Source organism: Arthrobacter glycogeni (genome assembly GCF_054510815.1).
This window is the reverse complement of sequence record NZ_JBTNDV010000009.1, coordinates 55794-110890: the sequence shown is the minus strand read 5'-3', so window position 1 is coordinate 110890 and position 55097 is coordinate 55794. Positions and strand designations below refer to the sequence as shown.

General features: G+C 60.1%; 58 protein-coding genes and 3 pseudogenes (2 of these 61 cut by a window edge). 34 read left to right on the top strand and 27 right to left on the bottom strand.

The window, feature by feature from the left end:
* Positions 1-957, top strand: partial view of a tyrosine-type recombinase/integrase gene (locus ACX80G_RS11285; protein WP_459307736.1) — the 3' portion only. 192 nt of this gene lie to the left of the window's left edge; only the last 957 of its 1149 coding nucleotides appear in the window; its start codon lies beyond the left edge, outside the window; it ends in the stop codon at positions 955-957.
* Between the two features lie 433 nt (positions 958-1390).
* On the opposite strand, the gene ACX80G_RS11280 is transcribed toward ACX80G_RS11285, so the two are convergent.
* Positions 1391-1606, bottom strand: coding sequence for a helix-turn-helix domain-containing protein (locus ACX80G_RS11280; protein WP_459307735.1), 216 nt, complete (start codon positions 1604-1606; stop codon positions 1391-1393).
* A 156-nt stretch (positions 1607-1762) separates the two neighbouring features.
* Positions 1763-2002, bottom strand: a complete 240-nt coding sequence (locus tag ACX80G_RS11275; RefSeq protein WP_459307734.1) for a helix-turn-helix domain-containing protein — start codon at positions 2000-2002, stop codon at positions 1763-1765.
* Positions 2003-2316: 314 nt separating this feature from the next.
* On the opposite strand from ACX80G_RS11275, the gene ACX80G_RS11270 reads away from it, so the two are divergent.
* Positions 2317-2814 (top strand): hypothetical protein, encoded by a 498-nt coding sequence (locus ACX80G_RS11270; RefSeq protein ID WP_459307733.1) that lies wholly within the window; start codon positions 2317-2319, stop codon positions 2812-2814.
* Here ACX80G_RS11270 and ACX80G_RS11265 read toward each other — a convergent pair.
* Positions 2768-3091: an ArsR/SmtB family transcription factor gene (locus ACX80G_RS11265; RefSeq protein WP_459307732.1), complete on the bottom strand. Its 324-nt coding sequence runs from the start codon at positions 3089-3091 to the stop codon at positions 2768-2770. The genes ACX80G_RS11270 and ACX80G_RS11265 overlap by 47 nt on opposite strands.
* Before the next feature lie 239 nt (positions 3092-3330).
* Between ACX80G_RS11265 and ACX80G_RS11260 the strand changes: the two genes are divergently transcribed.
* On the top strand, positions 3331-4185 hold the full coding sequence (locus ACX80G_RS11260; RefSeq protein ID WP_459307731.1) for an RNA polymerase sigma factor: 855 nt from the start codon (positions 3331-3333) through the stop codon (positions 4183-4185).
* Between the two features lie 48 nt (positions 4186-4233).
* Here the strand turns inward: ACX80G_RS11260 and ACX80G_RS11255 are convergent, their stop codons facing one another.
* Positions 4234-4401, bottom strand: coding sequence for a hypothetical protein (locus ACX80G_RS11255; RefSeq protein WP_459307730.1), 168 nt, complete (start codon positions 4399-4401; stop codon positions 4234-4236).
* Between the two features lie 52 nt (positions 4402-4453).
* Here ACX80G_RS11255 and ACX80G_RS11250 point away from each other — a divergent pair, with 52 nt between their 5' ends.
* Positions 4454-4963 (top strand): hypothetical protein, encoded by a 510-nt coding sequence (locus ACX80G_RS11250; RefSeq protein WP_459307729.1) that lies wholly within the window; start codon positions 4454-4456, stop codon positions 4961-4963.
* Entirely contained in the window at positions 4963-6090 is a 1128-nt protein-coding gene (locus ACX80G_RS11245; RefSeq protein ID WP_459307728.1) for a C40 family peptidase, read from the top strand. Before ACX80G_RS11250 ends, ACX80G_RS11245 begins: the two co-directional genes overlap by 1 nt.
* A gap of 220 nt (positions 6091-6310) precedes the next feature.
* Here the strand turns inward: ACX80G_RS11245 and ACX80G_RS11240 are convergent, their stop codons facing one another.
* A complete protein-coding gene (locus tag ACX80G_RS11240) occupies positions 6311-6463 on the bottom strand; it encodes a hypothetical protein (RefSeq protein WP_459307727.1) in 153 nt (50 codons plus the stop codon).
* A 200-nt stretch (positions 6464-6663) separates the two neighbouring features.
* Between ACX80G_RS11240 and ACX80G_RS11235 the strand changes: the two genes are divergently transcribed.
* The 10 genes from ACX80G_RS11235 (at position 6664) to ACX80G_RS11190 (ending at position 20208) form a co-directional block, all read left to right on the top strand.
* Positions 6664-7920 (top strand): AAA family ATPase, encoded by a 1257-nt coding sequence (locus ACX80G_RS11235; RefSeq protein WP_459307726.1) that lies wholly within the window; start codon positions 6664-6666, stop codon positions 7918-7920.
* Positions 7921-8915: 995 nt separating this feature from the next.
* The gene (locus tag ACX80G_RS11230; RefSeq protein WP_116778069.1) at positions 8916-9203 is read left to right on the top strand and encodes a hypothetical protein; all 288 of its coding nucleotides are present in this window, start codon (positions 8916-8918) and stop codon (positions 9201-9203) included.
* A gap of 237 nt (positions 9204-9440) precedes the next feature.
* A complete protein-coding gene (locus ACX80G_RS11225; protein WP_459307725.1) occupies positions 9441-10679 on the top strand; it encodes a type IV secretion system protein in 1239 nt (412 codons plus the stop codon).
* The gene (locus ACX80G_RS11220; RefSeq protein WP_459307724.1) at positions 10672-12183 is read left to right on the top strand and encodes an SCO6880 family protein; all 1512 of its coding nucleotides are present in this window, start codon (positions 10672-10674) and stop codon (positions 12181-12183) included. The genes ACX80G_RS11225 and ACX80G_RS11220 overlap by 8 nt, the downstream gene beginning before the upstream one ends.
* A 119-nt stretch (positions 12184-12302) precedes the next feature.
* The gene (locus ACX80G_RS11215) at positions 12303-13640 is read left to right on the top strand and encodes a putative type IV secretion/conjugal transfer ATPase (protein WP_459307723.1); all 1338 of its coding nucleotides are present in this window, start codon (positions 12303-12305) and stop codon (positions 13638-13640) included.
* A gap of 116 nt (positions 13641-13756) precedes the next feature.
* A complete protein-coding gene (locus ACX80G_RS11210; protein ID WP_459307722.1) occupies positions 13757-15463 on the top strand; it encodes a type IV secretory system conjugative DNA transfer family protein in 1707 nt (568 codons plus the stop codon).
* Positions 15447-15956 (top strand): hypothetical protein, encoded by a 510-nt coding sequence (locus ACX80G_RS11205; RefSeq protein ID WP_459307721.1) that lies wholly within the window; start codon positions 15447-15449, stop codon positions 15954-15956. The genes ACX80G_RS11210 and ACX80G_RS11205 overlap by 17 nt, the downstream gene beginning before the upstream one ends.
* 88 nt (positions 15957-16044) lie before the next feature.
* The gene (locus tag ACX80G_RS11200) at positions 16045-17208 is read left to right on the top strand and encodes an ArdC-like ssDNA-binding domain-containing protein (RefSeq protein ID WP_459307720.1); all 1164 of its coding nucleotides are present in this window, start codon (positions 16045-16047) and stop codon (positions 17206-17208) included.
* A 62-nt stretch (positions 17209-17270) separates the two neighbouring features.
* Positions 17271-17783: a single-stranded DNA-binding protein gene (locus ACX80G_RS11195; protein WP_459307719.1), complete on the top strand. Its 513-nt coding sequence runs from the start codon at positions 17271-17273 to the stop codon at positions 17781-17783.
* 469 nt (positions 17784-18252) lie between these two features.
* Positions 18253-20208 carry a DUF262 domain-containing protein gene (locus ACX80G_RS11190; protein WP_459307718.1) on the top strand — a complete coding sequence of 652 codons (1956 nt, stop codon included), beginning with the start codon at positions 18253-18255 and terminating at the stop codon, positions 20206-20208.
* Positions 20209-20333: 125 nt separating this feature from the next.
* Here the strand turns inward: ACX80G_RS11190 and ACX80G_RS11185 are convergent, their stop codons facing one another.
* The 3 genes from ACX80G_RS11185 to ACX80G_RS11175 all read right to left on the bottom strand — a co-directional run bounded on the left by ACX80G_RS11185 (position 20334) and on the right by ACX80G_RS11175 (position 25817).
* On the bottom strand, positions 20334-21128 hold the full coding sequence (locus ACX80G_RS11185) for a hypothetical protein (RefSeq protein ID WP_459307717.1): 795 nt from the start codon (positions 21126-21128) through the stop codon (positions 20334-20336).
* Positions 21129-22005: 877 nt separating this feature from the next.
* Positions 22006-25575 carry a MobF family relaxase gene (gene mobF / locus ACX80G_RS11180; RefSeq protein ID WP_459307716.1) on the bottom strand — a complete coding sequence of 1190 codons (3570 nt, stop codon included), beginning with the start codon at positions 25573-25575 and terminating at the stop codon, positions 22006-22008.
* Positions 25572-25817 carry a hypothetical protein gene (locus ACX80G_RS11175; protein WP_459307715.1) on the bottom strand — a complete coding sequence of 82 codons (246 nt, stop codon included), beginning with the start codon at positions 25815-25817 and terminating at the stop codon, positions 25572-25574. Before ACX80G_RS11175 ends, mobF begins: the two co-directional genes overlap by 4 nt.
* A 679-nt stretch (positions 25818-26496) precedes the next feature.
* Between ACX80G_RS11175 and ACX80G_RS11170 the strand changes: the two genes are divergently transcribed.
* The 4 genes from ACX80G_RS11170 (at position 26497) to ACX80G_RS11155 (ending at position 29634) form a co-directional block, all read left to right on the top strand.
* The gene (locus tag ACX80G_RS11170; protein ID WP_459307714.1) at positions 26497-26877 is read left to right on the top strand and encodes a hypothetical protein; all 381 of its coding nucleotides are present in this window, start codon (positions 26497-26499) and stop codon (positions 26875-26877) included.
* A gap of 105 nt (positions 26878-26982) precedes the next feature.
* Complete coding sequence (locus ACX80G_RS11165; protein ID WP_459307713.1) at positions 26983-28011, top strand: DUF6545 domain-containing protein; 1029 nt, start codon at positions 26983-26985, stop codon at positions 28009-28011.
* On the top strand, positions 28008-28454 hold the full coding sequence (locus tag ACX80G_RS11160; protein ID WP_459307712.1) for a hypothetical protein: 447 nt from the start codon (positions 28008-28010) through the stop codon (positions 28452-28454). The genes ACX80G_RS11165 and ACX80G_RS11160 overlap by 4 nt, the downstream gene beginning before the upstream one ends.
* Positions 28447-29634 carry an alpha/beta hydrolase gene (locus ACX80G_RS11155; RefSeq protein WP_459307711.1) on the top strand — a complete coding sequence of 396 codons (1188 nt, stop codon included), beginning with the start codon at positions 28447-28449 and terminating at the stop codon, positions 29632-29634. Before ACX80G_RS11160 ends, ACX80G_RS11155 begins: the two co-directional genes overlap by 8 nt.
* Positions 29635-29639: 5 nt before the next feature.
* On the opposite strand, the gene ACX80G_RS11150 is transcribed toward ACX80G_RS11155, so the two are convergent.
* Positions 29640-30668: a DUF4192 domain-containing protein gene (locus tag ACX80G_RS11150; protein ID WP_459307710.1), complete on the bottom strand. Its 1029-nt coding sequence runs from the start codon at positions 30666-30668 to the stop codon at positions 29640-29642.
* Between the two features lie 295 nt (positions 30669-30963).
* Here ACX80G_RS11150 and ACX80G_RS11145 point away from each other — a divergent pair, with 295 nt between their 5' ends.
* Genes ACX80G_RS11145 through ACX80G_RS11135 form a run of 3 tightly spaced genes read left to right on the top strand, consistent with a single transcriptional unit; the run spans position 30964 to position 32680 of the window.
* Positions 30964-31251 (top strand): hypothetical protein, encoded by a 288-nt coding sequence (locus ACX80G_RS11145; RefSeq protein ID WP_459307709.1) that lies wholly within the window; start codon positions 30964-30966, stop codon positions 31249-31251.
* A 30-nt stretch (positions 31252-31281) separates the two neighbouring features.
* Entirely contained in the window at positions 31282-31674 is a 393-nt protein-coding gene (locus tag ACX80G_RS11140; RefSeq protein ID WP_459307708.1) for a transposase, read from the top strand.
* Entirely contained in the window at positions 31625-32680 is a 1056-nt protein-coding gene (locus tag ACX80G_RS11135) for an IS3 family transposase (RefSeq protein WP_459307707.1), read from the top strand. Before ACX80G_RS11140 ends, ACX80G_RS11135 begins: the two co-directional genes overlap by 50 nt.
* Positions 32681-32735: 55 nt before the next feature.
* On the opposite strand, the gene ACX80G_RS11130 is transcribed toward ACX80G_RS11135, so the two are convergent.
* The gene (locus ACX80G_RS11130) at positions 32736-33248 is read right to left on the bottom strand and encodes a GNAT family N-acetyltransferase (protein ID WP_459307706.1); all 513 of its coding nucleotides are present in this window, start codon (positions 33246-33248) and stop codon (positions 32736-32738) included.
* A gap of 121 nt (positions 33249-33369) precedes the next feature.
* Between ACX80G_RS11130 and ACX80G_RS11125 the strand changes: the two genes are divergently transcribed.
* On the top strand, positions 33370-33849 hold the full coding sequence (locus tag ACX80G_RS11125) for an HIT family protein (protein WP_459307705.1): 480 nt from the start codon (positions 33370-33372) through the stop codon (positions 33847-33849).
* A gap of 13 nt (positions 33850-33862) precedes the next feature.
* Here the strand turns inward: ACX80G_RS11125 and ACX80G_RS11120 are convergent.
* A pseudogene (locus ACX80G_RS11120) lies at positions 33863-34093 on the bottom strand (transposase); the annotation flags it as partial.
* A 71-nt stretch (positions 34094-34164) separates the two neighbouring features.
* Here ACX80G_RS11120 and ACX80G_RS11115 point away from each other — a divergent pair.
* From ACX80G_RS11115 to ACX80G_RS11105, 3 genes and pseudogenes are all read left to right on the top strand, one after another.
* Positions 34165-34308: pseudogene (locus ACX80G_RS11115) on the top strand (transposase); the annotation flags it as partial.
* A 69-nt stretch (positions 34309-34377) separates the two neighbouring features.
* Positions 34378-34572 (top strand): annotated as a pseudogene (locus ACX80G_RS11110) (transposase); the annotation flags it as partial.
* 663 nt (positions 34573-35235) lie between these two features.
* On the top strand, positions 35236-36111 hold the full coding sequence (locus ACX80G_RS11105; RefSeq protein ID WP_459307704.1) for an NmrA/HSCARG family protein: 876 nt from the start codon (positions 35236-35238) through the stop codon (positions 36109-36111).
* Between the two features lie 70 nt (positions 36112-36181).
* Here ACX80G_RS11105 and ACX80G_RS11100 read toward each other — a convergent pair whose 3' ends face one another.
* Both ACX80G_RS11100 and ACX80G_RS11095 read right to left on the bottom strand, forming a co-directional pair.
* Entirely contained in the window at positions 36182-36370 is a 189-nt protein-coding gene (locus ACX80G_RS11100; RefSeq protein WP_459307703.1) for a hypothetical protein, read from the bottom strand.
* A 157-nt stretch (positions 36371-36527) separates the two neighbouring features.
* The gene (locus ACX80G_RS11095) at positions 36528-36974 is read right to left on the bottom strand and encodes a hypothetical protein (RefSeq protein ID WP_459307702.1); all 447 of its coding nucleotides are present in this window, start codon (positions 36972-36974) and stop codon (positions 36528-36530) included.
* A 477-nt stretch (positions 36975-37451) separates the two neighbouring features.
* Between ACX80G_RS11095 and ACX80G_RS11090 the strand changes: the two genes are divergently transcribed.
* Positions 37452-37742 carry a transposase gene (locus ACX80G_RS11090; protein WP_459307701.1) on the top strand — a complete coding sequence of 97 codons (291 nt, stop codon included), beginning with the start codon at positions 37452-37454 and terminating at the stop codon, positions 37740-37742.
* A gap of 102 nt (positions 37743-37844) precedes the next feature.
* On the top strand, positions 37845-38636 hold the full coding sequence (locus ACX80G_RS11085; protein WP_459307700.1) for an IS3 family transposase: 792 nt from the start codon (positions 37845-37847) through the stop codon (positions 38634-38636).
* 28 nt (positions 38637-38664) lie between these two features.
* Here the strand turns inward: ACX80G_RS11085 and ACX80G_RS11080 are convergent, their stop codons facing one another.
* The 11 genes from ACX80G_RS11080 to ACX80G_RS11030 all read right to left on the bottom strand — a co-directional run bounded on the left by ACX80G_RS11080 (position 38665) and on the right by ACX80G_RS11030 (position 46893).
* Positions 38665-39183, bottom strand: coding sequence for a hypothetical protein (locus ACX80G_RS11080; protein WP_459307699.1), 519 nt, complete (start codon positions 39181-39183; stop codon positions 38665-38667).
* A gap of 225 nt (positions 39184-39408) precedes the next feature.
* Positions 39409-40641: a DUF2254 domain-containing protein gene (locus tag ACX80G_RS11075; RefSeq protein WP_459307698.1), complete on the bottom strand. Its 1233-nt coding sequence runs from the start codon at positions 40639-40641 to the stop codon at positions 39409-39411.
* A 566-nt stretch (positions 40642-41207) separates the two neighbouring features.
* Positions 41208-41381 carry a CsbD family protein gene (locus ACX80G_RS11070; protein WP_459307697.1) on the bottom strand — a complete coding sequence of 58 codons (174 nt, stop codon included), beginning with the start codon at positions 41379-41381 and terminating at the stop codon, positions 41208-41210.
* An 83-nt stretch (positions 41382-41464) separates the two neighbouring features.
* Positions 41465-41725: a GlsB/YeaQ/YmgE family stress response membrane protein gene (locus tag ACX80G_RS11065; RefSeq protein WP_459307696.1), complete on the bottom strand. Its 261-nt coding sequence runs from the start codon at positions 41723-41725 to the stop codon at positions 41465-41467.
* Between the two features lie 155 nt (positions 41726-41880).
* Positions 41881-42225, bottom strand: a complete 345-nt coding sequence (locus ACX80G_RS11060) for a hypothetical protein (RefSeq protein ID WP_459307695.1) — start codon at positions 42223-42225, stop codon at positions 41881-41883.
* Entirely contained in the window at positions 42222-42821 is a 600-nt protein-coding gene (locus ACX80G_RS11055; protein WP_459307694.1) for a hypothetical protein, read from the bottom strand. Before ACX80G_RS11055 ends, ACX80G_RS11060 begins: the two co-directional genes overlap by 4 nt.
* Entirely contained in the window at positions 42812-43375 is a 564-nt protein-coding gene (locus ACX80G_RS11050) for an RNA polymerase sigma factor (RefSeq protein WP_459307784.1), read from the bottom strand. Before ACX80G_RS11050 ends, ACX80G_RS11055 begins: the two co-directional genes overlap by 10 nt.
* A 725-nt stretch (positions 43376-44100) precedes the next feature.
* Entirely contained in the window at positions 44101-44286 is a 186-nt protein-coding gene (locus ACX80G_RS11045) for a hypothetical protein (protein ID WP_459307693.1), read from the bottom strand.
* A 145-nt stretch (positions 44287-44431) separates the two neighbouring features.
* Complete coding sequence (locus ACX80G_RS11040) at positions 44432-45127, bottom strand: hypothetical protein (RefSeq protein ID WP_459307692.1); 696 nt, start codon at positions 45125-45127, stop codon at positions 44432-44434.
* 86 nt (positions 45128-45213) lie between these two features.
* A complete protein-coding gene (locus tag ACX80G_RS11035) occupies positions 45214-46062 on the bottom strand; it encodes a DUF2382 domain-containing protein (RefSeq protein ID WP_459307691.1) in 849 nt (282 codons plus the stop codon).
* A 60-nt stretch (positions 46063-46122) separates the two neighbouring features.
* A complete protein-coding gene (locus tag ACX80G_RS11030) occupies positions 46123-46893 on the bottom strand; it encodes a mechanosensitive ion channel family protein (protein WP_459307690.1) in 771 nt (256 codons plus the stop codon).
* Between the two features lie 756 nt (positions 46894-47649).
* On the opposite strand from ACX80G_RS11030, the gene ACX80G_RS11025 reads away from it, so the two are divergent.
* The 3 genes from ACX80G_RS11025 (at position 47650) to ACX80G_RS11015 (ending at position 49315) form a co-directional block, all read left to right on the top strand.
* Positions 47650-48036, top strand: a complete 387-nt coding sequence (locus tag ACX80G_RS11025; protein ID WP_459307689.1) for a hypothetical protein — start codon at positions 47650-47652, stop codon at positions 48034-48036.
* A gap of 140 nt (positions 48037-48176) precedes the next feature.
* Positions 48177-48734, top strand: a complete 558-nt coding sequence (locus ACX80G_RS11020; protein ID WP_459307688.1) for an ECF RNA polymerase sigma factor SigK — start codon at positions 48177-48179, stop codon at positions 48732-48734.
* A gap of 332 nt (positions 48735-49066) precedes the next feature.
* Positions 49067-49315 (top strand): hypothetical protein, encoded by a 249-nt coding sequence (locus ACX80G_RS11015; protein WP_459307687.1) that lies wholly within the window; start codon positions 49067-49069, stop codon positions 49313-49315.
* 151 nt (positions 49316-49466) lie between these two features.
* Here the strand turns inward: ACX80G_RS11015 and ACX80G_RS11010 are convergent, their stop codons facing one another.
* Positions 49467-50180 (bottom strand): GAF and ANTAR domain-containing protein, encoded by a 714-nt coding sequence (locus tag ACX80G_RS11010; RefSeq protein WP_459307686.1) that lies wholly within the window; start codon positions 50178-50180, stop codon positions 49467-49469.
* A 32-nt stretch (positions 50181-50212) separates the two neighbouring features.
* Positions 50213-50899, bottom strand: a complete 687-nt coding sequence (locus ACX80G_RS11005) for a GAF and ANTAR domain-containing protein (protein ID WP_459307685.1) — start codon at positions 50897-50899, stop codon at positions 50213-50215.
* 873 nt (positions 50900-51772) lie between these two features.
* On the opposite strand from ACX80G_RS11005, the gene ACX80G_RS11000 reads away from it, so the two are divergent.
* From ACX80G_RS11000 to ACX80G_RS10990, 3 genes are all read left to right on the top strand, one after another.
* Positions 51773-52231, top strand: a complete 459-nt coding sequence (locus tag ACX80G_RS11000; RefSeq protein WP_459307684.1) for a hypothetical protein — start codon at positions 51773-51775, stop codon at positions 52229-52231.
* A 23-nt stretch (positions 52232-52254) separates the two neighbouring features.
* Positions 52255-53799: a multicopper oxidase family protein gene (locus tag ACX80G_RS10995; RefSeq protein WP_459307683.1), complete on the top strand. Its 1545-nt coding sequence runs from the start codon at positions 52255-52257 to the stop codon at positions 53797-53799.
* 478 nt (positions 53800-54277) lie between these two features.
* On the top strand, positions 54278-54574 hold the full coding sequence (locus tag ACX80G_RS10990; RefSeq protein WP_459307682.1) for a transposase: 297 nt from the start codon (positions 54278-54280) through the stop codon (positions 54572-54574).
* 370 nt (positions 54575-54944) lie between these two features.
* On the opposite strand, the gene ACX80G_RS10985 is transcribed toward ACX80G_RS10990, so the two are convergent.
* Positions 54945-55097 carry the 3' portion of an alpha/beta hydrolase gene (locus tag ACX80G_RS10985; RefSeq protein ID WP_459307681.1) on the bottom strand. 1119 nt of this gene lie beyond the right edge of the window, so 153 of the gene's 1272 nt are visible here — the last part of the coding sequence; its start codon lies off the right edge, out of view; the stop codon is at positions 54945-54947.

Genomic DNA, 55097 nt, shown 5'->3' with positions numbered 1-55097 from the left:
ACGAGGGCGCCGTCTGTAGCGGCTGTAATTCAGGAACATATCGACCTGCTCGTTAGGCCATCCGTTGGCACGGTACAGACGTACCAAACGATGTTGGACCTACATATTGCGAATGTCATTGGACATATACCAGTCGACAAACTGGATTATCGGCACCTCACCTACTGGATCAAAGCGATGCAGAAGAAGGGCCGATCTCCCAAGACGATCAGGAACAATCACGGTCTGATCTTTGCTTCGATGGAAACGGCCATGATGTTGGGGTATCGGACTGACAATCCTTGTCGGGGGGTCCAACTACCGACGGGCGAGAAAGCAGAGGATGAAGCACGGTTTCTGACTCACTCCGAATTTGGACTGATTCTCGAGTGCATGGGGGAGCGGTACAAAGCCTTCACCGAGTTCCTGGTGATGACCGGAACTCGTTTTGGTGAAGCCACCGCAGCGTCTGTGGCTGATGTCGATCTCATGTCAAAGCCAGCCACCATAAGAATCAATAAGGCCTGGAAGCGCGGCGCCGGGTCGCAGTACTACATCGGTGCGACAAAGACCGGAGCCGGAAAGAGGACCGTTTCGTTGAATCCTCAACTCGTCGATGTACTAATACCGTTGGTAGCGAGCCGTCAGGGAAGCGAACTCCTCTTCTCGACCCCAAAGGGCGAGAGAATTATGCATGGACTGTTCTGGCGCCATTATTGGCTGCCAGCAGTGAAAGCAGCTCAATCGCAGGGGCTGAAGAAGACGCCTCGCGTCCACGATCTACGCCATACACACGCGTCCTGGCTAATACAGGATGGTGTATCACTCTTTATTGTTTCGAGACGGCTTGGCCATGCCTCTACCCGGACGACAGAACAGGTATACGGTCACCTAATGCCTCAGGCGCTGCAAGATTCTGCTGACGCTGTGGAGCGGTCCGCCGTTATCTGGCGCGAATGGCGAGTCGGCTCCGCCTGAATCACGAGGTCTTTTGACGGGCCCTCGTCCCGATGACCCGGATAGGTTGTCGGGGCTGTCCGACGGAACGGACTTCGCGCAGCTCAGCGATCTGTCTCAAGTGTGATGATGTGAAGACCACTTTCCCCTTCCCCCAGACGGTGTGGGGGAACTCGCCCTTCACCACACCGGCCCGGAGCCAAGCTTCTGAACACTTTAGGACTGCGGCCGCCTCGGCTGGTTCAAAGAACTTTAGTTTCATGTTCCTCACTGAACCCCTCTCCTGGTTTCTGAACGGTAAATGGCGCCTCGCTGGCGATAGTTCTAGTTAATCGGCGACAACGATGTGTGCGGCATGACAGAAGCAGGAAGGTCTGTTAAGGGCTCTTCGCAGTGGGGTGTGGAGCTGGGGTGGGACGTCGTTCCAGTGACTGGGGCAGGATCTGCCAGCCTTCTATGGTTCCAGTCTTGCCGACAACCATGACTCAAAGTCTTGGCGGCTGATACGCAGATGCTTACCGATCCGATGAGCTTTCGGTCCGACGTGTTTCACCCGCCATTGATAGAACGTCTGTTCGGGGATCTGGAGCTGAGCGCAGATCTCTTTTGGCGTGAGCCATTGTTGTGGGGCCGAACCGGGCCCTCCGCTGCTTTCTGCTGTGATAGTCATTAGAGATTCTCCTGCGTGTCGGCGTTGCTGCCGGTACGTGCTGCCGGCGGTGTTCCTAGTCCATGGACGCCAGTGGACTCGGCGGCATGACTTCGTGGCAATGACCGGTGCCTCCTTGCGCCGGTGCGAGCGTCGCTACTTCCAGGGGAGTACCAATTAGGGCTTGACCTCGATAGTGAAGGTGGCGGCGATGGCTTCGATTTCTTTCAGTACTTGATCCGGGCGTGCAGTGAATCTGGCGGCTGCGCTGGCTTCCACAAGACCAGCACAACGTAGCAGTGCTAGGTGCCGACGGATGGCTGGTTGAGACACTCCGAGTTCGGATCCGACTTCGCCGGAGGTTGAGGGCCCGTTTCTCAGCAGGAAGCGGACAATTTGGCTGCGTGTTCGGTTCATCAAGATGCTCGTCATGGAGGCCACAACCTGAGGAGTGATTTGGGGTGTATGTGTAGACGGGTCTACACAAGCAGGGTACTCCCGGTTGAGGTCACGTGGAAGAGGCTCACCTCAGAAATAACCTGGAACCACCCGCGACCCGAACCCTGGCACTGCGTGAGTCGTCGCACCTTAAACTGGTGTCCTGTTTGGAGCATTGAATCGAGCAGTTGATTGCCGCGCGAGATGACGCGGGCAATACTGGGGCATAGGGGATTCGTAGCACCTGACCGGGCTGCTGTCCCCTATATGTGATGGAAGGGTGCGCAGCGAGGATGGACGAGACGGAGCCAAGTGATGTGTTGTCTGCTCAAGCCCAGCTGGCTCGTCGTCTGAACCTGTTACTCGATGTCGTGGTCGCTGAACGTGGGAAGCCCGTGACGTTCCGGGAGGTTCAGGCCGAACTCGGGGGTAGAGGCATCAAGTTGTCCCGCGCCCGCTGGTTTTATATGAAAGAGGGGACTGGGCGTCTGGTCAGCGATCCGGTGCTGTTGGCGGGGTTGTGCAACATCTTCAACGTTGACCCGTCGTACCTGACCGGCGATGACGCCGAATTGCCCGAACGGATCGATTCGCAGCTCGAGTTTGTGAAGTCCCTACGTGCGGCAAGGGTGAAGTCCTTCGCTGCGCGGACGCTGGGCGATGTGTCGCCGGAAACGCTAAGGGTCATCTCTGAATACCTCAACAAGGACATCGATCGCCATCCTGGAGCGGAAGAGGCTGCAACTAGTCTTCCAACAGATATTGAAGATGAGCCGCCAGCAAATTCTTGATCCGTTCAGGGTCGGCTGAATAGCGCGGCGAGCGTCCATGCCGTCGGCCAGGATCAAGGTCCACGGCGATGGCGCCAGTCTCCTCAAGGGCAAGCAGGTGCTTGGCCACGCTCGGCTCACCGGCGCTCACTGCCGCCACGATGTCACCACGGGTCGCCGGACCATGCGCGGAAAGGTAGCGGAGGATCTCGTTGCGTGACCTGTTGCCGAAGGTCGCCACGGCGGCTTCGACGTCGTTCGACCAGGCTTCGTCGTGCGGCTGCGTAATCCTGGGCATGGAACCATTCTTACCGAACGAACCCCAAAAAGTAAGACTCGCAGTCTTGACAATACTTTAAGTACCTTTGACAATAGTTTTTATAGCCTTAATGTAGTCGTGGTTGACGCTGATTGTTCCAGCCACATCTGAGGCGCCGGCCGTGCCGACGCCGGCCTTATTGGAGTCGTTTAGTCAAAGCGGTGAAGACCATGCGCGTCGAATCCAGGGCGAATCAAGCCCACCAAGATCAAACAAGTATGAAAACCATCGATGTCTCATTCCGTCGGGCGCCAGAGCAGGACGCGGTTTCGATCCCGGTGGATCAAATCATGATCGCCGTCGACGGCGTGCAGCGATACGTGGTTTCGCATCTCGCGCGGATCGGCAGGTCCTGCGACGTGGACGACGTGATGCAGGACATCCGGATCGCGGTGTGGGATGGGGTGACACGGGGTCATTACCGTCAGCTCCCCGGCATTCCCTTCGGCGCCTGGGTTCAGGGGGTGTGTGCGAACGTGTGCGCCGCGCACGTCCGCCGAGAGCTGCGCCATCAAGCGCTCCCGCTGCTCACGGATCCCGGGACTGACGGGCCGGCGTCGTTAGATGCACTGGCGGTGTTGGGCATGGACCGGAACGGAGGTCATAGTGCCGATAAGGTCATTGACCAGCAGTGGGCACGAATGATCATTGAACTGACCGGGGCCAGCGTGCCAGCGGGAGTCTGGAATCTTGCCATCGAGAGCCTCACAGGGCCTCGGCAGTATGGTCCGCCGTCGCCGCAGGACCGCCGTCGCTGGCACGCGGTGACCGTGGTGCGCCAGACGGCGAAGACCGTTCAAAACGCATTGAACGTTGAGCAGGCGGCCATCTGCAACATCGGAGACGTGTCTCGGCACGCAGCAGACTGTTTGCCCACACCGGTGCTCCGCAGAACTGCCGAGACCGTTGTTCGCCCGGGCCTCCGAGGACCCGAACGAAAGAGGGCTCTGGAGGTGTTGGCCACCCAGCTGGGCGTCACCGAGCGCTATCTGGCTGTTCAGATCGGTTTCGCGCGCCGACTGTATCAAACGGCATGGAAGATCCTCCAAGCCGGGACGCGGACTGCCTGCTGAGTCATGTGGTGGGCCCGGCCTACCGCCATGAACAGGCGAGAAGGAGGCTCAGATGTCCTTGACGCGAAGAATCTCGCAGCCTGGCTCAAACAGCCAGCGTTTCTGGTGGATGTTTGCAATTGTGCTCCTGAGCGTGTTCACGGCGCTCATCGCTTTCGTGCGGCCGGCGGCCACGCCCGCATCGGCTCCAGTTCCACCGTCGTCGGCGACGCCCATTACGCCGAGGCCGGCGACTGCTTCCCCCGGGACGCCAGCACAAACTTCGACGATGGTTCCAGACGTTGTGAATCCCGACGCAGACGGCGCACCTCGCACAACTGATTTCCGTGAGCTCGTCGCCGCGGCAGCGACGGCGATCTACACCTGGGACACGCGAGAGTCGTCATACTCGGAGGTCTACTCACGCCTCCGTGACTGGTGGGATGTCCTGCCGGACGGTTCCAATCCACTTGCAGTGCTGGTCCAGGAGTTCGAAGCAACTGGGATCAACGCAGGAAGCTATACGACTCTGGCCGAACAACAGGCATACCGTTCGGCCTCGGTCGAATCCCTGAGCTGCGACAACGAACTGGCCGAGGTTCGGGAGCGGCCGGCGCCATGGGAGGGCCTGCATGTGTGCACAGTCTCGCTTAGGGTTCTGGATCAAACGGCTTCGACCACCAACACCTACACCGCACCCGTCAGCGTGATGGTGAACTGCCCGCCCGCGGTAACAGCTCCGCCTGATCACTGCGTCATGGTCGGCTTCTACGCCGCACCGAGCAGAATCGTCTATTGATGCCCGCCGCAGTGCTTTTAGCTGGGTTGGTTAAGCGGCGGGCCCTTCTGCGGGTGTTCCTGGCCGCGGCCTCAATCCTGATCCTCGCGGGCGCCTTCGCGTTTAGTGCGGCCGTTGCGGTGCTCGGCGCGAGCGCGGCTGATACCTCGGCTGACACCTCCGATGTCTGCTCCGAAAGTGGCGGGGCCAGCGAGCCAGCCGCCAGTGGATCCCGCGCTTTGCGTATCCGCCCAAGCACCCAGGCTGAGGTCATTGTGACCGACAGGCAAATGGCGGTCGCGGGGGACTACGTCTCCATTGGCCAGCAACTGGGGGTACCCCGAGAGGGTCAGATCATCGCAATCATGATGGCCCTGCAGGAATCCAGCCTCCGGGTCCTTGCCAATGTGAACGTACCTGCCTCGCTCAAGTACCCGCACGACGGCACCGGCAGCGATCATGATTCCCTCGGCACCGCCCAGCAACGTCCTGCGGCCGGCTGGGGAACCGTCGCACAGTTGATGGATCCCAAGTACAACGTGCGAGCCTTTTACGGCGGACCCACTGGCCCCAACCGCGGAAGCCCGCCGGGGTTGTTGGATATCCGAGGTTGGCAATCCATGAACAAAGGCCAAGCTGCGCAGGCCGTTCAGGTGTCGGCGTTTCCAGAGTTATACGCGCGGTGGGAGGCTGATGCAACGGCCATTGTTGAGGCGCTTGGGGACGGAATCTCGCCCGCTGAGTGCACGAGCCCGTCCAAGGCGGCGGCAGCGACAAGCGAGCCAAAAAATCTGAGCCACGTACGCAAGGACATTCTGCGTTTCACTCAACAGGGTGTCGGCGGAACATACGTGTGGGGCGGGACGGCCTTCAAAGCGTGGGACTGCTCGGGCTACGTGCAATGGATTTATAAGCAGGCCGAAATTAACCTTCCGCGTGTTGAGCAATGGAAAGTCGGTACTCGGACTGAGACTCCCCAACCAGGGGACCTCGTAGTCCAGAACGCACAAGGGCCAAACAACTGGGGACACGTTGGCATTTATGCGGGAGACGGCATGATGTACAGCGCGCTAAACCCCGCGGTGGGCACGTTGCTGCACCCAATAGCTTGGAATACGGATACGGCGTACTTTGATCTATTGCCGTGATGCTGTCAGCTGCAACCTTATAAACACGTTCTAGCCTCATGCCGGCCGGGCAGAAGTGGTGAATACGGGGTAGTCTGAGAACGAAATTTAACACCTCCACAGGCGCACAAGGCCATATGGATTTGCCAGTCCGGGGTCGGCACTCAGGAGTGTACTGATCGAGCTTCATATGGATCAGTTAGCCTTCGTCGGATGATTCCCGCGGGCAAGCCCGTTGCTTTCAGTCGTCGCGGGGTTCGCCGATCGGTAGGGCACAGAGCTCGGGTGCACCGACGCCCGCACTGACCACCAGCTCTTCGAACTCACAGTCCTCTACGAAGACCTTCTCGAACACGTCGCCGACGTCCGGAAGAGCTCGCTGACGGATCGTCATCCGGACGGTGTCGTCTTACCGCTGGGGCCGGGCCGGATCAGTGAAGACATAGCCTCCAGGAACTCCAGCCTCCGAGTAATTCGCCCAGGTGTAAGTTATTTTCTTGGTTGACGGGCCCAACTGATGCCCCACCGAGGGTCATTGCGCGGGTCTTGGATAATCAATGCGAGACTCTACTCGCAGACTGGTATATTCCGATTATGGAGATATACGAGGTTCAGGAAATTTTCACGCCCACCAGTCGTGCCCGTGCTAATTACTTGGACCGACACCAGCTCCACGACAAGATGTATGATGCGCTGACCACCCCAGGTATGCAGCTAGTTATCTATGGGGAATCAGGCGCCGGTAAAACCACCCTGTTACGGCGAAAGCTCGAGGAGTTTGGAAAAGAAGCAATAACGACCCCTTGCACCAAGAATTCGACTTACGAATCCATTCTTTTTGATGCTTTCGATCGGCTTGGAGCCACAGTTGTTCAGGAAGTTTCATCCGAGGCAGGGCAGAAGGCGCGCACCTCTCTGACGGCCGACCTCAAAGTCATCAAGGGTTTGCTGGAGGGAACGATTCACTCATCGTCGACGACGAAAGAAGGGCGGCTTTTACCAGCGCAATTGACCCCTCAAAGACTTGCGACGATGCTAGGGGCGCTGGGTATGCACTGGGTTGTCGAGGACTTCCACAAGGTGACCGATGACGTCAAGGAATCGATAGCCCAGGTGCTCAAGCTGTTCTGCGATGCAGCGGAAGATTCGGGAGATGTTCGGATGGTTCTGGTAGGTGCCGTGGAGTCAGCCCATCAGGTCGTCAAAGCAGATGAAGAGATGCGTCATCGCATCAGTGAAGTAGAGGTTCCCGTCCTAGAGGACCACGAGCTGCACTCCCTGATTGATCAGGGAGGAGGACTGCTGAATGCGGATATGTCCGGAGTTGCTGATGAAATCGTCAACTTGTCTAGTGGTCTGGCCAAGGTGTGCCACCGACTCGCGCTTACATCTTGCCGCAACGCCGGAATATACGAAACAAGCGAAGAGCAAAAGCCGGTTACGGCCGAGCACCTTCGCATGGCTGTCACGTCCTACATCTCATCTTCATCTGATTCGCTGAGGGCGATATTTGACGACGCCGTCGGTCGGAAGCGAGTCAGGAAATACGACAACGGTGGTCTAATCATCCGGGCTCTGGCTACCGGGCCGAAGCACGGTATGAATCATGCAGAGTTACTGGCTTCTATCAGGGTCAACGAACCCCAGTACCGTCCAAGCAATCTGACAAACTATTTGCAGCGCTTGACACAAGGTGAGGAGCCAATTCTTCGTAAGGTTGGCACTTCCCAGTTTCGTTTTGCAGAGCCGCTCTATCGCTCCTACGCTCAGTTTCGTTTCCATGGTGAAGTTCAGATAGACAAGGATCTTGAAGAACTATTCAGGGAGCTTGAGGATTCCTGGGTTCACTGAAGGTGGGAATGAGCGGCCCACTTAAAGTCCAGAGGAGGCCGCCAATGGTGGGCCCTTAACGTGTTTTCTTTGTACACCTAGTCGCTGATGCTTCCTGCAGCCACCGGGTCGAAAGCGGGTGCGGGCGCAGCGAGGAGATTCGCAGGGCCGAGTTGGACTCGAGACGGACCTGGAGATGCTAGCATTCGATGCTCATTAGGTCGTCGCTGCTGATGGCTACGGTGCGCCGGGTGTCCCATTAGTCCTCCGGGCGGACCAGTGCACAGGGTTAGCGGCCACGGCCCAGATTAGGCCCGGGTGCCGGACGGTCAGGGGAGTCACGGGGGTGGTGAACATGGCGTCTACGGCAACGTCACGGTTGTTTCATTCGCTGCTGCTGTCCCGGCCTAAGCGCTCGCCCAAGTTTCTGTTCATCATTTCGTCCTGGGCGGGTGACCGCTGAATTCCAAACCCGGCTCCGGTAGGTCACCGGACCGTCCTTCCATGTCACTTCTCCTGCCTTGCCGGTCCAGCCTACACCTCACCGCACCAGCTCGGCGCAGTTCGGGAACCGGATCGAGCCTGTCCTGGGGTCCTCCTGATCGGTCCTCCGATGCACAAGGTCCGTGAGGTTGCAGCGGCAGCAGGTGGCTCTGCCCGAACGTGCGATGTAGGGACCTTCAGTCGCGGGTTCCGCAAAAGCCTCCGAAGGGCTTCACGAGTGCCTTTCTCCGAATGCAGTTCTGCCCAAGTCTTTCGCGGCGCCAGCGACCGAGGGGGCTCATCCTGGCTGGCGTGGACAGGGGTGAACCAAATTGCGGGTTTTGCGGCCAGGTGCGGCGGCTCCCGTTCGCTCACGGGGAAGCGGGATCCTTCTCTGGGCGCGGCAGGATGACCCAGAAGCTGAGAATCCGTGCCGGGCATCAACAGCAGTCATGTTGCCCCACGCCGCAGCGTCTATGAAGTCGTGAGCCCAAACCCCTCATTCCATTCGAAGACGACAGACGGAGCGCCCGATGTTGCTGGCAGCTGTGGATCCTGGAATTACCCCTAACGCCGACTTTCCCTTTCTCGAATCGCTGAAACAGATCGGCGGCGGCATCCTCGTCGGTGCCTTCATAGTAATTGCCATTGTCGCGATCATCGGTGCCGCGATGCTGTTGGCAGGCAAGTTGAGCCAATCTTCGCGGCTCGCCTCCGGTGGGGGCATGATCCTGCTCTGGACAGGCCCGGTGGCAGCAATACTGGGTGCCATTAACGGCTATATCCTTTGGTCCCAGTCGGCGTTCAATCTCGGATTCTAGGTCTGAGTCATCATGCCTGTTGATTGTGATCTCAACGGATGGTGGCCACCGGGGTGCGGTCTTGTCTCCCAAGCGAACGACGGCATCCAGGGTTCCATTACATCGCTTTTTGCGAATATTCTTCAGAACATCGCCTCGTGGATCTGGTCCTTCATCACTGGTGCGTTCAGTTTCTCAGACGTAGATGATTCGCAGTGGATCGCTGTCGAAGGGCTCACGAGTTGGTGGGTCGTCGTCATGATGACACCCCTTGTCGTTGCCATAATCCTCCAGCTGCTGTCGGGTTTGATCAGCCAACAACCCCGCCGTCTTGTGCGTGCACTAGTAGGCGGGGCTGCCGCTGTCCCTCTGGTCGCAGCTGCCGTGTTTTTGGTCCGCCAGCTCACCAAAATCAGTGATTCGGCGTCCTCGGCGCTTCTTGGCTCCCTTGGGACAGATCCGTACATGCTTTTCATGAGGCTCTTCGGCTTCGAAAAGGCTCCGGCCGGCGCCGGCAGGGACTGGAATGTCGTCTCCTTGGCTCCCGGGTCCAGTGGCGGCGCGGCCGGTGCGGTTGTCGTCACTGCCATGGCAGTCATCGTTGTTTGGGTTCTCGCGTTCATCCTGATGTGTTCGATGATCTTTCGATCCTTTGCGCTCATAGTGCTCGCCGCAGTTGCCCCGGTCGCTCTCATGCTCATGCCGTGGGAAAAGACGCAAACGTGGGCACGGCGGTGGTGCGAGATCGTCGTCGCGTTGCTTCTCGCCAAGCCGTTAGCCGCGACCGTGCTGGCCGTGGCCATCAAGCTCTTTGCTGAGTCGAAGTCATTCGCTGGACTGGCAGCAGGCGTAGTCGGAATGGCCTTGGCGTGTGGTGCTCCGCTGATGGCGTTGCGCCTGGTTAGTTTCGCCGGTGGTGAGCTTGCAGCAGCCGCGCAAACTGCGGGAGGCGGTCACGTGCTTTCTCGAAGCTCTGGCTTTGCCGCCCGGCAGATCAGCAGACAGGCCGGCGGCCGCCTCACGCTCGCGGGCCTGGCATCTCATTCAACCGCGACCCGTCCGATCCAGTCGAGCCGACCGCAGTTTCCTACTCGTGTGCTGCCACCTCGGGCACCGCTGCCGCCAACGCATACCGGCACGACTTCGCCTGGGCCTCCCAAGGGCGCTGCCTCACCGTTGATGCTCGACGCCGGCGCCACGGCTACCGAGCGACCCTCACCCCGGGCACATGGAGGCCGGAGCGGGCCGAATTCGCATACGAGTGCAACGGTTGTGAGCCCGGATACACGCGTAATCGGCGAGCAGACCACGCCGCTGAGCCAGGCGGCTGATCAGACGGTCCCTCAAACGGCACCGCAGCAAACTACCCCGCAGCCAACCTCTTCGCCACCGCCGCCAACCTCCCCGCCGGGGCCTCCGATGGCAACGCCGGGCCGCCCGCCCATCCGACAGCAAGCAGTTGTCCAGCACCAGAATGACGGTGATTCCCATGGCTGAAAATTCGCGCGCCCTCGAGGCCGTTAAGTTCCCCCGGTACGAGCGTCGCGGCATCTTTATGGGCTTGAAGTGGTACCAGCTGCTGCTGCTGGCGGGCGGGGTCCTTGTCGCCAGCACGGCGTCAGCACTTCGCGGACCAGTTGGCTTCTTCGCATCCGGACCAATGTGGCTGTCACTCATCCTGCTCGGGTTGCTCCAGTATTCGAGGATTCCTTACCCGGTATGGGCCGGGCATGCAGCCTTGTTCCTGTCCCGGTTGGCCGCCCGGCAGACCCGTTTCCTCGTCAGACCGGAGCGCCCGGCCTTAGCGGGGCACCTGGCGCTGCCGGGCGGATTGGGAAACCTGGAATTGCGTCGCACCTCAACCGGTGAGTCATTTATCGTGGATGCCCGAGCCAAGGAAGCGATCGCCGTGCTGCGATGCAGCGCCAAATCATTCGTGCTCCTGGACTCTGACGACAAGGCATCGGCGGTTCAAGCCTGGTCCCGCGTGCAGGCAGGCATGGCCCAGCGCAGCAACGTCGCCAGAATCGCCGTCCAGGACTACACAGTTCCCTATCTCTCGTCGGCCTTACGCAACTTCTACGAACGCACTGTCCCACAGCCTTCAAGCACCCCAAAAGAACTCACCTGGGGTCAGCGCGCTTACGAGGACCTGATCGCCGCGGCCGGATCGGCCATGAGCCACGACCTCTTGCTCGCTCTCGTTGTCGACACGGGCAAAGCGCGACGTCGAATCAAGGAGTCAGGCGGGGGACTGGTCGGCGTCGAGCAGGTGCTGCGGCTTGAGGTCGAGGCCATGACTACCGCGCTGGGCACACACAATGTCAGGGTAGAGGAATGGCTCCCGGAAACAGCGGTTCTCGACGTCGTCGGCGGCGCCTTTGATCCGGCCGCCCCGACAACCCCGGTCCGGCAGCCCGCGGTCAGCACGACGGCGCCGGGGCCGGGCCCGCAGAACGCTACAGAACCAAGGGCGCCGGGCGTCGCTGCCGGGCCGATGGCGGTAGATGAGCATTGGACCTTTGTGCGGACTGACTCCGGTTTTCATCAAACGTTCTGGATTGCCGAATGGCCGCGGCAGAAAGTGTTTCCAGGCTTCTTACACCCCTTGATCTACGTCGGTGAGTTCCGCCATACGGTGACCGAGGTGATCCGGGTCGTACCCACGACCGAGGCCCTGCGGGACATTCGTTCCGCGCAGGAAGCCCATGAAACCCGGCGGCGGATCAACACCCGCTTCGACAGGCCGCTCACCCGTGAACAACGGGCAGAGGAAGAAGAGGTGACCCAGCGGGAGGAAGAGATCGTCGCCGGTCACGGAGACGTGCGGCCAGCCGCGTACGTAACGATTACCGCGGCCACGCTTCAAGACTTAGCCCGCCATAGGCAGGAGCTCGAGTCCGCGGCGGCGGGAGCCTTCGTCGAATTGCGGCTACTGGCTGGTCAGCAATGGGCTGCCTTCATCGCCGGTGCCCTCCCGTTCGGGCGGGGACTGCGGTGAATGGGACACGCCAATCCGTTCAGTACGTACCGGCAGGCGGGAACCGCCAGGAGCGGAAGGAACGACGCCGGCAGGAAGCGCACGATCACAGTCCACCGTGGGAGTCCGCGCTTCGCAGCTTGGTAGAGAGGGTCGGCGCCGGGCTCGACAGAAGGGAGCACGGAAGCGACTGGGGGAGCCGTGAAGCCAACTCTCTGCGTGGGCCGCACCGCCTGCGCCCGGCACCGCACCGGGCGTCCACCATGACCTTCGCCGCTGCATACCCGTTTATCACTGAGTCGGGACTGGGCCACGAGGGAACGTACATTGGCACAGACGTCTTTGGCTCAGGAGCGTTCTCCTACGATCCGTGGATTCTCTATGACAAGGGCGTGATCAGCGGCCCATCGATCGTCGTTATTGGCACCGTGGGGACAGGAAAGTCCATGTGTGGGAAATCTTTGGTGGCCCGGTCGATCACGCTGGGTCGGAAGGCCGCCGTCGCCTCTGACCCCAAGGGCGAGTGGGTCGCCGTCGCGAAGGCCGTCGGCGGGAAGGTTATTTCCGTTGGGCCCGGCCGCGTGGCCCGGGTTAATCCGCTCGATGCCGGTCCACGGTCCAGTGCGCTGAGCGAGGCGCAGTGGCAGGCCGTGGTCCGTCAACGGCGCCGCTATCTGTTGGTGGCCTTGGTGTCCCTCATGCGACAGGGGATGCCGTTACATCCGGTCGAGCACACAGCCCTTGACATGGCGCTCATGGAAACCGTGGCTGAGAACTCGAATCCCACGCTGCCGATGGTCCTGGACCACTTGTTGAAACCGTCGAGGGAAACCATTGGGTTGGTTGGCAAGGACGGAGGACAGGCCGTCAGCCACTCCCTGCGGCGCACCGTTTCCGGTGACCTGGAGGGCATGTTCGATGCCCCGTCCACTGTCTCCTTCGACGCTGATGCGCCCATGATGGTGATGGACACGTCCGCGTTGATAGGTGCCTCGGAACAGGCGCTGTCCCTTGCCGCGGCGTGTGGTGCGACCTGGCTGGAAGCGGCGGTCACCAATCCTGACGGCGGCAAACGGTTGGTGGTCTATGACGAAGGCTGGCGCATGTTGGCCGACCCATACATGCTGGCCAAAATGAGCGAGCAATGGCGGCTGGCCCGTACCTACGGCATTGCGAATTTGCTGATCATGCACAAAGTGGCCGATCTCAACGAAATCGGCGACAGTACTAGCGGGCACCGCCAGAAGGCACTCGGCCTGCTCACCGAAGCAGACACCAGGATTATCTACCGGCAAAAGCACGATGCGATGCGCCTGACTAAGGAGGCGCTGGGCTTGTCAGAAGCTGAATGCGAACACGTGGAGAACCTCCCTAAGGGCGTCGGGCTCTGGAAGGTTGGGAACCGGTCCTTTATCGTGGCGAACAGGGTCACCACCGATGAGTTGGAAGTCTTCGGCACCGACGACCGGATGATCTGAGCGCCGTCATGATTTGGAGGGCGGGGGACAACACTCCACTGGTTACGGCGGGGCTTATCGCCACAACTGGCTATGTTTGCCTGTGCGTCCTCGTTCAGAGCGCGGCCTATCTCTTGATGCTCTGGCGCTGCGGCGGTGTTCCGCCGTCGCACTTCAACCCGGGATCCGCCGCCGGACTCCTCATCGGCAGGATCGACTGGATCGTCCCACAAACAGAGGGATGCGAGGTAGGGACGGAAAGTGTCTGGTGGGTGGTCGGTTCGGTGCTGCTGCTGGCCGCGGTGGTCGCCGCCGGCTGCTACACGATTTGGAGGCGATGGAAGCAATCAGGTGCGTGGCTGCGCCAGGACATCTTGAAGCGGGAGGGCATCGCCCAGCGCTATGAAATCCTCAATGACTTCGGAGCCAGAGCTGTCCGGAGACGGGGCAAGTTCACACGGCCCGGCTTGGCCAGGCCCCGGATTCAGGACGTGGCGTGGACCTTAGGGCGTTCCCGTGGAGTCACCGTCCATGTTTCCACCGAGGAATCGATGGTCATTCAGGGCGCCCCGCGGTCCGGTAAGGGCCTCTATGTAGTCATCAATGCCATTCTCGATGCGCCGGGCGCGGTAGTCACTACCTCCACCCGAGCAGACAACTTGGTGGTCACAATGGGGGCCCGTGCCAGTGACGACAGACCAGTCACTGTGTTTGACCCGCAAGGAATGTCCGGGCTCCCCTCAACGCTTCGCTGGTCTCCGGTGCGAGGCTGCGAGGACCCGGACATCGCCACCCGCCGTGCCCTCGTCATCACCGCCGACACGGAGATGAAGGGCGAGAACGCCGCATGGCAAAAGCGCTCGCTGATCATCCTGCAATGCCTCCTTCATGCTGCCGCGCTTTCGGGCGAAGGCGTCAAAGCGTTTCGCCGCTGGTCCTCAAGCCCTGTCCTGGCGCGTGAGGCGTTGGAGGTACTCAGCAGGCCAGAAGCTGCTCTGGGGTGGCAGGCCGATCTGATGGGAATTTTGGAGGACGATCCGCGGAACACATCCAACTCCTGGATCGGTGTCTCGGCCGCCGTGGCGCCCCTGTCATCGCCGAAGGTGCTCGCCGCTCTGGACCCCCAAGATGAGTCCCGGGAGTTCGACCCCAAGGAATTTATTCGCGATCGAGGCACGCTGTATCTGATCGGCACACGCGCCGGAGCCGCCGCAGCAGGGCCCTACCTATCAGCGCTGATCGACGACATCGACAATGCCGCCCGCGAGATGGCCTTTATCGCCGCTGGGGGCCGGCTGGATCCGCCGCTGTCACTCATCCTGGACGAGATTGCGAACCTAGCACCGTGGCCGGGCTTGCCGATAGCGCTCTCCGACGGCGGCGGCATCGGTATATCCACTCTCGTGGTCCTGCAGTCCCTGTCCCAGGCACGGACGGGATGGTCAATCGATGAGGCGGCAACCATTTGGGACTCGGCAATTATCAAGGTCATCTTCGGCGGCGGTTCTGACGAGCGCGACCTCCGGTCGCTGGCCGGGCTGCTGGGGGAGAGAAGCTTAGTTCTGAATACCCGTTCCTGGTCTGCACAGGGCCGCCAGGACGGCGAGCAGATCAGGGAGAGCCCGGTCTTGGCGTTGCATGAGATCCGGCGCCTACCCACAGGCACAGCACTCATGCTCGGACGGCGAACCCGCCCCATCCTGTTGGACCTGCGCGAGTGGCACAAACGTAAGGATGCGGCCGAACTTGGCCGGTCGAAACTTAAGCTTGAGCAAGCGCTGGCGGACGGGCACCGTCTGCGGCAGCAAACACCCGTGGAGGTGAGCGATGGCGAGCCACGATGACACCGAACGCTTTGAGATCCCCTCAGCAGGAGGAGAAGACGACGACCTAACGGCCGAGCTTTTCAGGTCCGCATTCCGGCCGCCCGGGAGAGTGAACGGCGTAACCTCCCGGTGGCGGGAACTGACGGCGGTGCAGGCCGGGACGGTGTGGGGCGACCTGGCAGTGTGGGTCCGATGGTTAGTCGCCACGTACTCGCTGACGACATCGGTGGTCCCGGATTGCTGGTGGCGCCACACCGAGATCGTTGCCGAGTTGTACGCGCTGCACCGGGCGGAACTGGCCTCTTACGCCATCGATGATTCTGGCTTCGGGCCGCTCGCCTTTCATGAGCGGCTGCCCCACGCCGTCGAGCGTTTGCGGACCCATACCCGCACGGCCGGCTGCGTCGGACTGCAAACGCACAAGGAGCCCGCGTTGAGAATCCTGCGGCTGGACGCGCCGGGCTTCGTTGAGTGGCAGACGACCTCCCACCAGATCGCTGACGAATGCTGAAATCATGTTGTTTGCGTCTTTCAGGACATGAATGGGTATCCGCAGGGTTGTCTCGGCGGAAACTCTAGAAGTATGGAGGGCGGCTGTCGTGGCCCCTGAAGCTGAAGACGAATCCATCGATGTGGCGGCATCCGCCGCGTTCAGCGCGGGCGACCGCGTCAAGGCGCGCATGACACCGGAGGCACGCATCGCTGCCCTAACCGATGGTCTCCACAAGATCCTGGAAAAGGCGGTTGAATTTCCGTCGCATTGGCAGGTGCTGCTAGATGCGTCAGCCACGTTATGGCGATACTCGGGCGGCAACGTTGCTCTGCTCATGATGCAGATGGCTCAGCGCGGCACCGAACACCCCACCCTCGTGGCCGGCTACAGGGAATGGGTTCGCCACGGTCGAACCGTGTCGCGGGGTGAGCATGCACTTTGGGTGATCGCGCCCCGGACGGCCCGCGTTCAGCATTTGACACTTCCTGACGGTTACCGGCAGCGCATCCCGGCGGGTGATCAGTTGCCGCACGGCGCCGCCGAGGATGGAGAAAAGACCGTCATCACCGGCTGGCGCGGGCAGGCAGTCTTTGACGTCTCACAGACGCAGGGGACACCGATATTGGTGCCCCGCGGCGGTGCCGCCGCTGGCGTGGATGCAGGAGAACTGTGGCGATCCCTTACGGTCATCGCCGGCAGACACGGGTTCGACGTCGATGTGACGGCCGCCCAGTATGGGCTGACGAGCGGCTTTACGGACTTCGCCGGACACCGGGTCCAGGTTGGCGCGTGGTTAGGTCCAGAAGAGCGCACCGCGGTCCTCGCTCACGAGCTTGGGCATGTGCTGCTTCATGGGCCTGACGACGAGATCGGCCGGCTCTATGGCAGCAGCGCAGACCACCGGGGGCTGGCCGAAGTCGAAGCTGAATCCGTCGCTTACACCGTGCTCAGGGCTCACGGGATCGACCGCGGCCCGCAATCCGCCACCTACCTGGCCGGATGGGCTGACGCTGTCATCGAGTCGGAGAACGATGCGATGGTCCACGACTCCGTCCGTAAGCTACCAGGACCCCGCGTGGGCATTGCCAAGTCAGTACTTGGCCGCGTCACCGCTGCCAGCAAGGGAATTCTCGAGATCACCCATCCGCCGGGATTCGGCGGCAAGATCTCCGCTGCCGGCACAGATCCTCGCGTGAACCCCGCAGCGTCCTATATGGGCGTGGAACGGCCCGGGCGGTCTGTGGATGGGCCAGTAATGGCCGGGCCGTAACGATGGCCGTACCAAATCTGTCCGGCGGGAGAGTCCCGCCGGCATCTGAAAGGACAAAATTAATGAGCACCAAGATCCCGGTCAGCATCGCGGGTAATCTCGTCGCTGACCCCGAGCTGAGTATCGGAGAAAGCGGCGTGGCCCACGCTAAGCTACGTGTGGCCGTTAACCAGAGAATCCAGGGGGCAGACGGCACTTGGCACGATGGAGAACCTGTCTTCCACAATGTCTCCGCCTTCCGCGCGTTAGCAGAAAACGCGGCGAAATCGCTCAAAAAGGGCGACCCGGTCACTGTTGCGGGGGAACTCGAATTCCGCTCGTACGAGAAGGACGGAGAACGCCGGGAAGCACGTCGGATCGTCGCCGATACGATCGGGCCGGACCTGCGTTTCGGCACATCGGCGTACCAGCGCATGGCACATGTCCCCGTTCCGGCGCTCGACGCGGAAGTGCGTGCAGGCCGTGCGGTGCCTGCCGCTACGGAGGGTGCCATTGCGGCCTACAAAGTCACCTCGAAAGGTCCTGCGGTGGCGCACCCTTTCGGGGGCGCGGCGGGGAATGAGATGAGCTACTGAAGAGCTGAATGGTCCGTTCGGGTCGTGGGCGTGAGTGCTGCCAACAAGAGTTCGTGAGCACCCCGACCCGATTTCCCATGCGGCGAGCGCCGGAGTGCCTCAGTCACTTCATTTGAGAAAGTACACTTTGGCCGAGCGACCGTCGTCATCGTCGAGGGTACGTGCACGCCAACTCCACCGACGATGCGGCACTTTCCCAAAGACGTGCACCCAGCAACTAGGCACGCTGTCTGGCATTGCACATTGCAGAAGTAGCGCAGGGTGTTCATCGAAACCTCACAGCGCCAGCGTTCAGGACCAAGCAATTTAGGGCAGCAAAACCAGCTAGCTATCATCTAGGCGCTGGATGGATAGCTGTACCCAAGCAGGTGCATGTCGATTCTCCTGTGATAAGTGCTTGCTGGCATCATGTGTTGGCTAGATGGAAGCGGGCCAGTAAAAGTAGACTGACACGGAGGGCGCGCTGTCCTTGTCATCCGTCTTCAGCGAAGCGGGCCTTGAAAGACCATCATGGGGGAGAGCTGCCTTGGAAATTCAGCCGGAAAAAGAGAACCTGGACAGAACGTTCTCGCAGACGGTTTTCAATATTGACTTCTACCAGCGAAGCTACAAGTGGGGGTCAGAACCCGTTCGTCGTCTCCTCGACGATGTCTTTTTCCAGTTCGATGAAGCCTGGAGTAAGAACTCCTCCCTCGAACCCACTGTAGAAAACGTGATGGATAAGTACCCTTGGTATTACCTCAACACCTACGTGACCAACAGGGTGGACGGGAGGGTCTACGTGGTGGACGGACAGCAGCGGCTCACCACTCTGACGCTAGTACTTATCAAGCTTTTCCACCTTTCACGACGGTTTGAGTCTTCCCACCAACACTGGATCGAAAGCAAGATTGTGGGACATTCCGGTTCCGGCCGGAAGTTCTGGATGAACCACGCCGGACACTTGCCGGTCCTCCACGCCCTCTACGAAGGAACTGACCCCCTCCTCATCGACACCGCCTCAGGGGTGACATCGGAGAACATGGTCGCGAACTACCGGATCATCAGCGATCAGCTAGACGGTAGCTTCGCCGAAGTTACTCGATTCAACACCTTCGTGATCTTCTTTCTGCAGCGCCTTGTTCTCGTAAATCTGGACGTCGACTCAACCCAAGTCCCCATGGTCTTCGAAGTCATCAACGACCGCGGGGTGAAACTGAAGCCCCACGAGATCCTCAAGGGGAAGTTGCTTGGGCAAATCGAGAAGAATGAATTGTCCCGCATGGGTCTCAACGAGCTCTGGGATTCGAGGGTTGAAGCGCTCTCGGCGTACGGCGAAGACACTGTGGATGACTTCTTTCGAGCATGGCTCAAAGGCAGGTATTCGGACACCCGTTCGGCAGGACGGCGGTTTGACGGCGACTACCACCGCGAAATGTTCAAGCAAGACCTCAACAAGATTTTGAACCTCGAACATAGTCCCAGCGACGTCAAGAAGTTCCTGACCGAAGACTTCGATTACTACACGAACCTGTATCTGCGGGTGCAAGGATACGCTCGAATCCCCACTGCAGGGTTCGATGCTACATATTTCAACGGCTCTGCGATCAACAAAATTGATTCCCAGTCATCTCTCATTCTCGCGGCGTGTTCAGTGCAGGACCCGGAAGAGGACGAGAAGATTGCCGCGGTCACTGAAGCCATTGACAGGATGTCGACTCTTCTTCGCCTGCAGGGGGCTTACAGTTCCAATGAGTTTTTGGACCGTATGTTCCTGGTAGCCGCGGAGTTGCGGAACAGGACGGCCGACGAGATCCCGAAAGTGTTTGAAATCCATCTTGCAGCGGAGATCGCGTTACGCCGAGGAATCGCGGACCCGGGCGCATTCAACCGCCAGCTCTTCAACACGATGACGGTGGATCGGCTGGGCAGCCGTTTCACACGGTACTTCTTCGCGCGGATCGAAAGATTCATCGCTGAAGGGATGCAGAAGGAGATGAAGCATTCAATCGAGGACCTGGTCACCAAAACAGGCCCTAAGAACGGCTTTCACATTGAGCACATCCTGTCCTATAATGCGGAAAACAGGGCGCTGTTCGATGGGGATGACGAGCGCTTCGAATCCGAGCGTGCACGGCTAGGCGGAATCCTTCTTCTCAGGGGGCGGGACAACATCTCCAGCAACAACGAACCGTACGCCCAGAAGCTCCGGTCATACTCCAACAGCCTCTACTGGAATGAAACACTGCGCGAGGACACCTACAAGGCTAAGAAAGACTTCACCGACTTCATTGCCGGGACCGGTCTCAAGCTGAGGGCGATACCAGAGTTCGGCCCCGCGGCACTCCATGAAAGACATTCGGTCTTGGGAGACATCGTTGAACTATTGTGGCCGGTGCAATCACGCACCGACACCGGCGCAATCCCTCTGCGTTCCCCGGAATAGACCTGCTCAGTCAGCTGGTGTTCAAGATGACCAGATTACGCACCTTCGTCAACTTCGGTCAGTGGCAAGGTGTCCCGGTCCCGAAGGAACGGGACACCTTGAAGACCGAGCAATCGGACTTCGGCTCAGTTGATAACTTCGGCGTCGACGATCTCGGCCTCTTCGGTCCGGTGCCCTGGCTTGGTTAGCTCCAGGCTGGCGAGATGTCTTTGGAGCCGTTTGGACATGGGGAGGAATGTGCCCAGGGTGAGGCCTCCGGAGAGAACTGCACCGACGATAGGGATGGCCTTCGCGACTCCGCTCGCGAAGAGCTGCTTGGTCATAGTCACACCGAGATAGCCGGCGACCTTTCTCACGATCGGGTAGATGACCCCTGTGGTGAGTGCCTTCTGCGGTAGCTTCTTTGCCACATTGGAGGCGATCATGCCCGCGACCTTTGCCACTCCACCCTGGGCGATCTGCACGCCGAGCATCACACCCACGAACAGGATCAGCATGCTCTCGGTTGCTTCATCGATTTCTTCGCCATCATCGGCGAACAGATCAGGCCAGCTGTAGATGTAAGCAAGTTTCTGGGCCATCCGAAGCAGGTGGCCCATGTACTGCACGAGGTCAGCTGGGACAGTGCCGATCATTGCCAGACCGCCGGGGATACCTGCGAGGGTTGAGAGGCCGGTTACCTTGCTGGTCTCGTAGACGATAGAGGTGTTTGCGATCTCAGCGATGACCTTGAGCGGAATACCGGCTGCCGCTGGAGTTTCAGCGATTGCCCTCTTGATCTGTTCCTCTGTGCAGTGGCGTTTGAGTGCTGTTCGCAGGTAGGCGGCCCTATTGATTCTTACGCCCGGCAGCTTCGCCGCGGCGTCCAGCACTTGGGTGAAAGTCGATCCAGCGTTCTCGATCTCTTGGGTTTCGGTCATGGATAGATAGTATCGGTGGGTCAGACCTGTACATTCATCCCCGAAGATCTCAGACGGAAGACGGTTGTGATCCCCAAGCGTTACAACTCCGCGGAGTTACATGGACACGACCCGTATTTTTTCACTTGAGCATTGCCAGTTCGAGTTCAGGCCAAGTTTTCGGCAGATGGCGTCACCAAAGTCTGCACCCTCCGCTGCGGGCCATTCATCACCCACCTGACTTACACATCTATTGCGCTTGTGTCCTAAGTGGGACTCATAGGGCTGAGCGCAACGAGATCCTGATGTCCTAAGCTCAACAGCTCGCCCTAGGGGTTCCGCTACGGTCTCAACCGCGCCTCACAGACCGGTGCCCAAGCAAGAAAGTCTGAAGCTTGTATGAAATAAGTTGTCGGCCAAGGGACTCCCGGTCTGACTTGGGTTGGATCCGGCGAAAGCAGCAGAACTGAGCCAGGCCAGATCGGATCAGGAATCGCTTCGATCCAGGCGCTTTGAACGTGATTGAAGCGATTCCACCTGATCGTTATCCAGGAGCCCGTAGGTTCGAGGGAGTCGACACTCAGAACAGTGACCTCTGCTGTAGTGCGGTGCGCCAGCTTTGCCTCATCGAAGCGATTCCACTTCTCGTTTGTAGCCGCTCTCCAGATACGAAGTTGGCGTAGACGCATCAGCCAGACGGCGGCGGCACTTGTGATAGCCAGTAGGACTGCAATCGTTGTCGCTTGCAGCAGCAAGGTTGGCGGCCAGCTGGTGATCAAAGCCCCAAGAAGATATGTGACACAGATTGGGAGGGCCACGCTGGTCAGTACCAACGCAGTTGTCGCAAGCTTCGGCTTCAGGACTGGGTTTTCATCCATTGAGTACCTTCTTAACCAGTTTAGATTTGCCAGCCGATATTTATAAGCCTGTCCCCTCGTGTAGTCAGGTCATCAACCAACATCGACGTCGACCTGCAGCCGGCAGACGCTAGGGCGACTTGGTCAACAAGGTTGGTAATCCTTGCGCGCTGCTCCCGTTGTTCCCATTCGTGTGAATTCGGAAGTGGCCCTAGAGGGAGAGGGGACTCCTCGATACCCCATCGGTCTCTATGGATGGCGACTTGACGGATGACGGTCGTCGCATGCTCCGCAAGCGTATTCGGACCCAAGATCTCCCGGAGCGCCCGTTTCCAATCGGTGTCATGGATCATGGCGTCGCGGGCGACATTGGTCATCCGCTGCTCGATCCGGTCCTGAACCTGGTTGATCATGTCGGCCAGATCGGGACGAGCGGTGCAAACAGTTTCAGCCGGGGGATCAATTCCAGCTGTGGGCATCCCGGGCAGGAACTGACGAAGTCGGGAGTGGATGACAGCCGCCATATCTCGAGCCGACGCGTCTGTTTGTAGGGTGGCGATCACAATACGTTGAGTGCTGGGACGGCTCAGGCCAGTAGCCTGGCGCCAGGCTGCCACAGCTGCGCCCCACGAGGGCGATTGTCGGATCTCCGAGGCTTTGCCGAGCGCGAGGGCCTTGAGGAACACAATAAGGTCCTCGGAGGCTGCGATTTGCGCGAGGTAGTCGAATTCAGCACTGAGGTGCTCAAGGCTGTCCGCCTTCGACCGCTCGGTGTCGCGGACTTCGTGGGCCGTGCGCTCAGCACCTTCGGCGGCCAGGACCTCACCCAGGACCTGGCGCCACGATTCTTGCGCGGTATCATCCATGGGCTCGTCGTCTGAAGGATCGTTTTCGCTGACATACGCGTGGTTCTCCGCTCGCCCGCGGGTCATGCTCACGTACATTAGCTCCCGGGTGAGTCGGCCCTGCGTCACCACTGTGTGGCCGGTGTCCACCGTGATGCCCTGCGAACGGTGGGCCGTCGTCGCATAACCCAGTTCAACCGAGGCCTCGACATACTCCCGGGCAAGGGCAATCTCGGCGCCTGTGTCCAGGCGGACCGCCGTAAGCGAGCCATCGCGCCTACCAGTACGGACTACGTTGAGCATGGTCCCGTTCCGGATGAAGTTACCGCTGCTGTCGGTGATGCTGCGGTGATTCTGGCGGGCAATGACGGTGTCGCCAGCGCCGACCCGAGATCCGTCGCTGACCGGCACCGTGTGTTCCGCATCCACGGAACCCTGGACGACGCGGTCGGACTGGGCGCGCTCGTTGAGCATGTTTACAGTGTCGTTGTCGGCCGCGATGAGAATGGATGACTTGCCTTCTTGGAGGTCAGATTGCCAGCTCAGGTAGGCTTCGTCGACCATATCGATGTACGAGCCGTGTTTGATGCGTTGGTGCCGGTCATAGTCAGCGATGGCCGCGAAGTCCCCGGCACGGAGCTTGAGCGATGCGCCCTGCTCCCACTTCTGTTCGAACCGCCAAATGGTGCTCAGCCGTACCGTCTTGCCTTGCCGGTCGAGCCAGCCGAGCGTACCGCCGGCATCAATGGCATCCAATTGCCCGGGGTCGCCCACCAGCAGCACCTTGGACCCGGCGTCCCGGGCCTGCTGTACCAACGCAGACAGCTGAAGGGTGGAGACCATGGATGCCTCATCGACGACGATCAGCTGATTGGGATGGAAGCGCCACCTGTCTTGTTCGGACGATAGAAGGGCGGCGCTCTGAACGAGCCGAAGGGATGGCGGACCGGGAGTAGCGCCGACGGTGAGCAGTCGTTCTATGTCGAAGAATTGTGCCGCCCGACGGCCGGCGCCCTGGCCGGCCGACTCGTAGAGCCATTTCGCGACGTTTTCCGTGGCCATCGCTAGCTCTCGCCCAAGGACCTCGGCGCTAGCCGCTGCCGGTGCCAGACCGGTGACGGTTCCGGGCCCGAATTCAGCTTCCCAGGCTTCTTTGACCGCGCCGAGGGTGGTGGTCTTGCCGGTCCCGGCCGGGCCGACGACGGCGTCGAGCCGGTTGCCACTGAGTAGTACCTGGGCCGCCGCGGCGCGCTGGTCGCTGTGAAGTTCGAGCCGACCATGGTGTTGGTAGCCAGCGAGCGATTCCATGGCGACGGCCGCGCTCACAGCCGGGCCGCCGTCGTCGTTCCGGGCTGCCATCACGACATCCTCATTGGCGAGGGTTGCCGTGTCTGTGTAGAGCCGGGAGCCATGGAAGTCGAAGATGCTGCGGTTTGCGAAGCGGAGGTCGGGCTGCGCGTTGACGGGGACGGTGTAACGGTACTCGTTGAGTGAAACGGACTCGTTTTCCGCGGCGTTGGCAACGGCATCGATCATGGTGTTCCGGTCCGCGGGCGTGTTGCAGCGGATGTCCGCGCAGACCCGTTCAGCTTCCGCGAGGAGGTTCCACCGGTTCCAGGTGGCGCGTTTTGCCGCGACGCGCTCGCGGGTCAGTGAGCCGACAGCGACGATCCAGTCGGCCTTGAAGTCACCAGTACTGTACGGGGCCGTGCGGGAGCGTCGAACGGTGTTCGCGAGAATGAGGCTGGGTTCGAAGCCTTTGGCGGCCGCGCGTGCCCGCCACTGTGCGGAGAGCTGATGGAGTGGTGCTACGGATTCCGGCTTGGTACTGCGGGTGGAGAGTGTTGCATGCTGGCGGAGTTTGATGATGGTTGTGGCGGTTGGGGGAGTGCCGTGGCCGACGGTCCATTCGGCGACGAGGCGGTCAGTTTCCAGATCGATGAGGCGGGAGCGGTTCGAGAATTCGCGGATCAGTACTTGGTCGATGCCGGTGAGTTGCTGGCTGGGGTTGCGTGTGCTCGCGTCCGGCTCACGGATGTCGGCGTCGGTGCCGAGATTCCGGTGGAGTGCGTCGAAGAGAAGACCGTTGTAGTGCTCGCTGGCGGCGACAGCCGCCTTGTAGAGCGTCCGCGAATCCAGGGTGACCCACGCATCGTCGGTGACGCGTTGGACGCGGTTAGCGATGACCAGGTGGGTGTGCAGCTGAGGATCTCCGGCACGGGACTCCCAATGGTCAAACGCGGCGGCGATGGCGCCGCGGGTCCCGAGGTGGGCGACGCCGTTGCGGCCGACCCGCGTGTGGATGACTGATTCTTCGAGCCACTGCAGTGTGGCATCGACGGCGTCGTGGTGGGTTTCGAGAATCTGGTCCTGCAGAGCGCGGGGGCTCAGGCCCCAGAGGACGGACACGGATTTGGGAACGCTGAACGTGAGGTCGAAACCGACGACGGCGTGGCGCGTTTCGGTTCGGCCTTGGCTGTTCTGGACGACCGTGGTTTGGCCGTGCGGACGTCCCAGAGGAGTGCCGGTATCTGGGTGGACCGCGTGGTCGAAAAGAGCTTTAGCATCAGATTCCGTGATGAGGTCTCTGCTGGTCCGGTTGATGCCTTGAAGGCCGGAACCCAGCCAGCACCCCTGTGGCGTTCCCGCTTTCATGTAGTACGTGGTGGCATCGGCGGGAGCGACCGTTAGATCGTCTAACATGGTGGTCTTCAGAAGGTACCTCAGGCCCGACTGTGCGGATAGCCGGGCGATGGACATGGTCATCGCTTCCGTGCCTCCCAATGACGGCTGGAGGATGTCCACCCTCGCCGGCGGAATATGGCTTTGGTGGTGTCGTCTATTCCTAGGCCGGTGGCCTGGGACAGAGCCAGCAGCTTGCCGGCCAGGCGAATCAAGTCCTGGGCGTCAGATTTGTGGGTGGATTGGTAACGATCGAGGTCCACGCCGAGGCTCTTGATGACGTCTCGCTGGTCCGCGTTCTCTGCCGCCAAGTGGTCGATGTCCACCGCTTGGGATCTGAGCTGGGCATGCAGCGAATCCAGAAGCTGACTGCTCGTTACCAGGGCTGCAGACAAACGGGCATCGGGGGTGTGCTGGCGTGCCCGTGGCGCCGATGCTTTGGCGCGTGGATTTGGAGCAGCATCCGCGCCGGGGGCGGGTGGCGTGCCCTTTGCCTTATGCCGCCGTCGACGATCCCGCTGTCTGTTGGCGCACCGGGAAGTGCAGAACCGCTGCGACGTGCGCGACGGCTTGAAGCGTTCGCCGCATTCCCCGCAAATCTTTCCGCTCACAGTTGTTCATCTACGCCGATGTGCTCTGCGACATGACTTCCCGTGAGTACGCGCTCACGGCGACTGCCTTGGATGCCAGAGGTGTGATGCGGTTGGCACGCAGGGCGGACGAATAGCCTGCTGGCTGGTCAAGGGCTGTTATGGCAACATGATGTGGCCGGCGAGGTTGATGGTGCTGCCTCGGTAGAGCAACTCTGCATTCATCTAGCTGGCCTGCGTGCCTCTCGGAGAAGTTGGATGCCCTTCCTGAAGCCGTTTTGTTTGAAATCTCTGGACATGTCCAGAGTATGAGCGTTCAATGGAACTGAGATGGTTCCGGACGGTCTTGGAAGAGGGGCCGTGGGACGAACGGCGACCGGCCGGCAAACATCGGCGGCCGCAGGATGGGGTTCCGATGGACGACGCAGCTTCCGCAAAGTATTCGCCGGCGCGAAGCGCTGCAGCAGGATTCCTCGCACTCAATCTACCGAGCCGTCTTTCGTTGGAAGGGCTGTTATCGATTGTCGAAACCCTCCGGCATCGGCGGATCGAGGTCGCCGTTTCCGAGTCCCTGAACGGGGGATCGGTCTGCGGGTTGTGGCTGTCAACAGATAGTGCGGAGATAGTCCTGCACGCGCCCACGCCGTCGGCACTACATCGTCAGCAGTTCATCCTTCACGAACTGGGGCATATGGTCCTCCGTCACGATGAGCTTGTGGTGTCCTCACACTATGCGGAGACTTTGTTTCCGAACCTCTCCGGCGAAAAGGGTGTCGCGAATCCTAGGACGAAGTGACTTCCTGGACCACATCGAGGCCGCTGCCGAAACCTTGGCGGATCTTTTTGCTGCCGCCATCCGGGACAGCAGCCTCGAGCCGCGCTCGTTTGAACGGATCTTCGGATGATTCAGGGAATTGCTGCTGCCGTGATCTGGTGCCTGGCTCTGTGCCTCCTGCCGGATCTAAAGCGGCGCAAGGACAAGAGCATCCTGGTGGCGGCCCTAACCATAGCCACCGCACTTACGCTCAACGTTGACCTGATTTATACCGCGGGAGACCGGCTGCTCGGTAGCCGCAATCTTCTTGACCTCATAGCCAATATCTTCATGGTTGTGGGTATCTACTTCCTGTCCCGCGCGATCCTGCGGGCCGCTAATGTCAGCGAGACGGTAGACGCTCACAAAAGGGCAGGGCTTTGGACGCTTGGGACTGTGGTTGTGGCCCTCATTGTCAGCTTCAGCCTGATTGATGCTCCGCTGACTTCCACTTCTTTCATGAGGGATTTCGGAAGTCAGTGGCCGGCCGCCGTGTACTCGAGCGTCCAGTTCCTCTATATCGGCGTGGTGATGGCCATCACCGGCTCTACCTGTTTCAGGTTCCGCGGCGAGATGGCAAGGCCGTATTTTCGCGTCGCTTTGATGTTTATCGGCGTGGGCTGCGCTCTGGCTGTGGTGTTGGTCCTCGTCGTGCTGGGAATGAACGTTCTCCATCTCATAGGGGAGCTTGAGGCAATGACGCGTCTCTCCTACGTGTACGACGCCGCACTAGTGGCCGCCATGGTTTTCCTCTGCGTCGGCTTAGCCTTGCCGCCCGTCGCACGTCGGCTGGAGCGCAGGGCTGATGCCCGTGCCGCAGCTATCCTCGTTGAACGATTGTCAGGGCTCTGGGACCGAATCACGTCGGAGCGATCCGAAATCCGACTAAATTTGACCCAAACTGCGGTCGACCGCCACGATGCACCCAAGCGCCGGCTACATAGGATGTTGATAGAGATCCAGGACGCCCTGTTCGTGGACCCGCACCTTGCCCAATCGCTGAGTCAAAATGATCTTGATGTTCTGCGAGAAACGGAGCAACATCTTAGAACCCGGTTGACAGTACCCGAACATCGACGACCAGGGGTCTCACGGAAAGGAGACACTCATCCGTGACCGACAGCGACGGTTGGATCCACGAACAGCCGCAGGCGAAACTAGCGCGGAAGCTGAATCTCCTGCTCGATCTTTATGAGGCCCAGGGATCAGCGCCCCTTAGGTATCCGCAGATAAGCAGGCACATGTCAGATCGCGGAACGCCGTTGTCTCGCTCCCGCTGGGCTTACATGCGTGCCGGCGATAGTTCCATGGCGACTGACCCGCAGCTTTTGCAGAACCTCGCCGAATTCTTCGGCGTTGACGCCCGATACCTTTTGGACGACGACGGCGAGATTCCCGACTTGGTGGACGCGCAACTCGAACTACTGCGCACACTGAGGGAAAACCGCGTGAGAAACTTCGCCGCAAGACAGCTGCAGGGAATTTCTCCGGAGACGTTGCTGCGGCTCCGCAAAGCCATCGACGAACGCCTGAATCCCGAGGACGACGCCGATGCGTAGGGCTGCTGTCGCTGTGGCCATGAGCTGCGGCATTGCTGGCGCCGCCACCTTCCTCGAGGCCGCCTATTTCGCCCGTCAAGTTGTTGTGCCCAAGACGCAACGGAGGGAAGATCTGCAAATCCGTCGCGTTTTCCACGGCGCCGACGGAAAACTGGTGGTGGAGTTGCCGAGAACTGCACGGACGACGACCCGAGGCCGCTACAGCATCTGGTTTTCCAACGGCGCAGGCCACGCCTGCATTGGAAAGATTGTGTCGACCGACCCCAACACTGGAACGGTAATCCGCCTAGTCGAACGGGTTGACTCCGGAGACCTGCAGACCGCCAAGGCCGGCATTTGGAGCGGATACGTCTATCCGGCGCCGGAGCCGTTAGGGCTGCCCTACTCGGACGTTCAGATTCCTGTCGAGAACGGCGTGGCGCCCGCCTGGAAGTTCACACCGGCCCAGGCGTCCGGAGATTCCATTTGGGCGATCCATGTCCATGGCTTGGGCGGATCGAGAGCTGGCGCCCTCCGCGGCGTTCCTGTTGCGGACCGGCTGGGATACACCTCTCTGGTTGTTTCACTCCGGAACGACCGGGATGCGCCTGCGTCCAAGGACGCCCGGTATCACCTGGGGCAGTCCGAATGGTGCGACGTTGAAGCTGCGGTGTCGTATGCCGTGGGGGAGGGTGCACGCCAGATAGTTCTTTTCGGTTGGTCCCTCGGTGCCTCAATTGCTCTTCAGCTCGCGGCATCATCGGAGTTTCGGGACGTCATCTCCCGGCTCGTGCTCGATGCCCCCGTTATCGACTGGACCTGCACTCTAGTGGCCAACGCCCGGTCCAGTATGCTCCCCGGTTGGGTTGCACGGCTTGGACTGCAGATCCTTGGGTCATCCGGAACACGCTGGATTACTGGCCTGGACGATCCCTTGAGCTTTCATACGTTGGACTTTTTGGCCCGGGCCGACGAACTCAGTGTTCCCATCCTCGTCATTCACAGCGAAGGGGACCGTTCGACACCCTTTGCCATTTCCCGCGAGTTCGTCACCCGACGCCCCGAACTGGCAACGCTGTTCACTTTTCCCTCCACGGAGCACACGCAGGAGTGGAATGCCGACCCGGACGGATGGGAGGCGACGGTGGAGAACTGGCTCCGAAACGGCCCGCCGGGGCCCGCCGCCCAACCCCTTGATTGAGGGACTTATGAAGCTTCGAGTCCCCGACCCCGGTAGGCCGTACCTTTATCCATGCTCCAGCCAGCGACGATTCCGGTTCCGATCATTTGGTCGCTGAGCCTGGCCAGATGATAGTTGGGGTCGGCGTCGAGGGCTAGCTGCAGGAACTGGTGGGCCTTGCTGCCTCTGCCTTCCCACCAGTTGATGAACGCAATGGCGGTCAAAGCTGGAGCCGAATGAATTGTGGCACTGTGCGTGTATGCATGAACGAGCAGTTGCTCGGCCCATTCGATGCGGGACCACTGCGGCTTGCCGTGTGTTTGGGCCAGGAGAATCCGGTCCATGGGTTCGTCGATTCCAGGAATGTCGGCCATGAGCTGGTCGCGGATGGAGGGGAACTGGAGGTTCGCGATCAGGCTGACGGTCTGCTCGTCGTCCGGGTATGCTTTCGCGTCCAGCATTTCTGTCCAAAGCGTCCTGGCCTGCTCCATCGCATCCCGATGGTTCAGGCATTGGATGGCGGCGACGCGGCTCTCAACGGCATCCACGCTTTGGGATTCTTTGGTGGATGCTGGCAGCATGATGCGGTTGGTGGGTTCGATGGCGCTGCCGCGGTAGACGAATTCGGCGTTGATCTGGCTGGATTGCGTGGCACTCAAGGGGAGCTGGACGCTCGTGTCAGGATCGCCGTCGTACTGTGACACTGTTTGATCTCCGACGAGGAGTCCTTCCCTGATGGTGAGTCCTCGCTCGGCTAGGGCACCTGTAAGCGCAGCAATAGTTGCCGCCTGTGGCTTTTGATCGCCATTCCTGGGCTCCGACGTGTAGACGGCGAAGATCACATCTTCAGCGCTGGTGTCGTGGCCGAGGCAGCCTGCCACCATCTTCGCGTAGCTGATTTCATTGCGTGGCTTCGGCAGGTCGACGCGGAGGGTTGGGCCTACATGGTTATCAACCAGGGTGATGCAGACCAGGCTTTCCTGGGGCCAAAACCCCAAGGTGTGGCCAATGAAACTGAGGACGTCGGCGGGGGTTTTGATGGTTAGCGGTTCCATGTTCCTTCTCCTTCAGCGACTGGCCGGCACCGGGCGTGTCGGTCAGATTTGTGCGTCGTTCTGATAGAGGAGTCACCGCTGGGTAGGAGGGGCCGGAGTGCAACTTGGGGAACCGGGAGCGGGTCAAAATTTCGCGAGGAAATAAGCGACAGAGGAGCGCCGAACGAAAATTTGGCTCTCTTCCGGCGCTTCGCGCCCTGGTTGCGCGGAGGACTCGCCCAGCGATGATGGGGATCAGAATGACAAAGAACGATGATGCTTCTGGCCATTCATGGGCATGTCTCGGGAGCGCGGCATGACTCCGGTCGTCCGTTTGTTCCGCGAAGAAGTTGCCGCGTTCGATGGCAACACCATGGTGCCTCAAAAGATTCGCCACGTTCCTGCGGGTCGGCCGCTCGTCAACATCTATTTCGGGGCGGCAAAACCATTTGTCTGGTTATCGATCGCGTTTGCGGTGTCCTCGGTGATGCGGATGCTTCATCGCCTCATCGAGTGGCGAATATCTCGGATTCAACTTCTAGCCCGCGTCCCATCCCGGTATGCGCGCGCCCAGGCGCTCTTGCCTACTGAGGTGTACTACTGATGTGAGACACAGTTTGAAAGGATTGTGCCCATGTCTTCTCGTCCCACTTATTCCAATAAGTTCAAGGCTGATGCCGTGAATCTCGTGATCTCTTCTGGCCGTTCGCCGGCCTCTGTTGCCCCTGAGCTGGGGATTTCCGTGACCGCGCTGAAGCGGTGGGTGCAGCTGCACCGGGAAGGAGATTCCGGGGCCGGCAGCAAGCCGGATGATCCGGTGGATCCCGCGAAATATAAGGCCCTAGAGGCCCGGCTGCGAGAACTCGAAAGGGAGAACGATTTCCTGAAAAAGTGTCGGCGTTCTTCGCCAAAGAACAACGGTAGAAGACCTCTACCGGCTTGTTCAGGAGAAGAACGCCGAATTCCCTGTCACCTAGATGTGCGCACGGCTGGGCATTCCGCGGGCCCCGTATTATCGATGGCTTGACCGCAAAGAATCTGCGACGGCTGCCCGGCACCGGGAGCTGACCGGCCATGTGAAGGCGATGTTTGATTCCTCCGACGGGATCTTCGGCCACCGCATAGTCCACACCAAACTCGCCGGCACCGGTGTCGAGGTTTCCGTAGGAACGGTCGCCAAGATCATGGCGGAGAACGGCTGGGCAGCCGAGCGGATGCGCGCGTTCAAACGTACGACCATCCCCTCAGACCCGGACAAAGTCTTCGCGGACCTCATCGGCCGGGACTTCACCGCAGATACCCCTGGTACGAAGCTCGTCGGGGACGTCACCTATCTGCGCACCGGCGAAGGATGGCTTAACCTGGCCACCGTCATCGACCTATGCACCCGCATGATTGTGGGCTGGTCCATGGCCGGACATATGCGCGCTTCCCTCGTCACAGGCGCCCTTGAAATGGCCAGAGACCGCGGGCGCCTAGCCCCGGATGCCATCTTCCATAGCGACCGCGGCGCCCAATACACCTCCCGGGAAATGGGTGCCTGGTGCACCGGGAACAGTGTCCGGCAGTCGATGGGCGCCACCGGGGTGTGTTGGGACAATGCCGTCGCGGAGTCGGCGTTTTCCACCCTGAAGAACGAGTTCTACTACCACCACAGCTTCGCCACCGGACGCCCGCCGGGCGACCATGCGCTACATCGATGTGTTCTACAACCGCTGGCGGCCCCACACCAACAATCAAGGGCTACCCCCGGCAACAGCAATGGCCAACTTCACGACCCAAATCCAGCCGCTACCCGCAGCTGCCTAACCCCCGAAAAAACTAACCGGCTGTCTCACATCCTTGACACACCTCAGATTGGGCAGGCCCGCACAAAGGGGCTTACCGCTGCAGAAATAGGCGATGGAATGGCTGATGAAGTTGCTGATGTTTTTGCTCACACGCTTCTCCTTGCCAAACACCACAACATTGACGTGATAGAAGCTGTGGAGAAGAAGTGGCTTCAATACCACCCATCCCAAAGCTCGTTGTAGCCCGACACCCGTGGTTAGGGAGTCAGCCCGACCGAGCGGGTTCCCTGATGGATCCCTAGTGGGTCGTCGCTGCTAGATCATTTCGGGTCATTCTAACCGACCTTACATCGTCCTCAATTCTCACTGCCCCGTCGGTAACAAACTCATGCTTCCGGTAGAAAGCTTGTGCGCGGGGGTTAGGATCGGCGACCCAGAGCGCAACAGGCGGAGTGCGGTCGATGACTGCATCGAGGAGAGTTGCACCTACCCCCGAACCGTGGAACGCGGCGTATACGTAGAGAAGGTACAACTGCTGTGGCTCATCGGGGCCGTCAAGAGATGGGCCGGACATTGCAATTCCTATTACGGCACCTTCATGTGAAGCGATGGCGGCGGTGTTCTGGCTGCGCTTTGGATCAATTAGGGCCGCGGTCCATAATTTTTCCCGCCAACTTAGAAGAGCGGGATCGTCCAGCACAGCATCGGTCATCAATCCCCGGTAGGTCTCGCGCCAGGTGTCCACATGAACTCTCGCCATCCTCGGGATTTCCTCGGGTTCAGCAGTACGCACATAGAAGTTGATCGCCATCATTCAATGGTATTGGCGCCGGGATTCTATAGCTGAGACTGGCCCATGTCAGAAACGATCGTTACCGGACGCAGCTGGACGTTCGTTGTTAACTCGCGTTCCAGTCGTGTACACATGGGGTATGACACCAGAACCTCCAGAATTCGCTCAGGACGATTGCCCATTTTGCGGCATCGTTAGTCACGATTCCAGAGATCAAATCTTCTTCTCCAGCGACGATGTTGTGGCCTTTCTCGACATCAATCCGGCTACCCGAGGGCACACCTTGGTGGTGCCACTCATTCACGCGGCCATCGCCTTCGACATGAACCAGGAGCAATTCTCAGCCACAATGAGAGGCGTCTGGCGCGTTGCCAACCTGCTTAGGCAACGGCTGAATCCTGAAGGCCTAACTCTGATTCAGAGCAACGGCACCGCAGCGTGGCAGGACGTATTTCACCTACATGTACACCTAATCCCTCGATATCAGGGGGACGACCTGGTACGCCCCTGGGGTAACGGGGAGGGCACGCTTGGGTCGGTTGGATACGTCGACAATCTGAATGCTCTAACCACTGATCTAAGAGGTGCGAGCGGCTACGACGCGCGATCCGCCCGCTGAAGGATCGGTGTATTCAAGCGGTCGTCGCAACGGTAGGGGTTTCTGGTTCGAATAGTAGTTGTTGCATGGCGTAAGCGGGGGTGATTCCGCCGAGGGTTTTACGCGGCCGGTCATTGAGTTCGGTCGCGACCTCGAGCAGCCGCTGGGGTGTGTGGACGGAAAGGTCCGTGCCCTTCGGGAAGTGCTGGCGCAGCAAACCATTGAGATTCTCGTTGGACCCGCGCTGCCACGGCGAGTGAGGGTCTGAGCGGCCTAGGGATTTCGGACAGTGGGACCTCTTAAACTGAGGTTTCTACTGAAAGTGAGATTGGCAGTATGTCTGCATCGCGTCGCCGGTTTAGCCAGGAGTTCAAGGACGAGTTGGCCCGGGAAGTTATCGATACATCCAAGCCCGTGGTGGATGTCGCCAAGGCCTACGGGGTAGGGCCGGAGACCCTGCGCCGGTGGGTGATGAAATACTGAGCTGCCACGGAGATCTCGGACAGTGGGTCCTCTTAAAATGGGGGTCTACTGAAAGTAGAGATCAGCATGACGGCATCACGTAAGCGATTTACCCAGGAGTTCAAGGACGAGCTGTGCCGTGAGGTGATCAATACGTCCAAGCCGATTAAGGACGTCGCTATCGCTTACGGTGTCGGCCCCGAAACGCTCCGCAACTGGCTGGTCAAGTACCGCGCGGCAAACGGCGGCACCGAGGCGGATCTGACAGTCTCGGAACGGGCTCTCAAACTTCATCTTAACTTTAAACTCCACACCGCTATCGAAAATTGAGGGTTCATGGTGCAGGACCGAAACGATTTCGGCTATGACAACCCAGAGACTCCGAGTCCGGAACCGGAGCGGGAACCAGGGCGACCATGTAGAACGCATCCCTCACGGGGAATGGTCCGGGCTTATCGAAGCACATGGTTTGGCGCTGTGGATCAGCGAAGCCAACAAGATTGGATGCGGTCAAAATTCGCGGAACGTCAGGTTGAGGGTTCTCATACATCAATGGTCGGGGTGAGACAGACAAGATACTGAACATGTCTGATGCCCACTCATCGTGCGTTGCTTACGAAGTCAATGGGAGGGCGGGGATCGTCTGCGGCCTCAATGCCGTGAGGTGATCTCTCTTGAAGCGGTGGCGGAGAAGCCGGTCCACTCACCGGCTGCCGCACCAGCTCCTAGGAATTTGAGGCGAGGATTTCTCGCGCCTACCCTAGCTAATTTTGGTATTACGGGAGACTATCGGTTTATCGAGCGTAGCCTTCTGCGCGCGGTTGGGATCAGCCTTGGCCCGTCGCGCCGGAACCTTGCATCGCGATGATGCGAGGGGCAGCACCATCCGGGCCGTGTTCTGCGCCGACGCCAGGTTCACCATTTTTCCAAGATAAGGAGCACACCGTGAACTCTCCCGGGATCATCGCCGTCTATGGAGCCACCGGCCAGCAGGGCGGAGCGGTCATCAACGCGTTGCTGGACCAGGGGGCCTCCGTGCGCGCCCTGGTGCGCAATCCGTCTTCGGATAAGGCGCACGCCCTTCACGAGCGGGGGGTTGAGTTGGTGCAGGTGGATGCCGATGCGCCTTCGACGCTGGTTTCCGCGTTGCAAGGCGTCCAGGCACTGTTTTTCATGAGCGCCCCGCCGGGTGGGATGCAGACCGAGGACACCGTAGGGGAGACCCGGCAGGGCCTGGCGGTCGCGGATGCAGCTCACACTGCGCAGGTTCCGCACGTCCTGTTCAGTTCCGTCGGTGGGGCTGAGCGGCACTCCGGAATTCCGCATTTCGAATCCAAGCGCCGTATCGAGGAGCACCTGGAGGAATTGGGTTTGCCCGTGACCTTTATCCGGCCGGTGTTCTTCATGGACAACCTCCACTACATGGCACCCTCGGTGGAAAGCGGCGAACTCGTCCTGCGGCTGCCCCTGCCCGACGGTGTGCCGCTGCAGATGGTCGCCGCCCGGGACGTCGGAATCATCGCCGCCACCGCCCTGATGAACCCAGCGGCCATCGCCGGCAATGCCATCGAAATCGCAGGGGATCAGCGCACCGGGTCTGAACTCGCCAACGCCTATGCCGAGCACACCGGATTGCCCGCACGATATGAGGCACTGCCTCTGAGCGTCTTGGGTGGCCAGCACGATATGCAGGCCATGTTCGGTTGGTTCGCCGAGACCCCGGCCTACCAGGCCGACCTGTACCAGGTTCGCACCATCCACCCCGCGGTGCTGGATTTTCCTGACTGGCTGAAGTCCATTAACTACCAACCTCCCGTCTGAGTCACACCACGAAACGTCCGGCCGTGATCCCCAGCAGTAACAAGAAGGGGTCCAGGCGGAATGGTGAGCGTCAACATGCACCGCAGAGGTAGAGCCAGACACGGCGCGGAAAGAACTCGCCTGGAAGCTCGCCCTTCAGCCGACGAATCTGATCTTGGGCGGCGCCGAAGGGCAACTTGCGTCGTCGCAACAGAGTGATGTCGTACTTCTCCAGGTCATCCGTGTCAAATACAAGCTCCCGCAGGAACTGACCATCCACGAGGAAATCAAAACCACCGCTCGCGTCAGGGCACAGACCGAACTTATTCCTGCCGACACCGATACCCTCATTTGTCTCCTTCGCACGTCTGGGACCTCTGGGAGAAGCTCTCTAGCTGCTGGCACTTCAACTGCACTGCACGGGATTTCTTGGCGGGTCAGAGCGGCTTCGGGCCGCTCGAGAAGTTTCGACCTAAGCGCCACTCGAAGCCGTCCGATTCAATGATCAATTTGCGGACGACGCCGCGGCCCAACATGCTACGCCTCTCGCGGACACGCCCTCCTCCTTCGAGGTACGCATGCACGACACGGCAAATTTTTCTCAACTCTCCCTCTTTGTAGCCCCCTATCACGTCGGCGGGATCGTCGTCTTCCTCGCCGTCGTCCACCAGGATGCCCGTTTGAACATTCAGTTCAGGAATGAAGGCCTCCATCCACACGAGGCCGGCTCGTATGATCACTGTCCGGTCCTCGCGGTAGCGGCTGTTCACCTGGACACTATGCGTTCCGTGGCCTTCGTCAGAGCCGACGCGCCTAGTCACGAAGTCTTCGGCGAACACCTCGGTGATGACGTGCTCGAGCATGGCCTTGTTGTCTGTGGTCATGATGAAAGTATCTCAAGATCGAGGTGGACTGGATATGTGCAGCATCGGCTCGACGCGGCGACAGTCGATCGTAGTACCAGACGGGAATCTTGCCCTTCAAGATGTAGAAAGTGCAAGCGGTTGGACATCACCGTTAACGGCCGGCCTTCGAGACAGTCAAGAACTTATTGAGGGCAGTCCCGTTCGGTGTTCGGTAAAGCAAGCTATTAGCAGTCCCGGATGACGATTGGAGCTATGGGTGCGAAAGGTCGCGAACCATCCAGAAAGTATCTCCGTGTTCGGCATCTTCGGACCGACGGCCACTGTCCGTGAAGCCGACCTTGGCGAGGACCCGAAATGATGGAGCATTCCACTCGCGGACAGTTGCCCAGAGCCGCAACCGACCGGTTGCCCGCGCAGCGTCGACTGAGCGGCCTAGGGATTTCGGACAGTGGGACCTCTTAAACTGAGGTTTCTACTGAAAGTGAGATCCGCAGTATGTCTGCATCGCGTCGCCGGTTTAGCCAGGAGTTCAAGGACGAGCTGGCCCGGGAAGTTATCGATACATCCAAGCCCGTGGTGGATGTCGCCAAGGCCTACGGGGTAGGGCCGGAGACCCTGCGCCGGTGGGTGATGAAATACCGTGAATCCCAGGGTGGGACCGAAACCGATCTGAGCGTTTCAGAACGTGCCCGGCTGAAGGAACTCGAGCGGGAAAACCAGGAACTCCGCGCCGAGGCCGCATTCTTGAAAAAAGCGGCCTCGTACTTTGCAAGGGATCCACGGTAGTGGCGAAGTACGAGTTCATCGATTCCCAAAAGAACACCCCCGGGGCCACGGACCCGGTCTGGAAGATGTGCCTGTGGCTGACCGTATCGACCTCCGGATTCTATGACTGGCTCTCCCGGCCCCGCTCGGCCACTGCGGCCCGCAAACAGGTACTGGCGATGCGTATCCGGTACTTCTTCGAGGCAGCCGACGGGACGTACGGGTATCGGCGGATCCACGCCGACCTCGCCGCGCAAGGGGACGCTGTGTTCCCCGGAGCTGGTGCGCTCGATCATGCGCGCCGAAGAGTTGGTGCCGTGCCAGCCGCGCCCGTTCCGGGTCACCACCCACGCCGACGCCGAAGGGGCTGCCGCGGTCCCGGACCTGGTGAAACGCGACTTCACCGCGGACCAGCCCGGGGTGAAGTTCGTCGGCGACATCACTTACATTCACACGTGGCAGGGATTCATCTATTCGGCCACCGTGATCGACTGCTATTCGAAGAAAGTCGTGGGCTGGTCCATCGCCGATCACATGCGTACCGACCTCGTCGCGGACGCACTGAACAACGCAGCCCGGACCACCCTGGTGGAGGCAGATGCGATTTTCCACTCCGACCGCGGCAGCGTCTATACCTCGGCTATGTTCAGGACGTTGGTCACCGGGCTGGGTATGCGATCCTCGATGGGACGCACCAGGGTGTGTTGGGACAACAGCCTGGCCGAGAGCTTCTTCGGGGCCTTGAAAAACGAGCGGGTCTACCGCGCCGTTTACGCCACCAAACAACAAGCAAAACGAGACGTCATCCGCTACATCGAGGGCTTCTACAACAGCCGCCGACGGCATTCAGCCATCGATTACCGCCGGCCCAACGACGTCCATTACAGTTACCAGCAGCCAGCCATGGCAGCGTAAAGAAAACCATCAAATCCGCTGTCCGAAATCACCGCAGCAGCTCACTGGCGTTGAGTCTTACGTTGGCGGTTGAAGCCGTTGAGGTCCAACCATTTTCTGTGCTGCGTAGCCCGAGCCGAAATGCTGTGGTGTCGCTATACATGCCCGTGAAGTACCCGCCGTTTGCGTTGGCGTTGATGGTGGTGGTGTAGTCGCCGTTCGTGTTTGGGCCGGTGGAGGTGTAGGCCGCTGTTGGGAGGGCAATGAGTGTGCGATTGGTTAGGGAGGTGGCGCGCACAAATTGGACATTCGTCAGGTTGTATCCGCTTCCGGCCGGGTACCGCCAGGTGAACGTGAAGCTCCGGTTGGATTGGGCGCTGGTGTAGGCGCACGATCCGGTGGGCGCCGGGAGAACCTTCGCCGTCATGGATCCTACGCCGATGGTGGTGTCTTGCCAGGCGGCGAGGGTAGGTGTCGAGGAAACGAGGCCAGAACCTAACAGTGTCAGTCCGATGAGGATGGCCGCGCACGTGGTCGCTGAACCCTGCCGCAGCATCGCGTTAGGCACTGCTGGCCTTGACGGGGCGTTCATTGCGTGGCCACAGTGTCCACGTGATGAGGGTCGCGACTGCAAGGGTGATGCCTCCCAGTGCTACGGGGTTGGAGATAGCGGAAATGTTGCAGGAAGGTGGCTAGCAGGAGGCTAGGAGGGCGAGGGTATCCGAGCATGGTTCATCTGATTCGAGCTGGCCCCGAATCCTGTGGATAGATTGCCGGGGTGCCGGTAGGAGCCTCAGCGAAGTCGATCATAGGCGACGAGTTCGCCGGCTGAGCCGATGCCGGACGCGTCTGGTGTGAGCGCGGCCTGTTGGTCTGTTTTGTTAAGGGCGGAGGCCGCTACGGCGTCCCGGAGCAGGTGGCATTGTTGCTCCAGTGCACCTCGGCGCTCTGGTGGGGCTACCGTGATGAGGTCATCCAGTGCTGCTGTGAGGCGTCGGGTCACTTGGGGTGAGCCTGCTCCGGCCTGGCGTATTTCATCGAACGCGAGACGGACGAAGCCGACCCATTGCAGGGTGGGTACGGTGAGGCGCAGCGTTCCGTTTGAGTCTTCGTATTCTCCGGAGTGCAGCGGCCGACGGGCAATTTGACGCAGGATGTCGTGTAGGCGGTCGATGGCTTGAACGGCAGTAGTCGGGTCATCGAACGGGCCGGAAGCCAAGGCCTGTTCGGCGATATCAACAAGCATCCTGATCCCGTAGGCTACATCCTGATTGAGGGTCCGTTCCGGGCCCAGAAAGATGCAGCGGGAAACCGCGGCACCGGAGAGCCGGGATGGGTCACCGATGGTCTGGACCATGGCAGCACCGGTAGGTACAAAGTCGCCGACGGTCCACAAGAGTTCCAGACGGCAGTTGGCACGTTTGGCCAGGGTGATGAGTCGCTGGTGGTCGATCTCGAAGAGGACGCCGCCCTGCTGCGCGTCGATGAGGTTGTCCCTTGAATGGGTATCGTTGCCTTGATGTGGGTAGACCCGGTCCAGTGTCGCTAGGGTGTCGTCAGCTACCCACCCGACCAGTGCGGCCACACGCAGTGACTGGCCGATGTGGTTCAGGTACCAGACAAGGGTCACGATACAGCCCAGGACCAAGATGATGGCGACAAGGACGGCCAGTCCGGGCACTGTCCCGGCTTCCGGTGTGGTTCTCACGACACGCTTGCACAGCATGGAGTAGGTGAAGGTCCCGGCGAAAAACCCGATGGCCGCCTGTGAGGGCCGGCCCTGCAGGATTTGCCGAACGATGCGCGGGGAGAAACTTCCCATCGCTACCTGAACCACCAGCACCAGGAGCGAGAGCAGCAGCCCGGTCAGGGTCAGCATCGAGAAGGAGATGAGATAGAGGATTTGCATCGCTGCGGTGGTATCGCCGCTGATGCTTTGCGGGATCAGAGCCCCTACCGGATCGATGGAGGTGGTTATCGTCGCCAGGGCGATTCCACCGATGATAAGGAGAACGGGAGGGGCCACAGGCTCGTTTTGAGCCAGTGTTTGAGTTGGAAGCGTTGCATAATGGACCACTTTTCTTTGAGAGGAAGCCCCACCCATCAGGGGCCCATGAGTTCCGGGACGGTAAATCCCTTCTCTCCGATCTCGCGCAGCGGGGTAGGACCTCGTGGCCTTCGAATTTACAGCGGTGCCAAAGAGTCCGATTGTGACTTTCGGGAGGCCGGATTCATGCCGCAGGCATCAGCGGTCACGGGTGCAAGCGTGGAAGTTGATCGGTTAGAGGCCGGCGGCGGTAGCGTCGGTCGCAGTGTGTGCAGGTGTTCGTCGGCTTCTTAAGTTGTCGTACAAGGCTGGTTGGCTGCCGGTAGGGACCCTCGCTGGCCTCAAGGATGTCGGTTCCGGTGACTGATTTGCAGCACTGGAGGGAATCTAGGATCGATTGGGCCAGTTGGGTGCGTGTCAGTTCCAGCGTGATGAGGCTTTGATCGGAGGCTGCGGTCATTTTCTATTCTTGTCTGGTTGCTAGTTGGGGCGGGCGCTTCGAAGTGAATGGGTGCCCTGGCAGTAGGGCACCCATCCCGTTTGGTTCACTTCTTGAAGGCGTCCTTAACGTTCTCTCCGGCGTCTTTGAGGCTGGCTTTGGACTGGTCTTTCTGTCCTTCGGCTTTCAGATCCTCGTTGCCGGTTGCTTCTCCGTGGCCTTGCTTCACCTTGCCGGTGAGCTTTTCGGTGGTGTTTTTGATTTTGTCGTCCAGTCCCATGGGTATCTCCTCTTTACTGGGTGCACTGCCGGGCGGATCCCGGCAGGATTCTTGAGGGTAACCCACCCGAAGGGGGCTACCCTTTAGCGTCGGATGTTCTTACGGCCGGCGACACTTTCAGCGACACCGACGAGCAGGACGGCGGTGATGACGGAAACGATGAAGCCGAAAATGTTGAGCTCGAAGATGTCACCGGTGCCCAGGAGGTTGGCGATGACTCCTCCGATGACCGATCCGGCCAGTCCTAGCAGCAGGGTCATGAGTAGGCTGAGGTTTTGTTTGCCGGGTTTGATCAGCCGTGCCAATGCGCCGATGACGAGCCCTGCGATGATGAATCCAATCATGGTGTGATCCTTCTTTCTGGTGCGGTCCCCCGTGTGGGACTACTGCTTGTTTGAGGTGGTTTGGATGGAGATCTAAGCGTTCTCGTGTGCCAGGGCGATGCTGGAGGGTATTCATCCGGGCGCCTTGGTCGTCCTATGAGGTGCCCGTGGGCTGGCTATGGTGGGGGTTCTTTGGCTGTGTCTGCGCGGCGGGTGCCAGCGATTTCGAGGAGTACGTTACAGGTTGTTTCGGCCGCCGCGGTGGTGAGTACGGCCTGTTTGATGGCCGTTGCGAGGCCGCGGAGAAGCGCGGGTGACTGCGCGTCGTTGAACACGCTGATCCGGGCCTTGACCTGTACCTTCCCGTTCTGCGTGGTGATGGAGATCCGGTCAGGGCTCTGGGCCTTGCTCAGGTTTGCTGTGAGGTCGGTCAGGATGCCGGTCAAGGGGTTCACCGGGTAGATTTCGGCGACCCCTTCATGGTTCGCAGCGAGGTCTTCGAGTTCCGCGGCGGTGATCATGAGTTGCCTCCGGTGGGGGTTTCCAGGTCGACAACTGTGATGTCGATGGTGGTGATGTTCAGTTCGGTATGGCGGTCCAGGGTGTCTCGTATTTCCGTGCGGATCGCGTCAGCGAGAGAAGGCAGGTATTCGTCCTTCCAGAAAACGGACATCTGCACGTCGACTGTGATCTCCGCGTCGGGTGTGGTGAGATCCCCGTGCAGCCGGCAGCGGCCCACCAGTGCGCCGTTGACGGCATCGCCTGCCGCCCGAATCAGGGACAGAACCGCTCCCTCGGTTTGGGTCAGGGTCAGGTCGGGGTCATCACTGCTGATGGTCAGTGTTCTACCGGCGCGGGCCTGGATGGTGATGGTGGTGAATAGCTCATCAAGCCAGGTTTCGTCATCGTCCGAGTGGAGTTCCATGTCACGCTGCAGCAGGGTAGGGGTGAGTTCCCGTAGTCGGGTGAGTGCGGCGAGGGCCGCCTGGCATTCGGGGCATTGCTCGATCTCCCGGTTGACGGGGGCGCGGCCGTTGGAGAGGTATTCATCGAGTTCATCGATGGTCCGTCCGCATCCGAGGTTGTCTTCGATGTTCTCTTCGCTGCTCATCGCCATGCCCCCATTTCCTTCATCAGTGTGTTTCTTGCCCGTGTGAGCCGGCCGCGGACGGTCGATTCGCTGATGCCAAGTTCCTCGGCGATCTGTGCGTAGCTCATTTCTCCGATTTCCCGCAGTGTCCAACACTGTTGCTGATCCGGCGGGAGTGCCTTCACTGCGAGGGACACCGCGTCGGCAGCGGACCGGTTTTCCACCTGGTCCTCCACATTGTCCTGCGAGCCCGGATGCTGGTGCTCGTCAAGGTTGGTGGTGGGTTTTCGCCGCCGGATCAGGTCAATCGCTTTGTGCCCGACGATGGACATCAACCAACTCTTGATGGACTGGCTCTCGCGCACATCCTCCATCCGCGTCCACGCCGCCACCAGTGCTTCCTGGACTACATCATCGGCATCGGGGCCATATCCACCGACCACCCGCGCGGCGTAGGCTCGCATCATCCTTGCGTAGCGTCGGACCAGAACTTCGAACGCTTCGGGGTCACCATCGATGGAGCGTTCCACGAGCACAGCGTCGGCCGCCTCCCCGAGTTTGGAGCTACGTTGCTGGCGCACCGGCGTCAAGGGACCTCCTCATTACATTGTGGAGTCACGGGTTCTCCTTCTTTCTGCGAATCGTACCGACGACACTGACCGCGCCCCCTGTCATGGCTGATCGGACACAGCGATGATCTACTTATTCCAATGAGTCGTTCCGAAGGCACCATCCATCACATCTTCCTAGTGTGGGCTTAATCACACCATCTGTAGGAATCTAGTTTAGATTTTCGGTGCGACGTTTCCGCGGTGGGGGTGCTGCTTATCCATGTAAGAAGTTATCGCAAAGCGTTTCGAAGGAGCACCGTACCTGGCTGAGAGCCAGACCACGTAGCCGTCGCGGTGGCCTGCTTAGGTGCTGGGTTTCTCCAACCCAAGCCTTCTACGTGTGGAAGGCAGCACCGGTCACGGCCCGTGATTGGTCCGACGCGTACCTTCGAATACCGGTTCATCGCCGGTGAAGTCGAAGTCCAGGGTTTTACCGTCGGGGAGAACCGGGTGTCCCGGTTATGTAGCAGCCAACGCATCTTTGCAACTACCGCCAGCCGGTAGCCCAAGCTCGCAGGTGCTGAAGTGACTCCGACCGAATAGCCATCAGCTTGTACAGACTTTCAGCAGTCCCTTGATAGCGAGGTCGCCCTGTTCGGCATGTGCTCTGGGTGCGGAGCGAATTTTGGGCAAAAGAGCCCCGCAACGGGAATGTCCGTTCCATTGCGGGGCTCGGTTCTGTGGGGTGGAGTCATTTAGCCCCCGAGGCCGCCGGGGAGTTTGCCGATCAGGTCCTGTGGGTTGATGCCTAATTTGGCGAGCATGCTTTGATCCTTATCAGTGTCGACCTGGTCGGGTAGTTCCTGCTCGGCCTGGTCGGCCTTATCGTTATCTCCCTGGCCTTTCAGATGGTCCAGTATCTGTTTTTTGTCGATCTGCATGTTCTCTCCTTCGTTTCACTGTCTTGATAGGGGTCCCGTTTACCTATAGAGGGGTTTTGAGGTGCGGTTCCCCCCGGCTCTCGCCCCGGGGGGAACCGCACCGGTCTCTTGTCCGGGAACCGTCAATGGCGGCGCCGGAAGGGCGTCAGTTTCGGAGTCCTGCTTTGTCCACTTTGCGGTGGAAGCGCATCCCTGCGAGACCTCCAAGGATCGCCCCCAGAAGGGCAACTGCGGCTGCGACGACAGCAGCGATGATTCCTGCAGTGGTGAGGTCATCGCCGGCGGGGATCTGCGGGAAGCTGTTGACTTGCGCCAGGATGTTGAACTGGTCGCCCGCGATGAGGCCCAATACCGCCACGATAATGGCGATGACTACAGCCCACACCCAGACGGCGATGCCTTGCTTGACGCCGTTAAATCGTGCCATCCGGCCTGCAACGTATCCGCCGCAGTAGTAGGCGATCAGCAGGATCACTAGTAACACGATGCTGCTGACGATCCCGGCGGTTTGCGGGTCCGCAGTGGCTTCTCCGGCGATATCAGTGTTTGTTGCCGAGCCTACTGCCGCCCCGAGCGCCGCTGCGAGAGCGCTCAAGAGGATCGCGGTCCCGGTCGCGGTGAGCCACCCGAAGAACGCTGAACCGATCTTGATTCCGCCGAACTCTTCCTTCTCCCGGGCGACATCGTGTTCAAGACCGTGACCAGCATCCGGATCATTGTCCTGGTGGTGCGCGTCGCCGCGGTCGCGTTTGGCACGCCGAGAGTCGGCACCGTTTTCGGTATGACTAGAATCCGGACGATTATTGTCTGGGGATTTAGCCGAGCCTGCACTGGTACTCATGTGTCACTCCTTTATCAAGGCCACCACCGCCCTGTCGGGTACCTGACGAGGGGTACCCGACAGGGCGGTAGGGTGCCAATGATTTTCTAGCGGTTGTCCCGGCGGCTGTCGTCGGTGGTGGTGTCGGCATCAGTGTCGGTATCAATCTGTTCCTTGCGGACTTCCTCGGTCACGGTTTCCTGATCGGTCACGGTTTCCTTGCCCAACCGGACACGCTCAACGGCAACGGTCTCCTTCTCCACGACTGGGGTCTCGGCGTGCAGGATCACTTCGTGTTCCTCTTCGCTGATATCTGGCCCAGAAGTTGCGGCATCGCGGTTGGCGTCGGTGATTGGCTCGCGCTCAATCGTGATTTCCTCACGGCTGACCGGAACGGTCTTGGTGACCATCTCTGTAACCACATGCTTGCGCAACCTGGCCCGACCGACTTCCCGGTTTTCGGTACCAACATTCAGGCGCTCCTCGGAACGAGTCATCGCATCATCAGTGGTGGGGCCGGACGTGTCATGGCCTACTACCCCGGACTCGCCGGCGTGATCGACGCGCTCGTCGCCTGGCTGGAAGCCCTGCTCGTTGCGTGTCGTCGCCGACTCATCGTAGGTGTCGGTGTTACCTGGGCTGCTCAGACCATAGTGCTGGTAGAGCCGGGCTTCTTCTTCAACGGACAGGTCACCGTCGGGGTCAACCCGGGGTGCATCCTTGATCTGGTCTTTGGAGTATCCGACGCGGACGTCGTTGCCGTCGACCTGGGCACCTTCCAGGGGTGCGAACGATTCCGAAGTGCCGAACATCCCGGTCTTTACAGTCACCCAGCTCGGGTTCCCGGTCTGGTCGTCGAGGTAGATCTGTCCGACTGAACCGACCTTGGCGCCGTCGTTGTCGATGACGTTTCCGCCGTTGCTCAAAAGGCTGTCGATATTTTCCTGCGTGATCATGTTCTGCTCCTTGCTATCAAATTTCGGTGATGTGCTGGACAGTGCGATTTGCGGGTAAATCTAGTAGCGGTGCGCGCCCGGGCCCTGAGGCTGGGCTTTAGGCACCTGCTGCTGGGCCTTGGCCTTCGTCTGCTGCGCCTGCTCCTTGACGGATGGTGCGTTCTGGGCCTGCTCCTTGATCTTGGGGGCTTCTTCCTCAGCCTTGGTGAGGTAGGTTTCCCAGCGCTGGGACATTGGCTTGATCAGCCCGCCGCCCGCGCCGACGACAATCACTCCGCCAATGGTCGCGAGAACCGCGATCAGAATCGGGGTGGTGACGGTGACAGCGATGTCCACCTGGTTCAGCGCAGCGATGACGCCGATGCCGATGATGAAGATGCTCGCAATGTTCGCCAGCACCTTGCCGTAGGACAGACCGCCGAGGGCACGCTCAATGAGAGTCTTGACTGCTGCAGCGATCGCCGCGCTGATGATGACGATGATGATCGCGATGATGATCTTTGGCAAGAACGCGATGATGCCCGCTAGCAGGTCACTGACCGGGTTCTGGCCGAAGACACCGAAGGCGAACTGCAGAACGAACAGGACCAGCGTGTAGTACAAGATCTTCGCAATGATGTCACTGGCATCCAAAGACGACTTGTCAAGTGCCTTCTTCACCCCGCCGCGCTCGACCAAACGGTCGAATCCAACCTTCTCCAGCACCTTCGACAGTGCCTTCGAGATCGCTTTGGCGATCAACAACCCAACAATAAGGATGACGAGGAAGAGCAGCAGTAACGGCACAAATGCCACCACTGCCGCCAACCCGCCCATAAGTGTTTCCTGCATGAATTACCTCCGAGTGGAACTAAGTGGTACGTGAACCATGGCAGACTTTCCCCCTGATGGGAAGCCGTCTTACTAATCTTGTTGGGTTCAAGTGTGATGATGGTTGAAGCCCAACACAGCGCTGTGTAGCTGGCCGATAACACCTAGCTGTATGGGGGAAATAGTGTTTCCCACCAATACAGACGCACCCCGACGAAGACCCTCACCCGGAATCACGAAATAGTTTCATCAAGCCTGCAAGATAGTGGAGGCACTGCCTGCCCGAGTCATCCCTTCGGATGGTAAGAACCAGCAAATGGAAGCGGACCCTTCCTGGATGCGCGTTACTTGACATGGCAAAGCAGCCTCGGGGATTCCGTAGCCGTTCGGCCGGAGCCCGAACGGTTTCGCCTTTTGCGCAGACCCTTGGCCAGCTGGGGAGCCCCTAACCGGTGGCATTTTCGAGTGGGGGCTTCTCGTCATCTATTGCCCACGCATGGTGCGGAACCGGGTGCAGATCCGCAACCAGTCTTTTGGCAACCGCACTAAATATGGCGAATCACGAAATTTACCGCCATCGAAGGCTGGGCGCAGTCGTCCTCGCGCTGTTTACTGTCGTCCTCTTCATCGGGGTCTAAGCCTCACGAGTTCGCGGGGGAGTGGTTCGACGCCCCGGATTTAGGGCGCGTGGACTCGTGGGGGGATCAGGGTTAGATTGGTTGTGTTGCCCTAGACCCCGGCAGTGATCGTATTCGTCACTGGAGTAAGGGGAGAATCATGGCCATTTATGGCAACGACTCATTCCGGCAGTCGGTTCTGATGACTGAGGCGCGTGATAGCACCGCGTTGACGGACATATCCGGTATTCCCGTGCAGAGTCGGCCTGGGCTGGAGGGCAGGCTTAGCCTTTTGGTGCAGGTGAACATGGATATGAGTTTCGCTACGGTAATGGTGCGTGGGTCGCTGACCTTGGAGAACTACGACTCGCTGATACATGTGATTGCCCGCACGAGTTACCTGGCGTCGGAAATGTCGATCACGGTGGATCTCAGCGAAGCGAAAACGATCGACCGTGAAGCCATGAGTAGGCTACGCAACTATCCTTCCTGGGCCATTGTGGGGCCCGCATGGTGCCCCACGCATAGGCGACGGGCGCGAGCATGAAAGCCAAGATTAGGATAGGAGCGCAGGATCCTAGCCCTGCGAAACCGATTATATCGGGCGGTTCCTGGAGCGTGGCGGGCGAAGCGCCGGCTCAGTCGGTGCCTCTTAGTGCAGAGATTAGACCCATTACCCGTGCCGGAATGAGTGCGAATACGGGGGATACCTTGGTGGAACTGCTTTATAAGACCGGGCAGGGTAACGAAGAGGCCTTTACCTTGTTTTACCGGAACACCGCGGGCCGGGTCCATGGGCTGGCCAGACGGGTGATCCGCGACCCGGACCTGAGTAGTGATACCTCGCAGGAGGTGTATTTGCAGGTGTGGAGGACAGCGGCTCTCTATGATCCTTCCGTTGGTAGCCCGATGGCTTGGCTGATGATGATCACCCACCGCCGTGCAGTGGATCGGGTCCGATCGGAACAAAGCGCCACCAACCGTGCCGCCCGATACGGGGTCGCAGTGTTGGTCACTGACTATGACAACACGGTGGAAACCGTTATGCACCGGGTTGAGGTTGAGTCCGTGGTGGGATGCCTGAAAACCCTGACCAGTATGCAACGAGAATCGATACAGCTCGCCTATTACGGTGGCCTCACCTACCGGGAGGTGGCCGAAACGCTCGGTGTGCCGCTGTCGACCGTCAAATCCCGGATCAGAGACGGGCTGCTGCACCTAAAAGCCTGTATGGGGGTGAGCTGAAGACGCGACTGCGGCATGGCCGGCCGGAACTAACCCGTCAACTCAGTCAGAAGACGCCCGTACCGTTCCGCGGAGCACGGCAGATACCCCCGCTGGGTGCCGGAACTGCAAAACAAGTTCACATTTGTGCACCCTGCGAGAGTGCTCCAACATAGTTGCACCGCCTCGCGGGCTTCATTATAGGTCGCCTCGGTGGCTGCAATTCGGCTTGTCTCAGTCTCGCTCCCGCTGCGTACAGTTCCCGTCAGCTCCATTTTCGACCTTCACTATTTACCGCGCTGAGAGCCTCGCGCTGTCACCCCCGCAATTCTATTTAACAGGTTAGGATCATCTTGGAATTGAAGCTCTCAGGAGGCTCGATCATGGATTTGAACGGTAAGAAGCTTATTACACCGAATGATCCATTTCCCGAGAATCTGAACGCCTTAGATGATACGACGTTGGAAGTTCTTTATGCCCGCGTCCGCAGGGAACTGGACGCGGAACAGCTGGACTGTGATCCCCAGCTAGAAACTGAAGACAGGCTCGAAGAGCTAAGAGCTGAACTTGACCGGCGGGAAACCAACACTGCACTTGGGTGACTTGGATGCTCCCGAGGCCACCACACAACGATGCATCTAGGGTGAAGTTGAGTCCAACTCTTCATCGCTGGTACCGCCGCGACCAAAGTGACACATCCGCGCGGCGACGTCCAAACAACCAGGCAATGGACCCATACGACGTTCGCGGAGTTTAGATGGTGAGGGTGCGGTTGAGCACGGCTTCTGCTGCGTCGTGGAGGTTGCGGCTGTTGGCCCGCGAATAGCTGCGCAGACGCTGGAACGCTTCGTTTGTACTGATGTTTTGTATGTGGGCGATCATGCCCTTGGCTTGTTCGATGAGGATCCGGCTATTGAGGGCTTCCTGTAGCTGCTCATTGACGACATCAGATTCTCTGGCCGTGCGTTTTTGTAGAAGGCTGATGGTCGCGACGTCGGCTAACGCTTGACCGATGGCTACGTCTTCGTCGGTGAGTTCTCCAGTTTCGGTCCGGAACAGGTTCATCGCCCCGATGGTTCTGCCGTGTAAGCGCATCGGGAAGGCATGGACGGACTGGAATCCCTGAGATGTTGCGGCGTCCCTGAACTCGGGCCACCGGTCTTTTGTCCCAGCAATGTCACGGATAGTGACAGGGACCCCGGTCGTATAGCACTCAACACACGGGCCGGCACCGGATTCTTGTTGGAGTACTTCAACTAAGTGGCTTTCCTCGCTGGTGGAGGCCAGCACCTGGAGCACTCCGTCGGGGCCTGCCAGCATCAATCCGGCGGCCGTGGCGTCGAGCAGCTCGACGGACTGCTCAACAAGGGTATGCAGCAGTTCCAATACGTCGTAGTCGCCGACCAGGGTGTCCGCCAGTTTAACGAAAGCCGCACTGACCCGGCTTGAGCGGGTAGTCATTTCCATATAAAGATGCTAGCAAAGTCCAGCTACCTATATCAGGGGACGGAGGGGGTGAAGTCCAAACGCCTTTCCAGAACGTCGTCGGAGGTTTGGCGAAGAGTGAGCCCATTGGCGAACGCGTGGCCGCGCAGTAACAGCAAGGCGTCCGCGGCTTTCCCACTAGTTTGCGCTACTACCATCCCTGTTGCCTGATGGATTTCCCGGCGGGACAACAACGAGTCATTCTGGTGTTCGCCGTCTTCGGGGTCCACGGCCAGGATGGTGCGCAGCAAAGTCCACGCGGCGCCGTCAACGAGGGAACGCGCCGTCGCAAGCTCTGGCCCGCTCAGTGGTCCAGGGTTGGTGCAGTACAGTTCGACCACCCCAACATCCATCGCACCAACGACCATCGGAAAGACGAACAAGGCTTGGGCCTGCGTTTCCTGCAGGGCCTTGCCGAACACCGGCCAGGCCTCATGGGACGCTGAACGTACCCGAGGAATCAACACCGGCAACCGGGAACTAGTTGCAGTCCATCTGGGGCCTTCGCCTAAATCGAATTGCAGCTCATCCAGCCGGGCCGCGAGGGCATCGCTGGCATACAAAGCGGTTTCTTGTGAGGACCCGCCGAACGCGGATAGCGCAGCCCCTGTCACCGGCAGCGCGTCGATAAAAGATGCGCAGAGGGTGGAACAGACTTTTTCCAGTCCGTCCCCCAGCCCGGCCCCCGTTCCATCACTCATCGCCAGGGCTCCCAACCGAACGAGCAATGCGCGGTAACGGTAGGGGAGGGCGGCAGCGGACCCAAATCACGCAACGAGGCCAGGGACAACATTCTTCTCACCCTTTCCAACGGCCGCCCATTCCCAGGCAGTGGGTAAGAGCTGGACCGCATTTGAATCATTTTATTCTAAACGCATTCAACCAGGCTGGAGTAGCCCTAGAGGGGTGTGGGCAGACATCCATATGGTGTGTACTACGACGGAATTGGTGCCGGTAGAGGGGTAGACGGATACCCCACCCCTGAACTAAGTCGCTCTTGAACTAAGTACAGGACAGCCGCCGGAGGAGTCCATGGATGCTGGCGGGGTTACACGGCTCTGACGGGTGGTTTCTCTTCCCCGACCGGACGTAAGCGTGGAAATAGAAACCCGGGCAGGGACGTCGCTAATCCGATCGCAATCCACCATCGGCGATAACTAAGGTGCCATTTTCTTGCAGCGGGATAAGCCCTTTTCAGAGGAACAACTCGAGCCTCCGTCGACTACTCGGTGTGAGAGCCCTGGAAAACACGTAGCCACTACTCGTGCGGAGACAGCAAGGAGCGATCACTGTTAACAGAGTCGCAAAAGTGACGATGAGTTTCAAGGAGCAGGTTTATCAATGGCACAGAACAGGCCGATGACGACGAACTTTCTGCCCATCGCTCCACCCGTGTCGACGCAACACCGCACCGTTGCTGACGTGCAGTTCGAGCTGCGTGCGCAACGTTTTGAGTTTTGCGAGTCGTCCGCTTTGTTCGGGTTAGGTGCATAAGCAAACCCCCAACTGCTGTAGGAATCCTCCGCGCGTGTCCGAATCTAGGGTTAGAAAGATTTCCGATGATACCTCAGAGTGTGCCCACGCAGACGGTTCACCACTCGGTAGTGACGCTGCCGCTCGCGGGGTGGCTCATGTTGGCCGCCGCTGTCCTGCACCTGTGGGAGGTCCAAGACCACGGTCGGGCCTGGTGGGGGTATGGGGTGTTCTTCGTTTTGATCGTCCTAGGGCAGGGCCTGTACGCACTGCTGCTTCCCCGTTACCCCGGCGTCCGCGCCTTACTGTGGGCCGGCGTGCTCGGCAACCTTACGCTGATCGCGCTGTGGGCCTGGTCGCGAACGGTCGGTCTGCCCGTCGGGCCGCACCGCGACGTAGAGGCGATCGGCCCGGTCGATGCCGTGACGATCACGCTACAGCTGCTCGTCGTGGTCCTACTCGTCCAGGCCTTAGTGCGCGGGCGTGCCGCGAACCGCTCCTTCGGCGGTGTCTACCGTCGCGACGCCCTGACACCCCCGAACTCCGCCCTGTTGCCCTAACCCTGGAAAGAAGACCTGCTGCAATGGACCCGAACCCTGCTGCAATAAACCTGAACCGTCCTGCAATAAACCTGAACCGTCGCGACGCACTCAAGATCGGCGTCCTCACCGGCTCCGCCGTCCTGTTCCCCTTCGGCAATACCGCACTGGCGTCCCACAGAAACGGTGGCGGTGGGGGGTCGAGCCCGGCCTTCACCCCCTACACCCGCCGGCTTCCCGTTCCTCAGCCTCTGGTCCCGCAGTCGAGCACGGCGTCGGGCGACGTCTACGCCATAACGATGGGGGCGGGGACGGCGGAGATTCTCCCGGGCGTCTCGACGCCTATCTGGGGCTACAACGGTCAGTATCCCGGGCCGTTGCTGCGTACCCGTAAGGGGCGGCAAATGGTGGTCCACCAGACCAACAACCTGCTGGTGCCCACCTCGATCCACACACACGGCGCGTACGTCGATGGCGACTCCGACGGGCATCCGTCGGACACGATCGCACCCGGTGCCACCAAGACCTACACCCTGGGTAACAACCAGAATGCCCGGACGCAGTGGTACCACGACCATGCGGAGCACATCAGCGCCAGCAACGCCTACCGCGGCCTGGCTGGCTTCTACCTCATCGATGACGCCTTGGACGACGCGCTGCCGCTGCCCAAGGGCAATTACGACGTCCCGATCGTCGTGCAGGACCGGCGCTTCAACGCCAACGGGACGCTGTGGTACCCGGCGAACGCAACCGTCGCGGCCACCGACGCGGGCTTCGAGGGCGACGTCCTGGTCGCCAACGGCAAGGCGCAGCCCTTCGCCCCGGTCGCGGCCCGACGCTACCGCTTCCGCTTCCTCAACGGCTCCAACGCCCGCCCCTACCTGCTGCGGCTGTCCAACGGTCAGTCCTTCCAGCTCATCGCCACCGAAGGCGGGCTGCTGGAGGCGCCGGTCACCCTAACCGAGCTGCCGATCTGGCCGGCCGAGCGCTACGAGGTCGTCATCGACTTCGGCCGGGTCCCGGTCGGCACGTCGGTCTACCTCGACAACGGCTACGGCAGCGGGTCGGTATCGCGCATCCTGCGCTTCGACGTGGTGCGCGCTGAGACCGACCCGAGCTCGGTGCCGGCCGTCCTTCGGCCCGCAGCCGACCAGGCCGACGCAACGCACATCGCCACGACCGCGGCGGCGTCGGTCCTGACCCGCGGGTGGAGGTTCGGCAAGAGCTGGGACGGCCTCTACACGATCAACGACAAGATCTACGACAAGAACCGCATCGACGCGCTACCCAAGACGGGAGACACCGAGATTTGGGAGTTCGACAACGGCTGGGGTTGGTCGCACCCGGTGCACATGCACCTGGTCAATTTCAAGATCCTGGACCGCAATGGCCAGCCGCCGAAGGCCCACGAGCGGGGCTGGAAGGACACGGTGATCCTCAACCCGCGCGACAAGGTGCGCGTGCTCGTGAAGTGGCCCGCCGTGCCCATCGGGCCGACCCCGGGCGCGTTCCTGACCCGCTACGCCTACCACTGCCACAACCTCGAGCACGAGGACCACGACATGATGGCGCAGATCCGGGTCGTCTGACCTCGCCGCAGCGCGCTTTGAGCAGTGGCTTACCGCCGGCTCTGCCCCGACCAGATCCGGCGGTCAACCGTGAGCAGCAGCGCAACCCCTGACGCCGGGGTCCAGACAGCCCGCAGCGGCGTTGGTCTGGCCCGGTCGCACCGTTGTCGTTCCATGCCGACTTTCCCGGCCTGCGCCGGTTTTGGATCTCACCCGCAGGATCGTGTGGGTCGCCCCCTGGTCATCATCGGTCCATGCGACGATGAGCACCTGTCGGTCGAGGGAAGCGGGGTACAGCCGCCCGCCGGGAGTTGTTGCCCCCAAAGCCGGTTGATGATCTCCGCAAGGTCACTAATCGTCCGAGCGGAATCCGGTGGCATCGACAGGTGGTAGTGAGGGTGTGCCTCTGAATTGCGCATCGCAACGTGAACTGACGTGCCCCATGGTTTGGTTACCGGCTATGGTCTGAGGATTGGGCTTCTTTTGAGAGGTTTCACCTATGCCACGTCCCTTTCCCATCGAGTTCCGAAGAAGAGCTGTCGAGCTCGTCCGGGCCGGCAAACCCATCACGACAGCTGCGGTCGAACTCGGTGTCAGCGCTGCCGCGATCCATAACTGGGTTCGCCAAGATCAGATCGACCGAGGCGAACGCACCGGCATCACGACGCCGGAGAGCATTGAGCTGGCGAAGGCGAGAAAGCGGATCCGGCTACTTGAGGAAGAGGTAGCGATCCTGAGGACGGCATCGAAGCTGTTCGAGGAGGACCGACCCAACCCAAAAGGGTTCACTTGCTGATCGATGCGCTAGTCGAGACAGGTCATCGGGTTAAGCTTTGCTGCCGCCTCCTGGGGGGCGGGTGGGGATCAACAATCAGCCGCGGCTTGTGAACGAGGGCAGGGCTTTGCTGTTGGAAGACTGGTAGGCCACGCCCACCAGTCGATCCCTCACCGCTGTGCCAGTATGCACGTCCGCTTCTTCGGGTTTCCGCATTCGTAACAGCCCCTTCTCGTGGCACGATTCTTGTAAACATGGCACGGGCTGATGGCGGTTCGCTGGCTCGCTAAAAGCAAACGACAGTGGCTTCCACGCCTACTTGTCAGGCAAGTGTGGAAGCCACTGTCGTCCCCGGGGGAGCTACGTTCCGGGGCTGGTGCGCTGGTTTTTCTTAGTCGGTGTGAGCTGCTGTTTTGCGGCGAGTGGTGAGGATCGCTGCGGTGGTGAGGATCAGGACTGCGGCGAGGGCGGTGATGCCGATCGTGGTTTCGTCGGTGTTTATTGCCGGGGTTCCTGGAACACCGGTGTCCACTCCACCGGTGGG

What these genes read in the sequence shown, in the direction of transcription:
- ACX80G_RS11280 (WP_459307735.1), bottom strand. Translation starts at nt 1,606, where the DNA reads ATGACTATCACAGCAGAAAGCAGCGGAGGGCCCGGTTCGGCCCCACAA.
- ACX80G_RS11275 (WP_459307734.1), bottom strand. Translation starts at nt 2,002, where the DNA reads ATGAACCGAACACGCAGCCAAATTGTCCGCTTCCTGCTGAGAAACGGG.
- ACX80G_RS11270 (WP_459307733.1), top strand. Translation starts at nt 2,317, where the DNA reads ATGGACGAGACGGAGCCAAGTGATGTGTTGTCTGCTCAAGCCCAGCTG.
- ACX80G_RS11265 (WP_459307732.1), bottom strand. Translation starts at nt 3,091, where the DNA reads ATGCCCAGGATTACGCAGCCGCACGACGAAGCCTGGTCGAACGACGTC.
- ACX80G_RS11260 (WP_459307731.1), top strand. Translation starts at nt 3,331, where the DNA reads ATGAAAACCATCGATGTCTCATTCCGTCGGGCGCCAGAGCAGGACGCG.
- ACX80G_RS11255 (WP_459307730.1), bottom strand. Translation starts at nt 4,401, where the DNA reads ATGGGCGTCGCCGACGACGGTGGAACTGGAGCCGATGCGGGCGTGGCC.
- ACX80G_RS11250 (WP_459307729.1), top strand. Translation starts at nt 4,454, where the DNA reads ATGGTTCCAGACGTTGTGAATCCCGACGCAGACGGCGCACCTCGCACA.
- ACX80G_RS11245 (WP_459307728.1), top strand. Translation starts at nt 4,963, where the DNA reads ATGCCCGCCGCAGTGCTTTTAGCTGGGTTGGTTAAGCGGCGGGCCCTT.
- ACX80G_RS11240 (WP_459307727.1), bottom strand. Translation starts at nt 6,463, where the DNA reads ATGACGATCCGTCAGCGAGCTCTTCCGGACGTCGGCGACGTGTTCGAG.
- ACX80G_RS11235 (WP_459307726.1), top strand. Translation starts at nt 6,664, where the DNA reads ATGGAGATATACGAGGTTCAGGAAATTTTCACGCCCACCAGTCGTGCC.
- ACX80G_RS11230 (WP_116778069.1), top strand. Translation starts at nt 8,916, where the DNA reads ATGTTGCTGGCAGCTGTGGATCCTGGAATTACCCCTAACGCCGACTTT.
- ACX80G_RS11225 (WP_459307725.1), top strand. Translation starts at nt 9,441, where the DNA reads ATGATGACACCCCTTGTCGTTGCCATAATCCTCCAGCTGCTGTCGGGT.
- ACX80G_RS11220 (WP_459307724.1), top strand. Translation starts at nt 10,672, where the DNA reads ATGGCTGAAAATTCGCGCGCCCTCGAGGCCGTTAAGTTCCCCCGGTAC.
- ACX80G_RS11210 (WP_459307722.1), top strand. Translation starts at nt 13,757, where the DNA reads ATGCTCTGGCGCTGCGGCGGTGTTCCGCCGTCGCACTTCAACCCGGGA.
- ACX80G_RS11205 (WP_459307721.1), top strand. Translation starts at nt 15,447, where the DNA reads ATGGCGAGCCACGATGACACCGAACGCTTTGAGATCCCCTCAGCAGGA.
- ACX80G_RS11195 (WP_459307719.1), top strand. Translation starts at nt 17,271, where the DNA reads ATGAGCACCAAGATCCCGGTCAGCATCGCGGGTAATCTCGTCGCTGAC.
- ACX80G_RS11185 (WP_459307717.1), bottom strand. Translation starts at nt 21,128, where the DNA reads ATGACCGAAACCCAAGAGATCGAGAACGCTGGATCGACTTTCACCCAA.
- mobF (WP_459307716.1), bottom strand. Translation starts at nt 25,575, where the DNA reads ATGACCATGTCCATCGCCCGGCTATCCGCACAGTCGGGCCTGAGGTAC.
- ACX80G_RS11170 (WP_459307714.1), top strand. Translation starts at nt 26,497, where the DNA reads ATGGACGACGCAGCTTCCGCAAAGTATTCGCCGGCGCGAAGCGCTGCA.
- ACX80G_RS11165 (WP_459307713.1), top strand. Translation starts at nt 26,983, where the DNA reads ATGATTCAGGGAATTGCTGCTGCCGTGATCTGGTGCCTGGCTCTGTGC.
- ACX80G_RS11155 (WP_459307711.1), top strand. Translation starts at nt 28,447, where the DNA reads ATGCGTAGGGCTGCTGTCGCTGTGGCCATGAGCTGCGGCATTGCTGGC.
- ACX80G_RS11150 (WP_459307710.1), bottom strand. Translation starts at nt 30,668, where the DNA reads ATGGAACCGCTAACCATCAAAACCCCCGCCGACGTCCTCAGTTTCATT.
- ACX80G_RS11145 (WP_459307709.1), top strand. Translation starts at nt 30,964, where the DNA reads ATGACTCCGGTCGTCCGTTTGTTCCGCGAAGAAGTTGCCGCGTTCGAT.
- ACX80G_RS11140 (WP_459307708.1), top strand. Translation starts at nt 31,282, where the DNA reads ATGTCTTCTCGTCCCACTTATTCCAATAAGTTCAAGGCTGATGCCGTG.
- ACX80G_RS11135 (WP_459307707.1), top strand. Translation starts at nt 31,625, where the DNA reads ATGTGCGCACGGCTGGGCATTCCGCGGGCCCCGTATTATCGATGGCTT.
- ACX80G_RS11130 (WP_459307706.1), bottom strand. Translation starts at nt 33,248, where the DNA reads ATGGCGATCAACTTCTATGTGCGTACTGCTGAACCCGAGGAAATCCCG.
- ACX80G_RS11125 (WP_459307705.1), top strand. Translation starts at nt 33,370, where the DNA reads ATGACACCAGAACCTCCAGAATTCGCTCAGGACGATTGCCCATTTTGC.
- ACX80G_RS11095 (WP_459307702.1), bottom strand. Translation starts at nt 36,974, where the DNA reads ATGACCACAGACAACAAGGCCATGCTCGAGCACGTCATCACCGAGGTG.
- ACX80G_RS11090 (WP_459307701.1), top strand. Translation starts at nt 37,452, where the DNA reads ATGTCTGCATCGCGTCGCCGGTTTAGCCAGGAGTTCAAGGACGAGCTG.
- ACX80G_RS11085 (WP_459307700.1), top strand. Translation starts at nt 37,845, where the DNA reads ATGACTGGCTCTCCCGGCCCCGCTCGGCCACTGCGGCCCGCAAACAGG.
- ACX80G_RS11070 (WP_459307697.1), bottom strand. Translation starts at nt 41,381, where the DNA reads ATGGGACTGGACGACAAAATCAAAAACACCACCGAAAAGCTCACCGGC.
- ACX80G_RS11065 (WP_459307696.1), bottom strand. Translation starts at nt 41,725, where the DNA reads ATGATTGGATTCATCATCGCAGGGCTCGTCATCGGCGCATTGGCACGG.
- ACX80G_RS11060 (WP_459307695.1), bottom strand. Translation starts at nt 42,225, where the DNA reads ATGATCACCGCCGCGGAACTCGAAGACCTCGCTGCGAACCATGAAGGG.
- ACX80G_RS11055 (WP_459307694.1), bottom strand. Translation starts at nt 42,821, where the DNA reads ATGGCGATGAGCAGCGAAGAGAACATCGAAGACAACCTCGGATGCGGA.
- ACX80G_RS11045 (WP_459307693.1), bottom strand. Translation starts at nt 44,286, where the DNA reads ATGCAGATCGACAAAAAACAGATACTGGACCATCTGAAAGGCCAGGGA.
- ACX80G_RS11040 (WP_459307692.1), bottom strand. Translation starts at nt 45,127, where the DNA reads ATGAGTACCAGTGCAGGCTCGGCTAAATCCCCAGACAATAATCGTCCG.
- ACX80G_RS11035 (WP_459307691.1), bottom strand. Translation starts at nt 46,062, where the DNA reads ATGATCACGCAGGAAAATATCGACAGCCTTTTGAGCAACGGCGGAAAC.
- ACX80G_RS11030 (WP_459307690.1), bottom strand. Translation starts at nt 46,893, where the DNA reads ATGCAGGAAACACTTATGGGCGGGTTGGCGGCAGTGGTGGCATTTGTG.
- ACX80G_RS11025 (WP_459307689.1), top strand. Translation starts at nt 47,650, where the DNA reads ATGGCCATTTATGGCAACGACTCATTCCGGCAGTCGGTTCTGATGACT.
- ACX80G_RS11020 (WP_459307688.1), top strand. Translation starts at nt 48,177, where the DNA reads ATGAGTGCGAATACGGGGGATACCTTGGTGGAACTGCTTTATAAGACC.
- ACX80G_RS11010 (WP_459307686.1), bottom strand. Translation starts at nt 50,180, where the DNA reads ATGGAAATGACTACCCGCTCAAGCCGGGTCAGTGCGGCTTTCGTTAAA.
- ACX80G_RS11005 (WP_459307685.1), bottom strand. Translation starts at nt 50,899, where the DNA reads ATGAGTGATGGAACGGGGGCCGGGCTGGGGGACGGACTGGAAAAAGTC.
- ACX80G_RS10995 (WP_459307683.1), top strand. Translation starts at nt 52,255, where the DNA reads ATGGACCCGAACCCTGCTGCAATAAACCTGAACCGTCCTGCAATAAAC.
- ACX80G_RS10990 (WP_459307682.1), top strand. Translation starts at nt 54,278, where the DNA reads ATGCCACGTCCCTTTCCCATCGAGTTCCGAAGAAGAGCTGTCGAGCTC.